At 65.2% G+C, this 57352-nt stretch carries 49 protein-coding genes and 1 tRNA gene (1 of these 50 cut by a window edge); 26 read left to right on the forward strand and 24 right to left on the reverse strand.

The annotated features are described in order from the left end of the window. Positions 1–134 precede the first annotated feature (134 nt). Positions 135–955 (forward strand): IS110 family transposase (locus tag ASF16_RS27065; RefSeq protein ID WP_369817092.1); only part of this gene is annotated, 821 nt, incomplete at its 3' end. Between the two features lie 511 nt (positions 956–1466). Here ASF16_RS27065 and mscL read toward each other — a convergent pair. After that, the gene (gene mscL, locus ASF16_RS00010; protein WP_056161229.1) at positions 1467–1901 is read right to left on the reverse strand and encodes a large conductance mechanosensitive channel protein MscL; all 435 of its coding nucleotides are present in this window, start codon (positions 1899–1901) and stop codon (positions 1467–1469) included. A 152-nt stretch (positions 1902–2053) separates the two neighbouring features. On the opposite strand from mscL, the gene petA reads away from it, so the two are divergent. The 6 genes from petA to ASF16_RS00040 all read left to right on the forward strand — a co-directional run bounded on the left by petA (position 2054) and on the right by ASF16_RS00040 (position 6332). Further along, complete coding sequence (petA, locus tag ASF16_RS00015) at positions 2054–2653, forward strand: ubiquinol-cytochrome c reductase iron-sulfur subunit (RefSeq protein WP_056161231.1); 600 nt, start codon at positions 2054–2056, stop codon at positions 2651–2653. An 11-nt stretch (positions 2654–2664) separates the two neighbouring features. Next, a complete protein-coding gene (locus ASF16_RS00020) occupies positions 2665–4080 on the forward strand; it encodes a cytochrome bc complex cytochrome b subunit (RefSeq protein WP_056161233.1) in 1416 nt (471 codons plus the stop codon). A gap of 17 nt (positions 4081–4097) precedes the next feature. Further along, positions 4098–4853: a cytochrome c1 gene (locus tag ASF16_RS00025; protein ID WP_056161235.1), complete on the forward strand. Its 756-nt coding sequence runs from the start codon at positions 4098–4100 to the stop codon at positions 4851–4853. A gap of 111 nt (positions 4854–4964) precedes the next feature. After that, the gene (locus ASF16_RS00030; protein ID WP_056161237.1) at positions 4965–5576 is read left to right on the forward strand and encodes a glutathione S-transferase N-terminal domain-containing protein; all 612 of its coding nucleotides are present in this window, start codon (positions 4965–4967) and stop codon (positions 5574–5576) included. 72 nt (positions 5577–5648) lie between these two features. After that, on the forward strand, positions 5649–6206 hold the full coding sequence (locus ASF16_RS00035; protein ID WP_056161239.1) for a ClpXP protease specificity-enhancing factor: 558 nt from the start codon (positions 5649–5651) through the stop codon (positions 6204–6206). Between the two features lie 50 nt (positions 6207–6256). Further along, positions 6257–6332, forward strand: a tRNA-Thr gene (locus tag ASF16_RS00040). Between the two features lie 44 nt (positions 6333–6376). On the opposite strand, the gene ASF16_RS00045 is transcribed toward ASF16_RS00040, so the two are convergent. After that, on the reverse strand, positions 6377–6676 hold the full coding sequence (locus ASF16_RS00045) for a hypothetical protein (protein ID WP_056161241.1): 300 nt from the start codon (positions 6674–6676) through the stop codon (positions 6377–6379). A gap of 31 nt (positions 6677–6707) precedes the next feature. Between ASF16_RS00045 and ASF16_RS00050 the strand changes: the two genes are divergently transcribed. The 5 genes from ASF16_RS00050 to ASF16_RS00070 all read left to right on the forward strand — a co-directional run bounded on the left by ASF16_RS00050 (position 6708) and on the right by ASF16_RS00070 (position 13511). Next, a complete protein-coding gene (locus ASF16_RS00050) occupies positions 6708–7703 on the forward strand; it encodes a M23 family metallopeptidase (RefSeq protein ID WP_235507209.1) in 996 nt (331 codons plus the stop codon). A gap of 136 nt (positions 7704–7839) precedes the next feature. Then, positions 7840–10611 carry a preprotein translocase subunit SecA gene (secA, locus tag ASF16_RS00055; RefSeq protein WP_056161245.1) on the forward strand — a complete coding sequence of 924 codons (2772 nt, stop codon included), beginning with the start codon at positions 7840–7842 and terminating at the stop codon, positions 10609–10611. Between the two features lie 161 nt (positions 10612–10772). Beyond that, positions 10773–12011: a bifunctional glutamate N-acetyltransferase/amino-acid acetyltransferase ArgJ gene (gene argJ, locus ASF16_RS00060; RefSeq protein ID WP_056161247.1), complete on the forward strand. Its 1239-nt coding sequence runs from the start codon at positions 10773–10775 to the stop codon at positions 12009–12011. A gap of 159 nt (positions 12012–12170) precedes the next feature. Next, on the forward strand, positions 12171–13037 hold the full coding sequence (locus tag ASF16_RS00065; RefSeq protein ID WP_056161249.1) for an ATP-binding protein: 867 nt from the start codon (positions 12171–12173) through the stop codon (positions 13035–13037). Between the two features lie 42 nt (positions 13038–13079). Beyond that, positions 13080–13511: an NUDIX domain-containing protein gene (locus ASF16_RS00070; RefSeq protein WP_056161252.1), complete on the forward strand. Its 432-nt coding sequence runs from the start codon at positions 13080–13082 to the stop codon at positions 13509–13511. Between the two features lie 112 nt (positions 13512–13623). Here the strand turns inward: ASF16_RS00070 and ASF16_RS00075 are convergent, their stop codons facing one another. From ASF16_RS00075 to ASF16_RS00105, 7 genes are all read right to left on the reverse strand, one after another. After that, a complete protein-coding gene (locus ASF16_RS00075) occupies positions 13624–13854 on the reverse strand; it encodes a DNA gyrase inhibitor YacG (protein WP_056162427.1) in 231 nt (76 codons plus the stop codon). Between the two features lie 45 nt (positions 13855–13899). Continuing rightward, positions 13900–14655, reverse strand: a complete 756-nt coding sequence (gene zapD / locus ASF16_RS00080) for a cell division protein ZapD (RefSeq protein ID WP_056161254.1) — start codon at positions 14653–14655, stop codon at positions 13900–13902. An 85-nt stretch (positions 14656–14740) separates the two neighbouring features. Further along, the gene (gene coaE / locus ASF16_RS00085; RefSeq protein WP_056161256.1) at positions 14741–15367 is read right to left on the reverse strand and encodes a dephospho-CoA kinase; all 627 of its coding nucleotides are present in this window, start codon (positions 15365–15367) and stop codon (positions 14741–14743) included. 7 nt (positions 15368–15374) lie between these two features. After that, on the reverse strand, positions 15375–16268 hold the full coding sequence (locus ASF16_RS00090) for an A24 family peptidase (protein WP_056161258.1): 894 nt from the start codon (positions 16266–16268) through the stop codon (positions 15375–15377). Beyond that, the gene (locus tag ASF16_RS00095; RefSeq protein ID WP_056161260.1) at positions 16268–17488 is read right to left on the reverse strand and encodes a type II secretion system F family protein; all 1221 of its coding nucleotides are present in this window, start codon (positions 17486–17488) and stop codon (positions 16268–16270) included. Before ASF16_RS00095 ends, ASF16_RS00090 begins: the two co-directional genes overlap by 1 nt. 16 nt (positions 17489–17504) lie before the next feature. After that, positions 17505–19244: a type IV-A pilus assembly ATPase PilB gene (gene pilB, locus ASF16_RS00100; RefSeq protein ID WP_056161261.1), complete on the reverse strand. Its 1740-nt coding sequence runs from the start codon at positions 19242–19244 to the stop codon at positions 17505–17507. A 231-nt stretch (positions 19245–19475) separates the two neighbouring features. Further along, entirely contained in the window at positions 19476–20405 is a 930-nt protein-coding gene (locus ASF16_RS00105; protein ID WP_056162431.1) for a polyprenyl synthetase family protein, read from the reverse strand. Between the two features lie 226 nt (positions 20406–20631). Between ASF16_RS00105 and rplU the strand changes: the two genes are divergently transcribed. From rplU to proB, 4 genes are all read left to right on the forward strand, one after another. Further along, a complete protein-coding gene (gene rplU, locus ASF16_RS00110; protein ID WP_056162434.1) occupies positions 20632–20943 on the forward strand; it encodes a 50S ribosomal protein L21 in 312 nt (103 codons plus the stop codon). A gap of 16 nt (positions 20944–20959) precedes the next feature. Continuing rightward, the gene (gene rpmA, locus ASF16_RS00115; protein WP_056161262.1) at positions 20960–21220 is read left to right on the forward strand and encodes a 50S ribosomal protein L27; all 261 of its coding nucleotides are present in this window, start codon (positions 20960–20962) and stop codon (positions 21218–21220) included. Between the two features lie 185 nt (positions 21221–21405). Beyond that, on the forward strand, positions 21406–22476 hold the full coding sequence (gene cgtA, locus ASF16_RS00120) for an Obg family GTPase CgtA (RefSeq protein WP_056161265.1): 1071 nt from the start codon (positions 21406–21408) through the stop codon (positions 22474–22476). A gap of 109 nt (positions 22477–22585) precedes the next feature. After that, the gene (proB, locus tag ASF16_RS00125) at positions 22586–23737 is read left to right on the forward strand and encodes a glutamate 5-kinase (RefSeq protein WP_056161267.1); all 1152 of its coding nucleotides are present in this window, start codon (positions 22586–22588) and stop codon (positions 23735–23737) included. Positions 23738–24023: 286 nt separating this feature from the next. On the opposite strand, the gene ASF16_RS00130 is transcribed toward proB, so the two are convergent. Then, positions 24024–24701: an RNA pyrophosphohydrolase gene (locus tag ASF16_RS00130; protein ID WP_056161269.1), complete on the reverse strand. Its 678-nt coding sequence runs from the start codon at positions 24699–24701 to the stop codon at positions 24024–24026. A 91-nt stretch (positions 24702–24792) separates the two neighbouring features. Here ASF16_RS00130 and ASF16_RS00135 point away from each other — a divergent pair, with 91 nt between their 5' ends. Then, positions 24793–26538, forward strand: a complete 1746-nt coding sequence (locus tag ASF16_RS00135) for a proline--tRNA ligase (protein WP_056161272.1) — start codon at positions 24793–24795, stop codon at positions 26536–26538. Between the two features lie 131 nt (positions 26539–26669). Beyond that, positions 26670–27293, forward strand: a complete 624-nt coding sequence (locus ASF16_RS00140) for a lytic transglycosylase domain-containing protein (protein ID WP_235507234.1) — start codon at positions 26670–26672, stop codon at positions 27291–27293. 249 nt (positions 27294–27542) lie between these two features. Here ASF16_RS00140 and ASF16_RS00145 read toward each other — a convergent pair whose 3' ends face one another. From ASF16_RS00145 to hemA, 7 genes are all read right to left on the reverse strand, one after another. After that, positions 27543–28922, reverse strand: a complete 1380-nt coding sequence (locus ASF16_RS00145; protein WP_056161274.1) for a hemolysin family protein — start codon at positions 28920–28922, stop codon at positions 27543–27545. A gap of 200 nt (positions 28923–29122) precedes the next feature. Next, positions 29123–30130: an AAA family ATPase gene (locus ASF16_RS00150; protein ID WP_056161275.1), complete on the reverse strand. Its 1008-nt coding sequence runs from the start codon at positions 30128–30130 to the stop codon at positions 29123–29125. Between the two features lie 280 nt (positions 30131–30410). After that, the gene (gene grxD / locus ASF16_RS00155; RefSeq protein WP_056161277.1) at positions 30411–30734 is read right to left on the reverse strand and encodes a Grx4 family monothiol glutaredoxin; all 324 of its coding nucleotides are present in this window, start codon (positions 30732–30734) and stop codon (positions 30411–30413) included. Between the two features lie 71 nt (positions 30735–30805). Then, positions 30806–31513 (reverse strand): DUF3053 family protein, encoded by a 708-nt coding sequence (locus ASF16_RS00160; protein WP_056161279.1) that lies wholly within the window; start codon positions 31511–31513, stop codon positions 30806–30808. A 295-nt stretch (positions 31514–31808) separates the two neighbouring features. Beyond that, entirely contained in the window at positions 31809–32645 is an 837-nt protein-coding gene (prmC, locus tag ASF16_RS00165; protein ID WP_056161281.1) for a peptide chain release factor N(5)-glutamine methyltransferase, read from the reverse strand. Positions 32646–32747: 102 nt separating this feature from the next. Beyond that, the gene (gene prfA / locus ASF16_RS00170) at positions 32748–33860 is read right to left on the reverse strand and encodes a peptide chain release factor 1 (protein ID WP_056161283.1); all 1113 of its coding nucleotides are present in this window, start codon (positions 33858–33860) and stop codon (positions 32748–32750) included. Positions 33861–33977: 117 nt separating this feature from the next. After that, positions 33978–35303, reverse strand: a complete 1326-nt coding sequence (hemA, locus tag ASF16_RS00175) for a glutamyl-tRNA reductase (protein ID WP_056161285.1) — start codon at positions 35301–35303, stop codon at positions 33978–33980. A gap of 72 nt (positions 35304–35375) precedes the next feature. Here hemA and ASF16_RS00180 point away from each other — a divergent pair, with 72 nt between their 5' ends. Then, entirely contained in the window at positions 35376–35651 is a 276-nt protein-coding gene (locus ASF16_RS00180) for a hypothetical protein (RefSeq protein WP_056161288.1), read from the forward strand. Between the two features lie 22 nt (positions 35652–35673). On the opposite strand, the gene ASF16_RS00185 is transcribed toward ASF16_RS00180, so the two are convergent. Next, entirely contained in the window at positions 35674–36312 is a 639-nt protein-coding gene (locus tag ASF16_RS00185; protein WP_056161290.1) for a LysE family translocator, read from the reverse strand. A gap of 158 nt (positions 36313–36470) precedes the next feature. Here ASF16_RS00185 and ASF16_RS00190 point away from each other — a divergent pair, with 158 nt between their 5' ends. Then, positions 36471–37439, forward strand: a complete 969-nt coding sequence (locus ASF16_RS00190) for a tripartite tricarboxylate transporter substrate binding protein (protein WP_056161293.1) — start codon at positions 36471–36473, stop codon at positions 37437–37439. A 346-nt stretch (positions 37440–37785) separates the two neighbouring features. Here ASF16_RS00190 and ASF16_RS00195 read toward each other — a convergent pair whose 3' ends face one another. The 6 genes from ASF16_RS00195 to ugpB all read right to left on the reverse strand — a co-directional run bounded on the left by ASF16_RS00195 (position 37786) and on the right by ugpB (position 46004). Then, positions 37786–40275: a DUF3772 domain-containing protein gene (locus ASF16_RS00195; protein ID WP_056162440.1), complete on the reverse strand. Its 2490-nt coding sequence runs from the start codon at positions 40273–40275 to the stop codon at positions 37786–37788. A gap of 309 nt (positions 40276–40584) precedes the next feature. Further along, the gene (gene ugpQ / locus ASF16_RS00200; protein ID WP_056161295.1) at positions 40585–41325 is read right to left on the reverse strand and encodes a glycerophosphodiester phosphodiesterase; all 741 of its coding nucleotides are present in this window, start codon (positions 41323–41325) and stop codon (positions 40585–40587) included. Between the two features lie 182 nt (positions 41326–41507). Continuing rightward, a complete protein-coding gene (locus tag ASF16_RS00205; RefSeq protein WP_056161297.1) occupies positions 41508–42515 on the reverse strand; it encodes a sn-glycerol-3-phosphate import ATP-binding protein UgpC in 1008 nt (335 codons plus the stop codon). Between the two features lie 61 nt (positions 42516–42576). Continuing rightward, positions 42577–43428: a sn-glycerol-3-phosphate ABC transporter permease UgpE gene (ugpE, locus tag ASF16_RS00210; protein WP_056161299.1), complete on the reverse strand. Its 852-nt coding sequence runs from the start codon at positions 43426–43428 to the stop codon at positions 42577–42579. A 149-nt stretch (positions 43429–43577) separates the two neighbouring features. Then, positions 43578–44459 carry a sn-glycerol-3-phosphate ABC transporter permease UgpA gene (gene ugpA, locus ASF16_RS00215; RefSeq protein WP_056161301.1) on the reverse strand — a complete coding sequence of 294 codons (882 nt, stop codon included), beginning with the start codon at positions 44457–44459 and terminating at the stop codon, positions 43578–43580. Between the two features lie 225 nt (positions 44460–44684). Next, positions 44685–46004 (reverse strand): sn-glycerol-3-phosphate ABC transporter substrate-binding protein UgpB, encoded by a 1320-nt coding sequence (gene ugpB / locus ASF16_RS00220; RefSeq protein ID WP_056161302.1) that lies wholly within the window; start codon positions 46002–46004, stop codon positions 44685–44687. A gap of 299 nt (positions 46005–46303) precedes the next feature. Between ugpB and serA the strand changes: the two genes are divergently transcribed. The 6 genes from serA to ASF16_RS00250 all read left to right on the forward strand — a co-directional run. Continuing rightward, on the forward strand, positions 46304–47533 hold the full coding sequence (serA, locus tag ASF16_RS00225; RefSeq protein ID WP_056161304.1) for a phosphoglycerate dehydrogenase: 1230 nt from the start codon (positions 46304–46306) through the stop codon (positions 47531–47533). A gap of 430 nt (positions 47534–47963) precedes the next feature. Then, on the forward strand, positions 47964–50429 hold the full coding sequence (gene pgaA / locus ASF16_RS00230) for a poly-beta-1,6 N-acetyl-D-glucosamine export porin PgaA (RefSeq protein ID WP_056161306.1): 2466 nt from the start codon (positions 47964–47966) through the stop codon (positions 50427–50429). Positions 50430–50431: 2 nt separating this feature from the next. Beyond that, positions 50432–52465 carry a poly-beta-1,6-N-acetyl-D-glucosamine N-deacetylase PgaB gene (gene pgaB, locus ASF16_RS00235; protein ID WP_056161307.1) on the forward strand — a complete coding sequence of 678 codons (2034 nt, stop codon included), beginning with the start codon at positions 50432–50434 and terminating at the stop codon, positions 52463–52465. Then, positions 52462–53799 carry a poly-beta-1,6-N-acetyl-D-glucosamine synthase gene (gene pgaC, locus ASF16_RS00240; RefSeq protein ID WP_056161309.1) on the forward strand — a complete coding sequence of 446 codons (1338 nt, stop codon included), beginning with the start codon at positions 52462–52464 and terminating at the stop codon, positions 53797–53799. The genes pgaB and pgaC overlap by 4 nt, the downstream gene beginning before the upstream one ends. After that, positions 53796–54308, forward strand: coding sequence for a poly-beta-1,6-N-acetyl-D-glucosamine biosynthesis protein PgaD (pgaD, locus tag ASF16_RS00245; RefSeq protein ID WP_056161310.1), 513 nt, complete (start codon positions 53796–53798; stop codon positions 54306–54308). The genes pgaC and pgaD overlap by 4 nt, the downstream gene beginning before the upstream one ends. A gap of 76 nt (positions 54309–54384) precedes the next feature. Then, positions 54385–57352: the 5' portion of an FAD/FMN-binding oxidoreductase gene (locus ASF16_RS00250; protein ID WP_056161312.1), read on the forward strand. Its footprint extends 971 nt past the window's final position; 2968 of the gene's 3939 nt are visible here — the first part of the coding sequence; its start codon is at positions 54385–54387; the stop codon falls past the right edge of the window.

Raw genomic sequence — 57352 nt, forward strand, 5'->3', positions numbered from 1 at the left:
AAGATAGCCCCCACCCCGCCCCTGAGCGTCGATAAGGAACTGAGCCGCACCTCAGCGCCGATCTGTAAGCAAGCTAACGCCTGTGGCGGGATTCCACCCCAACGATCGTCATTGTTCATTGGAGGAATCTCATCATGCAAGTACCCCTTTGTTTCATCGGCGTGGACGTCTCCAAGGCTGAGCTGGTCGTGGCCACCCACGGCCAGGACGCTTGCCTTGCCGTCTCTAACGAGTCCACTGCCATCGTGCAGTGGTTGCACACCCTGCCCCCTGGCGCGCTCCTGGCCATGGAGTCCACCGGCCGCTTTCACCAGCTGCTGGCCACCCTGGCCGCCGGCATGGGTTTGACGGTGTTCGTGCTCAACGCCCGCGATGTGTACTTCTACGCCAAGGGCCTGGGCGCGCGCGGCAAGACCGACCGGGTGGATGCCCGGATCATTGCCCGCTACCTGGCCGAGCACCACGAGCGGCTGCACCCGCACYGTGTCCCCAGCGCCTGTCAGGCCGAACTGGAGCAGTTGCTGGGCCAGCGCTGGACGGCGGTGACCAAGCGCACCGCGCTGCGTCAGTCGCTGCGCGGCTGCAGCACGAGCATCGCGCAGGCGGCCGCGGGGCTGGAGGACGCCTTTGGCACCTTGCTGCACACCATCGATGGGCGCATTACGCAGTTGATCAAAGAGCAAGAGCAGTTGCACCGCGCTCGCACGTTGCTGCAAAGCATCGTGGGCATCGGTCCCCAATCGAGCGCGTTGCTGGTCACCGTGCTCGATCGCGTGGCGTTTTGCAGCTGTGATGCGCTGGTGGCCTACAGCGGGCTGGATCCCCGGGCCCACGACTCTGGGCGTAGCAGGGGGCGCAGGCACTTGTCCAAGCGAGGGAATCCGGCGCTGCGCCACCAGATGTTCATGGCGGCGATGTCGGCGTGCCACACGGTCACGTTTGCGGCGACCTACCANCAGGCACTTGTCCAAGCGAGGGAATCCGGCGCTGCGCCACCAGATGTTCATGGCGGCGATGTCGGCGTGCCACACGGKCACGTTTGCGGCGACCTACCAAGCGCTGCGCGCCAGGGGGCTCAAGAGCACAGAGGCCCTGGTCGTGCTGGCGCGCAAGCTGCTGCGCATTGCCTTTGCTGTGTGGCGATCGGGCAAGCCGTTTGATGCTCATCGCATCACCCNGCGCTGCGCGCCAGGGGGCTCAAGAGCACAGAGGCCCTGGTCGTGCTGGCGCGCAAGCTGCTGCGCATTGCCTTTGCTGTGTGGCGATCGGGCAAGCCGTTTGATGCTCATCGCATCASCCCAAGCGCTTGACTCGAACCATAGAACCTCTGCCGGGCCACCGGAGGCGTCCCCCTTGGGGCTGAGGCCTGCGGCTCCAAGCCTGCCTGCGCAGGCTTGGACAGGCCGAAGAGGCCGCGCCTGCGGCGCGCGCCACCGTGGCGCGCAGCGCCTCAGGGGGTTATCTTTTCAGGGGGTCTTCTTCAGACTATCGCGAATCTCGCGCAGCAGCACGATGTCCTCGGGCGTCGCCGCAGGCGCTGCCGGGGCGGCCGGGGTTTCGCGTTTGAGCCGGTTGATCTGCTTGATCATCATGAAGATGATGAACGCCAGGATGATGAAGTTGACCGCCACGGTCAGGAAGTTGCCGTAGGCAAACACCGGCACGCCCGCCTTCTTGAGGGCGTCGAGCGTCATCGCGGTGCCGGGCGGCACCGACCCGAGCACGACGAAGAGGTTGGAAAAGTCGAGCTTGCCGAACACCAGGCCCACCACCGGCATGATGAGGTCGGACACCACCGAATCCACGATCTTGCCGAATGCGCCGCCGATGATCACACCAACCGCAAGGTCGATCACATTGCCCTTGACGGCGAACTCTCTGAACTCCTGCATCATGCCCATGGTGCCCTCCTGGCTGCGTGAAATGTCGATGCGCGAGTATTGCCCAGAGTCAACCCCTGTCAACCCACCCCGCATGCGTTTGAAATAACCATTTTCACTCCGCTACAATTCGCGGTTGACCCCAATGTAGCGATGATCAATCGAGGATCCCCATGAGTGACACTCCAATCGACTCCAGCAAGCGGACGTGGATCATCACGTCGGCATGCGCTGGTGCGGTGGGCGGCGTGGCAACCGCCGTTCCTTTCGTGAGTACGTTCCAGCCCTCCGAGCGCGCCAAAGCCGCCGGGGCTGCAGTCGAGGTGGATATTTCCGCCCTCAAGCCGGGCGAGAAACTCACCGTGGAGTGGCGCGGCAAGCCTGTCTGGATCATCAAGCGCACCCCGGAGCAGCTCGCCGAGCTGCCCAAGCTCGATGGCCAGCTCGCCGACCCCAAGTCCGAGCGCAAGCCCTCCGAGCTCACCCCCGAGTACGCGCGCAACGAAGCGCGTTCGATCAAGCCAGAGATTTTCGTGGGTGTGGGCATCTGCTCGCACTTGGGTTGCTCGCCGTCGGACAAGTTCCAGACCGGCGCACAGCCTTCGCTGCCCGACGACTGGAAGGGCGGTTTCCTGTGCCCTTGCCACGGCTCCACGTTCGACATGGCCGGCCGCGTGTTCAAGAACAAGCCCGCGCCCGACAACCTTGAAGTCCCTCCGCACATGTACCTGTCCGACACGCGCCTCGTGATCGGTGAAGACAAGAAGGCTTGACGGAGAACGACATGGCCCACGAATTCAAAGAAATCTCCCCCAACGCCCCGATCAGCGCACAGGTCACGAACTGGTTCGAGAACCGGTTCCCCACGGCCTTCGATGCGTACAAGGTGCACATGTCGGAGTACTACGCTCCGAAGAACTTCAACTTCTGGTACATCTTCGGCTCGCTGGCCCTGGTCGTGCTGGTGATCCAGATCGTGACCGGCATCTTCCTGGTCATGCACTACAAGCCCGACGCCAACCTGGCGTTCGCTTCGGTCGAGTACATCATGCGCGATGTGCCCTGGGGCTGGCTGATCCGCTACATGCACTCCACGGGCGCGTCGGCGTTCTTCGTGGTGGTGTACCTGCACATGTTCCGCGGCCTCATCTACGGCAGCTACCGCAAGCCGCGCGAGCTGGTCTGGATCTTCGGCTGCGCGATCTTCCTGTGCCTGATGGCCGAGGCCTTCATGGGCTATCTGCTGCCCTGGGGCCAGATGTCGTACTGGGGCGCCCAGGTGATCGTGAACCTGTTCGCTGCCATCCCGTTCATCGGCCCTGACCTGGCGCTGCTCATCCGCGGCGACTACGTGGTGGGCGACGCCACGCTGAACCGCTTCTTCAGCTTCCACGTGATCGCCGTGCCGCTGGTCCTGCTGGGCCTGGTGGTGGCCCACTTGCTGGCGCTGCACGATGTCGGCTCCAACAACCCCGACGGCGTGGAAATCAAGGGCCCGCAAGCCCCCAAGGATGCCAATGGCAAGCCGCTGGACGGCGTGCCCTTCCACCCTTACTACACGGTGCACGACATCTTCGCGCTGAGCATGTTCCTGATGGCGTTCACGGCGGTGGTGTTCTTCGCGCCCGAGTTCGGTGGCTACTTCCTCGAGTACAACAACTTCATCCCTGCGGACCCGCTCAAGACCCCTGCGCACATCGCACCGGTCTGGTACTTCACGCCGTTCTATTCGATGCTGCGTGCCATCACCACCGAAATGATGTACGTGCTGGTGCTGTGCGTGGTGGCCGGTGCGGGCTTCGGCATCCTCAAGGCCAAGCTGCCCAGCTTCGTCAAGGCAGGCATCGCCGTGGCGGCCATTGCCGTGATCGCGATGATGCTGTCGATCGACGCCAAGTTCTGGGGCGTGGTCGTGATGGGTGGTGCCGTGATCATCCTGTTCTTCCTGCCATGGCTGGACTACAGCCCCGTCAAGTCGATCCGCTACCGCCCTGACTGGCACAAGTACCTGTACGGCATCTTTGTGATCATCTTCCTGATCCTGGGCTACCTGGGCGTGCAGCCTCCTTCGGCCATCGGCGAGCGCGTGTCGCAGGTCGGTACGCTGTTCTACTTCGGCTTCTTCCTGCTGATGCCCTGGTGGAGCCGCATCGGCAAGGCCAAGCCCGTGCCTGACCGCGTGACCTTTGTGGCGCACTGAGCCTGGAGACAACAACAATGAAGAAACTCATCCTCACGTTGATCGCCGCCCTGGGTATTGCCACGGGCGCGCAAGCGGCCGAAGGCGGCATTGCCTGGGACAAGGCGCCCAACAAGACCAACGACCTGGCCTCCCTGCAAAACGGCGCCAAGGTGTTCGTCAATTACTGCCTGAGCTGCCACTCCGCTGCGTACATGCGGTTCAACCGCCTGCGCGACATCGGCCTGACCGAGCAGGACATCAAGGACAACCTCTTGTTCACGACCGACAAGGTCGGCGAAACCATGAAGGCGTCCATCGATCCCAAGCAGGCCAAGGAATGGTTCGGTGCCAACCCGCCCGACCTGACCGTGATCGCACGCTCGCGCGCCGGCCACGGCGGCACGGGTGCCGACTACCTCTACACCTTCCTGCGCACGTTCTACCGTGACGACACCAAGGCCACGGGCTGGAACAACCTGGCCTTCCCGAGCGTGGGCATGCCCCATGCGCTGTGGCAGATGCAGGGCGACCGCCGCCCCGTGTTCGAAGAGCACGAAAGCCATGGCCACAAGACCCAGGTCTTCAAGGGCTGGGAGCAGGTCAAGCCAGGCACGATGACCCCGTTGCAGTTCGACCAGACTGTGGGTGATCTCGTGAACTACCTGCAATGGATGGGCGAACCCGCCCAGAACACCCGCGTCCGAGTTGGCGTGTGGGTGCTGCTCTTTCTCGGTGTTTTCACCGTAATCGCCTGGAGGCTGAACGCGGCCTTCTGGAAGGATGTGAAGTAAGCAGCACGAACCGTCGATCCATGAGAAGGCGCCCTTCGGGGTGCCGCCGGATTGTTTGCAGAGTGGGCGCTCATGGCGTCCCACTCTTTTGATTTTTAGGAGCTTCCCACCATGATGGTGCTTTACTCGGGTACGACCTGTCCCTTCTCCCACCGCTGCCGTTTCGTCCTGTTCGAAAAGGGCATGGACTTTGAAATTCGCGATGTGGACCTGTACAACAAGCCCGAAGACATCAGCGTGATGAACCCGTACGGCCAGGTGCCCATCCTGGTCGAACGCGATCTGATCCTGTACGAGTCGAACATCATCAACGAGTACATCGACGAGCGCTTCCCGCACCCGCAGCTGATGCCCGGCGATCCGGTGGACCGCGCCCGCGTGCGCCTGTTCCTGCTCAACTTCGAAAAGGAGTTGTTCGTGCACGTGAACATCCTGGAGTCGCGCGCGACCAAGGGCAACGAAAAGGCGCTGGAAAAGGCCCGTTCGCACATCCGCGACCGCCTGACGCAGCTGGCCCCCGTGTTCCTCAAGAACAAGTACATGCTGGGCGACAATTTCTCGATGCTGGATGTGGCGATTGCACCGCTGCTGTGGCGCCTGGACTACTACGGCATCGATCTGTCGAAGAACGCCGCCCCGCTGCTGAAGTACGCCGAGCGCATCTTCTCGCGCCCTGCCTACATCGAAGCGCTGACGCCGTCCGAAAAGGTCATGCGCAAGTAATGCTGTCGACGCTCCGGGCTCCCGGGGCCTCCTGTGCACTTTCTTTCATCCACCGAAGCTGCCACCTTGTTCATGACCGCCCAGGAATCCACCTCCACGCGCCCGTACCTCATTCGTGCCCTGTACGAGTGGTGCACCGACAACGGTCTCACGCCTTATGTCGCAGTGCGCGTGGACGATTCCGTGCAGGTGCCGCGCGAGTACGTGAAGGATGGCGAGATCGTGTTGAACATCAGCTTCGATGCCACCAGTGCGCTGCAGCTGGGCAATGACTTCATCGAGTTCAAGGCCCGCTTCGGCGGTAAGCCGCGCGAGATATTGGTGCCAGTCGGCCGGGTCATCGCCATCTATGCCCGTGAAAACGGTCAGGGCATGGCGTTCCCGCCGCCGGTAGATGTTCTGGGTACCCCTGCGGGTGCTCCTTCCCTGATCGATCCGATGTCGGCAGCGGAGCCGGCGGCCACCGCTTCGGCGACGGGCAGCGTCGTGCCGCTCTCAGCGGCAGAAGACCGTGTAGTGCAGTTGGTTTCGGTCGACGAAAGCAAGAAGGACGACGGTCCTGGCGACGATGCTCCGCGCCCTCCGCCCACGGCAGGCGGCGCGCGGCCTTCGCTCAAGCGCGTGAAATAAGCGCGGTTTTCGATTTTTGGCTGCGTTTTCCACGATAAGATGCAGCCCTCGCCGGTTTAGCTCAGTTGGTAGAGCACCCGCCTTGTAAGCGGTAGGTCGTCAGTTCGATTCCGACAACCGGCACCATTTTTGGTTTCTTTCTCCCTATTCCCTGGTTCATACCTTGGCCGTCAGGTTTGAACTTTCAGGCGAATCACGTTAACCTCCCACCCCCGGGTGCGCAAATGCGCCCCCAATGCAGGCAGCAGCTGGCGGATTTTTGCCGCTGCGGCATTGCTCTTGACCAGCAGGCACCAGGAATCCCCGTCGATGGGACCCGCCTGGATCGCTGGGCGCAAGGTTGCGGGTATCAGCATTTCAATGGCTTTGAGCCGATCACTGGAGTCGCGGGTCAGCGCTGTCAGTCGGGCCAGCGTGGGAGAGTCCTGGCTGGCTTTCTGCAGGGTGACTGCGTAGTGGCGGCGGTTCATGGCGTGCGTCTTCGGGCGTGGAGAATTCGTAGTGCATCTGATTATCACGGACGCCCGGCTGGCACGCAGCCGCGCCATCCATCTGTCGGGCTCGCGCCTGGTCCTGGCGGGACTCGGGCTGTCGCTGTGCCTCATGCTGGTGGCCGCCACGCTGTACCACTGGGTGTTCCTCAAGGGCGCGCGTGAAGGCTGGCCCATCGTGGGCTCGCTGGTGCGTCTGGTCGTGAAGGACGAGTTTGCCGAGCGTGACCGTTTCATGCGCGCCAACCTGGATGCCATGGCACGCCGTGTGGGCGAAATGCAGGCCCGCATGGTGCAGCTGGAGTCGCTGGGCGACCGCGTGCTGGGTCTCGCCGGCATGGCCCCTTCCGACATCCAGAAGACGGATGCCCGCGGCGGCGTTCTGGTCGGTGCCCGTGATCTGTCGATGGAGGAATTGCAGGCCACGCTCGACGAGCTGGAGCGCCTGACCAGCCAGCGGGTGGACCTGATGACGGTGCTCGAGTCCCGCCTGTTCGACCAGCACATTCGCAAGAAGATGATTCCCACCCACGCGCCCGTCACCGGCCGCGCGCCGGGTTCGGCGTTCGGCTGGCGGGTGGACCCGATCACCGGGCAGTCGGCGCTGCACACGGGCCTGGATTTTCAGGCCGATACCGGCACGGCCATTCTGGCGGCCGCCGGTGGTGTGGTCGTAACGCAGGAGTTTCACCCGGCGTACGGCAACATGATCGAGGTGGACCACGGCAACCAACTGGTCACGCGATACGCCCATGCCTCGCGCACCCTGGTCAAGCAGGGCGACATCGTCAAGCGCGGTCAGAAGATCGCCGAAGTGGGCACCACGGGGCGTTCCACGGGGCCGCACCTGCATTTCGAGGTGCTGGTGCAAGGGGTTTTTCAGGACCCGCAGAAGTTTCTGAGCGCAGGCGGCACTGTGCCTTCCAACGCGCCGGGTCCGCAGGTCGCGTCGATCCAGCCGCGTGCTTCGCCTGCCCAGACTGCTGCGCCCACGGCGGGCAGGTAAAATCGCCGGTCCGGCGTTCACGGCCAGGGTTGCATTGCTTGCAATCCTCGGTGTTGAACCCACCTGAACTCAATTCATCTTAGGGATTTCGGTCGCTTGGCGCGCTGGTTTGCAGCGGCCCGGCGGTCCTGTTCGCATGGCCACCAACTTCCTCACCAAATTATTCGGCAGCCGCAACGACCGGCTTCTCAAGCAGTACCGCAAGACGGTGTCCCGCATCAATGCGATGGAGCCTGAGTACGAGAAGCTGTCGGACGAGCAGCTCAAGGCCAAGACGCAGGAGTTCAAGGAGCGCGTCGCCAAGGGCGAGTCGCTGGACGACATCCTGCCCGAAGCGTTCGCCGTGGTCCGCGAAGGCTCCAAGCGCATCATGAAGATGCGCCACTTCGACGTGCAGCTGCTGGGCGGCATGGCCCTGCACTTCGGCAAGATCTCCGAAATGCGCACCGGCGAAGGCAAGACCCTGACCGCCACGCTGCCCGTGTATCTGAATGCCCTGTCGGGCAAGGGCGTGCACGTGGTGACGGTGAACGATTACCTCGCCAACCGCGATGCGCAGTGGATGGGCCGGCTGTACAACTTCCTGGGCCTGACGGTGGGCATCAACCTGCCCAACATGCCGCGCGAGCAAAAGCAGGAGGCCTATCGCGCCGACATCACGTACGGTACGAACAACGAGTACGGCTTTGATTACCTGCGCGACAACATGGTCTACGAGGCCGCAGACCGCGTGCAGCAGGGCCTGAACTTCGCCATCGTGGACGAGGTGGACTCGATCCTGATCGACGAGGCACGCACGCCCCTGATCATCAGCGGCCAGGCCGAAGACCACACGGCGATGTACATCGCCATGAACAAGGTGGTGCCCCTGCTGGTGCGCCAGGAAGGCGAAGCCGACGCCCGCACCGGCGAGGGCGTGACCAAGCCCGGCGACTTCACGCTGGACGAAAAGACCCACCAGGTGTTCCTGACGGAGCAGGGCCACGAAAGCGCCGAGCGCATTCTGGCCAGCCAGGGCCTGATCGCCGAGGGTGCCTCGGTGTACGACCCGGCCAACATCACCCTGATGCACCACCTGTACGCAGCGCTGCGTGCCAACCACCTCTACCACCGCGACCAGCACTACGTGGTGCAGGACGGCGAGATCGTGATCGTGGACGAGTTCACCGGCCGCCTGATGTCGGGCCGCCGCTGGAGCGAAGGCCTGCACCAGGCCGTGGAAGCCAAGGAAGGCGTGAACATCCAGGCCGAGAACCAGACTCTGGCCTCCATCACGTTCCAGAACTATTTCCGCCTGTACAACAAGCTGGCCGGCATGACCGGCACGGCCGATACCGAAGCGTATGAGTTCCAGGAGATCTACGGCCTGGAAACCACGGTGATCCCGCCCAACCGTCCGAGCAAGCGCGACGACCAGCTCGACCGCGTCTACAAGACCACGCGCGAGAAGTACGAAGCGGCGATCAAGGACATACGCGAATGCCACGAGCGCGGCCAGCCCGTGCTGGTGGGCACCACGTCGATCGAGAACTCCGAAATCATCGACCAGCTGCTGAACAAGGAAGGCCTGCCGCACCAGGTGCTCAACGCCAAGCAGCACGCCCGTGAAGCGGACATCGTGGCCCAGGCCGGGCGCGCGGGCATGATCACCATTGCGACCAACATGGCCGGCCGTGGTACCGACATCGTGCTGGGCGGCAACATCGAGAAGGACACGGCGGCCATCGAGGGCGACGAATCCCTGTCCGAGTCCGAGCGCGAGGCCCAGCTGGCCGCGCTGCGCGAGCGCTGGAAGGTGGACCACGACAAGATCAAGGCCCTGGGCGGCCTGCGGATCATCGCCACCGAACGCCACGAATCGCGCCGCATCGACAACCAGCTGCGCGGCCGCTCGGGCCGCCAGGGCGACCCCGGTTCGTCGCGCTTCTACCTGAGCCTGGACGATTCGTTGATGCGCATCTTCGCTGGTGACCGCGTCAAGGCGATCATGGACCGCCTGAAGATGCCCGATGGCGAAGCCATCGAAGCCGGCATCGTCACGCGCAGCATCGAGTCCGCCCAGCGCAAGGTCGAAGCCCGCAACTTCGACGTTCGCAAGCAACTGCTGGAGTACGACGACGTCTCCAACGACCAGCGCAAGGTGATCTACCAGCAGCGCAACGACATCCTGGACGCTGCGGACCTGTCCGACGTGATTGCCGCGATGCGCGAAGACTGCATGACCGACCTGGTGCGCCAATACGTGCCCGCCGAGTCGGTGGAAGAGCAGTGGGACCTGGCTGGCCTCGAAAAGGTGCTGGCCGAAGAGTGGCAGGTCTCCCTGCCTTTGCAGCAGGAAGTGCAGGGCGCGAGCAGCGTCACCGACGACGAGATCCTGGAGAAGGTGCTGCAGGCTGCCCACGCATCGTTCGACGGCAAGGTGGAGCAGGTCGGCCGCGAGAACTTCACGCAGTTCGAGCGCATGGTGCTGCTGCAAAGCTTCGACTCGAACTGGCGCGACCACCTGGCAGCGCTCGACTACCTGCGCCAGGGCATCCACCTGCGCGGCTACGCGCAAAAGCAGCCCAAGCAGGAGTACAAGCGCGAGGCTTTCGAGCTGTTCCGCCAATTGATCGACCTGGTCAAGAACGAGGTCACCAAGATCCTCATGACCGTGCAGGTCCAGTCGCAGGCGCAGCTGGACCAGGCCGCCCAGGACATGGAAAGCCGCGGCGAGAGCATTGCCAACGTGACCTACACCGCCCCCACCGAAACGGGCGATGTGGAAACCACGCTGGGCGCGCAGGCGCAGGGCGCATCCGGCGAGCCCCTGCCGGAAGAGCTGCAAGGCCTGCGCATCGGCCGCAACGATCCCTGCCCATGCGGCAGCGGCAAGAAGTACAAGCAGTGCCACGGCAAGCTGGCTTGATCCTCTGACTCACGCAACACGGGCTTCGGCCCGTGTTTTCATTGGCGCGCCACGGTTTTCCGCATAATTGGCCGCAGTCTTCATCAGGCGAATGCCGTATGCCGGGCAACTGGCCCGTGCCGCATCCGTCTCCTTCTTCCAGATAGAAAGGCCCAGACCCCATGCCTGTGAATCTCGTTGCCCCCGTTGCCGCCGACCTGTACCCGATCGCCGGCGTGCGCATCGGTGTGGCCGAAGCCGGTGTCCGCAAAGCCAACCGCAAGGACCTCACCGTCTTCCTGCTGGACGAGGGTGCCAGCGTGGCTGGCGTTTTCACCCAGAACCGCTTTTGCGCAGCGCCGGTGCAGATCAGCCGCGACCACCTGGCCCAACAAAAGGCAGGCCAACCGATCCGCGCGATGCTGATCAACACCGGCAACGCCAACGCTGGCACCGGTGCTGACGGCCTGGCGCGTGCGCGTGCCACCTGCATCGCCCTGGCGCGCCAACTGAGCGTGGCGCCCGAGCAGATCCTGCCGTTTTCGACCGGCGTGATCATGGAGCCCCTGCCCAACGACCGCATCGAAGCCGGATTGCCTGCAGCCATCGCCGATGCGCAACCGGGCCATTGGGCCCGCGCGGCGGAAGGCATCATGACGACCGACACGCTGCCCAAGGCGTTCTCGGCGCAGGTGCAGATCGGCGGCGCCACGGTGTCCATCACCGGCATCAGCAAGGGCGCGGGCATGATCCGGCCCAACATGGCCACCATGCTCGGCTTCATGGCCACGGACGCCTCTGTGGCGCCCGCCGTGATGCAGCAGCTGGCCCGCGAGCTGGCCGACGGGTCCTTCAACCGCGTGACCATCGACGGCGACACATCGACCAACGACTCGTTCGTGGTGGTGGCGACCAACAAGGCCGCGCACGCGCCCATCACGTCGCTGGACAGTCCCGAGGGCCAGGCTCTGAAGGCGGCCATGCTGGCGGTGTCGCAAAAGCTCGCCCAGGCCATCGTGCGCGACGGCGAGGGCGCCACCAAGTTCATCACCGTGCGGGTCGAAGGCGGCAAGACGGGCGAGGAGTGCCGCAAGGTGGCCTACGCCATCGCCCACTCGCCACTGGTCAAGACGGCGTTCTACGCCAGCGACCCGAACCTGGGCCGCATCCTGGCGGCCGTGGGCTACGCGGGCATCGACGACCTCGACCAGACCGGCATCGACCTGTACCTGGACGACGTGCATGTGGCCATCCAGGGCGGCCGCAACCCGGCCTACCGCGAAGAGGACGGCCAGCGCGTGATGAAGCAAAGCGAGATCACGGTGCGGGTGCTGCTGGGCCGTGGCAACGCGGCCGACACGGTGTGGACCTGCGACTTCAGCCACGACTACGTGACGATCAACGCCGACTACCGGTCTTGATCCAGCGGGGCGCTTCACGCCGGTCCGTCGGCGTGGGCGTGTCGGCGGCCGCGGGCGTTAGCGCCAAAGCGATGCTTGCGTGCTGATAGGCCTGTTGTGTCGCGATGCTATAAAAGTGATAGCTGCTTGCGCATGTGTATTAAGCGCTAGGTGCCAGAAATGAATGAAAAATTTGAACATCTGATCGAGCGGGCCGAGCAACTCATCGCCCGTATCGAGTCCGTGCTGCCCCAGCCTCTGGGCGCGCCCGACTGGTCACAGGCCATCGCCTGGCGGTACCGCAAGCGCAGCAGCGGCCACGGCACCCTGGAGCCCGTGCGTCACGTCGCGGCCATGGCGCTGTCGGACCTGAAAGAGATCGACGCGCAAAAGGAAAAGATCGAGCGCAATACGCGGCAGTTCGTGCAGGGCCGGGCCGCCAACAACGTGCTGCTGACGGGGGCGCGTGGTACCGGCAAGTCATCCCTGATCAAGGCCTGCCTGAACACCTACGCGCCCGAGGGCCTGCGCTTGATCGAGGTGGACAAGGCGGACCTTGTCGACCTGCCGGACATCGTCGATGTGGTGGCTGGTCGCCCTGAGAAGTTCATCGTGTTCTGCGACGACCTCAGCTTTGAAGAGGGCGAACCGGGCTACAAGGCGCTCAAGTCCATCCTCGACGGGTCGGTGGCTGCATCCACGCCCAATGTGCTGATCTACGCCACCAGCAACCGCCGCCATCTGCTGCCCGAGTACATGACGGAGAACCTGACCTACACCCACACCGAGGATGGCGAAGTCCACCCCGGTGAGGTGGTGGAAGAGAAGATCTCCCTGTCGGAGCGGTTTGGCCTGTGGGTGAGCTTCTACCCCTTCAGCCAGGAGGAGTACCTCACCATCGTCGCGCAATGGCTGTCGTCGATGGGCGTGTCCGCAGACGCGATCACAGCCGCACGTGGCCAGGCGCTTGTCTGGGCGCTGGAACGCGGCTCGCGCAGCGGGCGCGTGGCGTACCAGTTTGCACGCGACTACGCGGGGCGGGAATGAAAGCGGTCGCCATGCCACTGAACGGCACCGGGAAGGATTGCCATGGTTGAGGATCGTAAACACACCGAGGTCGCGGTCGGCATCCTGGTGCGTGCCGACGGCGCGTTGCTGCTGTCGACCCGCCCGGCGGGCAAGCCTTATGCAGGGTATTGGGAGTTTCCGGGCGGCAAGCTCGAAGTGGGCGAGACCGTGGAGCAGGCGCTGCGCCGCGAACTTATCGAAGAACTGGGCGTGACCATCGGCCCGGCCTCCGTCTGGAAGGTTACCGAGCACGACTATCCGCACGCGCTGGTGCGCCTGCATTGGTGCAAGGTGTGGGAGTGGAGCGGTGACTTCGAGATGCGCGAGGGCCAGGCGATGGCCTGGCAGCAGATGCCGCTGACCGTGGCGCCTGTCCTGCCCGGCGCTTACCCGGTGCTGGAGTGGTTGGCCCAGGAGCGCGGGTTGGCGTTTGTGCCGCCGTCAGCCCCATAAAATAGCTTGCTATCAAATAAATAGCTGCTGGCGCTTGCCTGGTGCACGGTCAGTGGCTTTTTCCCTGGGTTCGGCGCCGCGTTTGTAGCGGGCATGCCGCTCACCTCCGATATCAGTGTTCTGTGCGCGGGTCACCGTACTGCGCGTCGCCCGGCGGTGCTTCCGCTGGCATGCGGAAATCTTCGCTGGCCCATGCACCCAGGTCCACCTGCTTGCAGCGTTCGCTGCAGAAGGGGCGGTAGGCGTTGGCGGGGCTGTACACACTGTCGCCGCCGCAACTGGGGCACACAACGATGCGTTCCTGGGAGGCGCCCGCGGCGGTGGGGCGTGGGGTGGAGGCCATCTTCGTCGTCATCCTCAAATCACAGAGCGCTGCAAGCCAGCAGGCTCAAGCGCACAGGGTCAGCTCAAAGGCTGCATCCTCGTTGCTGGCGTGCAGCCGTGTGTCAGCCTCTAGCCGCATGAGGCGCACGGACACGATGAGGCGGTTGCCGCTGATCTCGGGGATCAGGTTCAGCGCGGGGTCGATGCGAAGGCGCAGCAGCTGGAAAGTGCGGCCCTGCGGCAGGTTCTGCTGGAACTGCCCGCGCTCGGCGGCCACCTTTTGCGGCACACCGGAGTCGCGCAGCAGCTTGAGCAGTACGTAAATGGATTCGGCCAGCGGGGCCAAGTTGGACGCCCACTGTTCCAGCGCCTCCTGGCGCACACCGGGGGCGTAGTGCTGCCAGGCGTAGTAGGCCGGCAGATCGAACCCGCAGGTACCCCCCGGAATGCCCACCCGGCTGCGGATGCTCATGAGCCAATCGTTCTCGGTGAGGATGTGGCCAGATTTGCCTGACTGGGTGTTGAGCGCGTTGAAGCAGCGGTCGAGCTGAGCGATCACCGCATCGAGTGCGGCTTCGGAAATCGACGGATTGCCGCGGTAGCTGTCGAGCTGGTGCTTGTGCTTCTCGATGTCCTTAAGCACGTCCGACTTCAAGTCGGCCCGCGCGGCCACGTCCATGATCTCGAAGATCGTGACCAAAGCGAAATGATGGTCCAGGGCGTGGGGGCGGGGGATCAGCTCCCCAAGGCGCCGAAAGAGCTGCTCCAGCCGCAGGTAAGTGCGTAGGCGCTCATTGAAAGGATATTCGTAAAGGATCACGCTGGCGGGTTCCTGGGGGATCAGGGAGTGTTCTGACGCCGGTAGCGCACGGCAGGGGGTGAAAGCACAAACGGTTTGACCCGCATCATAGCCCGAACAATGATGCTGTCTGCTGCGCGCGCTCCCGCAGCTGCTCGAGCGTGCAGTCCGCGTCGTTGGCAATGACCGCATCGGCCACCGCACGGCGCGTTGTCCTGCTGGCCTGCGAGGCAATGATGCCTTCCACCGTTTCCCGGCTCAAGCCACTGCGTTGCATCACGCGTCTGATCTGCGTCTGCGCAGAGCAATCCACCACCACCACTGCATCCAGCCGCCCCGCCCACCGGCCGGACTCTGCCAGCAGGGGGATGTCGAAAACGATGAGCCTGCGCCCCTCATCGATAGCTTGTTGCGCCTTGAGGTTGCTGTGCAGCGTGACCAGCGGGTGAACGATGCCCTCAAGCTGCGCACGGGCGTCCGGGCGGCTGAATGCGAGCGCTCGCATGCGTGCACGGTCCAAGGCGCCCGTCGCCACATCCACGAAATCGCTGCCAAACGCGGCGGCTATCGCCGACATGGCCGCCCCTTGCGGTCCGGTGACGTCGCGGGCAATCTGGTCTGCATCGATCAGCGCAGCGCCTTGCTCCGCCCAGATGTGGCCCACCGTGCTCTTGCCGCTACCTATGCCGCCAGTCAAGCCCAGGCGCCATGGGCGATGGTTGGGGTGCGGCATGGGGTGGCTAGAGGCCGAAGAGCTTCAGCACCGCATTCAAAATGGACTGGGGCCCGAAAACCATTGCAGTAAAGCCGGCCCCGACCAGAAAAGGGCCGAAAGGCACATATCCGCCCTCACGCAGACTGCTGGCCATCTTCATGCCGATGCCAGTGATGGCGCCAATGACAGACGACATCAGGATGATGGGCACCAGTGCCTGCCAGCCAAACCATGCTCCCAAGGCAGCAAACAGCTTGAAATCGCCGTAGCCCATGCCCTCTTTGCCGGTCGCCAGCTTGAAGCCCCAGTACACCAGCCACAGCGACACATAGCCCGCAGCAGCGCCGGCCACGGAAGACTGCAGCGTCACATCGGTCCACTGCAAGGAAGACGCCAGCAACCCGGCCCACAACAAGGGCAGGGTGATGTCATCCGGCAACAAAGTGGTATCCCAGTCGATGAACGCCAAGGCCACCAACGCAGCAGAAAAGCCGCACCAGGCAATGCCTGTCGGGGTGACACCCCAACGCTGGATACAGAAGAAAAACAACGTGCCCGTGGCCAGTTCCACCAGTGGGTATCGAATGGAGATACGCACCTTGCACGCCGAGCACCGGCCGCGCAGGAAGAGATAGCTCAGTACGGGAATGTTTTCATACCACTGCACCTCGTGCCCGCAAGAGGGGCAGCGAGACCGCGGCGTCATGAGATTGAAAGGCGCCTGCTGTTGGAGTGCTTGCTCCGCCACTGCGTCGTTCCGCAGTGGTTCGTCTGCCTCTGCAGACATTGCCGCCAGTTCAGCAGCCCATTGACGCTCCATCATCTTCGGAAGCCGATAGATGACAACGTTGAGGAAGCTCCCGATCAACAGCCCGAATATTCCGCCGAGCCCCGCACTCAGCCAAGTCTCCATCTCCATTACACGACTTGGCCCAGTTTGAAGATGGGCAGGTACATTGAAACTACGATACCACCGATAAGACTACCCAAAAATACAATAATGATTGGCTCCATCAGACTGGACAGCCCAGCGACCATTTCGTCCACCTCAGCCTCGTAAAAATCTGCAGCCTTGCCAAGCATGTGGTCAATAGAACCGGACTCTTCGCCGATAGCGCACATCTGCAACACCATTGAGGGAAAAATATTAGCATTTCCCATTGCGGCAGTAAGGCTAGTGCCTGTAGAGACCTCCTGTTGGATTCTTTCGGTTGCCATTGAATATACTGAATTTCCAGATGCGCCACCGACAGAATCTAACGCTTCGACCAACGGGACCCCAGCTGCGAACATGGTGGATAAAGTGCGCGTCCAACGAGCAACGCAGGATTTCTCAATGAGAGCGCCAAAAATAGGGATTTTAAGCAGGAGACGGTCCATGAATTTTTGAACTTTCTCATTTCGCTTCCAGGCTTGCATGAAGAAATAGAAAGTTCCACCAATACCCCCAAAAATTAACCACCACCATTGCACAAAAACTTCACTGACGGCCATTACAAATAAAGTAGGTGCCGGCAAATCGGCCCCGAATGAGGTGAAAACTTCTTTAAATGCGGGAATGACGAAAATCATGATCACCGCAACTACTACAAAAGCTACGATAACCACTGAAATGGGATACATTAGAGCCGATTTAATTTTTGATTTAATGGCTTCAGTTTTCTCCATGTAGGTGGCCAACCTATCAAGCAGCGCCTCGAGAATACCAGCAGCTTCTCCTGCCTCAACCAGATTGCAATACAGGCTGTCGAAATACATCGGGTGCTTGCGAAAGGCCGCATTTAGAGATGTACCCGTTTCGACATCAGTTCGGATGTCATTCAGCAATTTAGTAACGCTTGCGTTTGTGTTGCCACGTCCTACAATATCGAATGATTGAAGAAGCGGAACCCCTGCTTTCATCATTGTCGCCAGTTGGCGGGTAAATAATGCAATATCTTTGGGCTTAATCGATTTGCCAGAGCGCATTCTGCGCTTTTTAATTTTTGTAGGAAATACGCCTTGACGGCGCAGCGTAGCCTGCACCTGGTTTTCGCCAGAGGCACGCACTTCCCCGCGTACAATCTTGCCGTGGCGGTCCTTGCCCTCCCATTCGTAAACGAATTCTTTGATATCGCGTATTGATGCAGCGGTTGCCATATGAACCCTCTAACTCTTATTCATTGGTGACAGCAAGGACCTCTTCCACAGACGTGAAGCCCAACTTTGCCTTGTTCAGGCCGGAAGCGCGCAGAGATCGAACTCCCTCAAGTTTTGCCTGCTCTGCGATTTCCAATGCACTCCCATCACGCAAAATAATGCGTTGGAGATCCTCTGTGATCGGCATCACTTGATATATACCAACGCGGCCTTTGTAGCCATTGTTGCAGGCAGAGCAACCCACCGGACGGTAAGTTACCCAAGAACCATCGAGGTCCTCTTCAGGGTATCCTGCTTCCACCATAGCCTCATGGGGTATGTCAGCAGGGGCCTTGCATACGGGGCACAGTCGGCGCGCAAGACGCTGCGCGGTGATCAATATCACGCTGGATGCAATATTGAACGGCGCAATGCCCATATTGCGCATCCGTGTCAATGTGGTCGGTGCATCATTGGTATGTAGCGTAGACAACACCAAGTGACCGGTTTGTGCGGCTTTGATGGAAATATCAGCGGTTTCCAGGTCGCGAATTTCACCCACCATGATGATGTCTGGATCTTGGCGCAGGAATGATTTAAGTGCTACTGCAAAGGTGAGGCCTGCCTTGTCGTTGACATTCACCTGATTCACGCCGGGAAGGTTGATTTCTGAAGGGTCTTCTGCGGTCGCGATGTTAACCCCGGGTTTATTCAGCAGATTCAAGCAGGTGTAGAGAGAAACCGTTTTGCCGGAACCTGTAGGGCCGGTCACCAGAATCATGCCGTACGGACGGCTGATGGCTTGCAGCAGACGCTCCTTCTCTTCGGGTTCATAACCCAAGGCATCGATACCCAGCTTCGCGCTGCTGGGGTCGAGAATACGGATCACGATCTTCTCGCCAAACAAAGTGGGCAGTGTGCTGACCCGAAAATCGATGACACGGTCTGGACCGACCTTGAGTTTCATTTTTCCATCTTGAGGCACCCGTTTTTCAGAGATGTCCAATCGGGATATCACCTTGATACGGGAGGCGAGCTTGTCCTTGATGGCAATGGGAGGCGATGCAATTTCTCGCAATTCACCGTCGATGCGGAATCTCACACGGTATTGGTGTTCGTATGGTTCAAAATGCAAGTCGGACGCTCGCATATTGAAAGCGTCCAGCAACATTTTATGCAGAAACTTGACGATGGGGGCGTCTTCAACGTCCCCGGCACCTGAATCATTGTTTTCTGGAGCTTCTTCAATCGGGACATCGTCAAATTCAAAGTCGCCTCCTGTGGAGTTCATTGCATCCAATGACTCACCGGCAGACTTAGAGCTTGCCTCCACAAGTTTGCTGATCTTGTCATACTCAGCAATAATCCAATCCACCCCCATCTGGGTCGTGAATTTGATTTTCTCTGCAGCTTCCTGGTCCGTAGGGTCAGCAGTCGCAACGATCAATCGGTTATTGCGTTTACTGAGAACGACCACCCGATATGCCTGGCAAATCTTGGGATCAAGCAGTTCCTTGGGAAGGCGCAAGGGGTCGATCGCCTCCAGATCCAGCAGGGGGGCGCCAAAAACGGCGGACACGGTGTGTGCCAGATCGGTGGCGGACACCGCCCCCGAACCCGTCAGCTCGGCAATAAAACTTGTCCGGCTGATTTGTGATTTTTTGTAAATGTCCTCGGCGAGCTTCTGGGTCAGTTTGCCCGCAGAGATTAACGCCCGCCCCAGTCCGGGAAGGGCTACCGCAGAAGCTTCTTTGGGGGCAGTATCAACAGCGGCCATGTAACCGGGGGATGTGTTAGGTTTGGAAAAGAAACCATCCTATCATCGCTGATCGTGTACAGGGTGTACAGCGCCGGGTATTGGCAACAGCGCCACAGAAAGGGCGCTCATTTACATATCAAAAGCAGAGATCCGGGTGCAGGATTCGATGCTCACGTAGGACCCTCGAGTGTGGTGCCTGTCTAGCCCCGGTCACCCCGCCCGCATCCGCGCCGGAAGGCGCGTGTCGCGTCAATTTCTGCGTGCCAGCAGCTGTGCCGCCAGCTCCAGCAGCCCCGCTGTGTACGCATTGCCGGGGAGCTGCTCGGCGGCAGCGATGGCGCGTCGCGCTTCGGCGAACGCTGCAGCGCGGGTAACGTCCAGAGCGCCTGTGTCTCGAACAATCTGCACCACCTCGGCAAGTCGCTCGGTCGATCCTTCTTCGATGGCCTCGCGGACGACGTTCGCTTGCGCTGCGGTGCCGCGCTGCATGGCGGCGATCAGTGGCAGTGTGGACTTGCCTTCTCGCAGGTCGTCACCGAGATTTTTCCCCATCTCCTCGGCGTCGCCGTCGTAGTCCAGAACATCATCGATGATCTGGAAGGCGGTTCCGAGCGCCTGTCCATAGGTGGCGCACGCCTCCTCGACGGCAGGGGTGCTGTCGGCCAGCACGGCGCCCAAACGGGCGCTGGCTTCGAACAGCTTGGCAGTCTTGGACCGGATCACTCGAAGATAGCCCGCTTCGTCCAGCGAGGCGTCGTGCATGTTCATCAGCTGCAGCACTTCGCCTTCGGCGATCACATTGGTGGCCTCGGAGAGGATCTCCATGATGCGCATGCTGCCCGCCTCGACCATCATCTGGAAGGAGCGCGTGTGCAGAAAATCGCCCACCAGCACGCTGGCAGGGTTGCCAAAAGTCTCGTTGGCTGTGGCGCGGCCCCGGCGAAGAGTCGATGCGTCCACGACATCGTCGTGCAGCAAGGTGGCGGTGTGGATCAGCTCCACCACGGCGGCCAGGCTGTGGCGGTGCTCGCCCCGGTAGCCGAGTGCGCCGCACACCATGAGCAGCAGCGCAGGCCGCAGGCGTTTACCCCCGGCGGCGATGATGTAGTGGGAAATCTGGGCCACCAGGGGGACGCCGGATGTCAGTCGCTGGCCGATGACCTTGTCGACCTCGTGCATGTCTTGTGCAACGAGCAGGAGGGGGGAGGCTGCGGAGGCGGTGTTGTCAGTCAAGATGGTGGCCACAGAAAGTGCCCGGATTATAGGAAGGACGCGGGGCGCCTCTCCGCGGGGTGGGGCGTGTTTGACACCGCGACGGCGCAGGGGCTGGCGCTTTTTGGTGCAGTGCGCTATACTCGCTGGCTCTGCGGAAATCCGTCTGCAGAACTCATATCAAGAGGTCATCATGTACGCGGTCATAAAAACCGGCGGCAAGCAGTATCGCGTTGCTTCCGGCGAAAAAATTAAAGTAGAACAGATTGCTGCGGACGTAGGCCAGGAGATCGTGATCGACCAGGTTTTGGCTGTCGGCAACGGCGCTGAACTCAAGGTTGGCACACCCCTGGTGTCCGGCGCAACCGTGGTAGCCACCGTCGTGGCCCACGGCAAGCACGACAAGGTTCGCATCTTCAAGATGCGCCGTCGCAAGCACTATCAGAAGCGCCAAGGCCATCGCCAGCAGTTCACTGAACTGCAAATCGGTGCGATTGCTGGTTAATCCAAGGAGCTAAGTCATGGCACAGAAAAAAGGCGGCGGCTCTACGCGAAACGGGCGTGACTCCAAGCCAAAGATGCTGGGTGTCAAGGCCTCCGGCGGTGAACTGATCAGCGCTGGTTCGATCATCGTGCGCCAACGCGGCACGCGTTTCCACCCCGGCGACAATGTCGGCGTGGGCAAGGACCACACACTGTTTGCTCTGATCGACGGCCACGTGTCGTTCGGCACCAAGGGCGCAATGTCCAAGAAGACGGTCAATGTGACTGCTGCTGCCTGAGGTTCTCCTCTGGCAACCATCGAAGCCCCGCCTGGTCGGGGCTTTGTTATTTGGTCTGTACGATAGTGGCCTACCGCTGGCTGCGACCGCAGGCCGCACCTGAACGGGGTGTCTTTGCTGCCCAGCAAACGTGGCAGGCCGATGGGGTCTGCCGGCGCCGCCTCCTTCTGTAAACTGGATATCCCATGAAGTTCGTCGACGAAGCCTTTATTGACATTGCTGCCGGTGATGGCGGCAATGGCTGCGTGTCTTTCCGGCACGAGAAATACAAGGAATTCGGCGGCCCCAACGGGGGCGACGGCGGGCGTGGGGGCCATGTGTTCGCCGTGGCGGACCCGAACCTCAACACCCTGGTGGACTACCGCTACTCGCGCCGGCACGAAGCCAAGCGCGGCGAGCACGGCATGGGCTCCGACATGTTCGGTGCCGCAGGCTCCGACATCACCTTGAAGATGCCGGTCGGCACCATCATCACCGATGCCGAAACGGGTGAAGTGCTGTACGAGCTGCTCAATCCGGGCGACGTGATCACGATCGCCAAGGGCGGCGACGGCGGCTTTGGCAACCTGCGTTTCAAGAGCGCCATCAACCGCGCGCCGCGGCAAAAGACGCCCGGCTGGCCCGGCGAAAAGAAGAACCTCAAGCTTGAATTGAAGGTGCTCGCCGATGTGGGTTTGTTGGGTATGCCCAACGCCGGCAAGTCGACCTTCATCACGGCGGTCTCCAACGCACGTCCCAAGATTGCCGACTACCCCTTCACCACGCTGCACCCCAACCTGGGCGTGGTGCGCGTGGGTCCTGAGCAGAGCTTTGTGGTCGCGGATATCCCGGGCCTGATCGAAGGCGCGTCCGAAGGCGCGGGCCTGGGGCACCAGTTCCTGCGCCACCTGCAGCGTACGCGCCTGCTGCTGCACATCGTGGACTTGGCACCGTTCGACGATGCTGTCGACCCGGTGGCGCAGGCCAAGGCGATCGTGAACGAGCTCAAGAAGTACGACCAGAAGCTCTACAACAAGCCGCGCTGGCTGGTGCTGAACAAGCTGGACATGGTGCCGACGGAAGAGCGGGAAGCCAGGGTGAAGGACTTCGTGAAGCGCTTCAAGTGGAAGGGGCCGGTCTTCGAGATTTCGGCCCTGACGCGCGAGGGTTGCGAGCCGCTGATCCATGCGATCTTCCGCCACGTGCAGTCCGAGCAGCGCATCGAGAACGAGCCGGTGGAAGTCGATCCCCGCTTTGCGGGCGACGCCCCGCAGTAAATCGAGAAGGCGCGGAACGCGCATTCGAGCGCCGGTTTTGGGTTGCTATCTATTTCATAGCTTCTGCCGCTTGCAGGACAGGCGGTAGAGGCCAAAAACACAATGAAAAATGGTCTCCAGCGTATTGCGTGATGCCCGCCGCATCGTGGTCAAAGTCGGCTCCAGCCTTGTGACCAACGAAGGCCGTGGCCTGGACGAGGCAGCGATTGGCGAATGGAGCCGGCAGCTTGCGGCCCTGGTGCGGGGCGATGGCGGTGCGCCGCGTGAGGTCATCATGGTCTCCAGCGGCGCCATTGCCGAGGGCATGAAGCGCCTGGGCTGGACCACGCGGCCGCACGAGGTGCACGAGCTGCAGGCGGCCGCTGCCGTCGGCCAGATGGGCCTGGCGCAGATGTACGAGACCAAGCTGCGCGAGCAGGGCATGGGCAGCGCGCAGGTGCTGCTCACCCACGCAGACCTGGCCGATCGCGAGCGGTACCTCAACGCCCGGTCCACCCTGCTGACGCTGCTGCGCCTGGGTGTAGTGCCCGTCATCAACGAGAACGACACAGTCGTCAACGACGAGATCAAGTTCGGCGACAACGACACCCTGGGTGCCCTGGTGGCCAACCTGGTGGAGGCCGACGCGCTGATCATCCTCACCGACCAGAAGGGCCTGTACACCGCCGACCCGCGCCGCGACCCTGCGGCGCAGTTCGTGCACGAGGCCAAGGCGGGGGACCTGGCGCTGGAGGCCATGGCCGGCGGCGCGGGCTCCAGCATCGGCCGGGGCGGCATGATCACCAAGATCTTGGCGGCCAAGCGGGCGGCTGGCTCGGGTGCCTCCACCGTCATCGCCTGGGGCCGCGAGCCCGACGTGCTGGTGCGGCTGGTCAGCGGCGATGCGCTGGGCACGCTGCTGGTGGCGCAGACGCAGAAGAAGCAGGCTCGCAAGCAATGGATGGCCGACCACCTGCAGATGCGCGGCGCCGTGGTGGTGGACGCCGGTGCGGCCGCCAAGGTGCGCGACGAGGGCAAGAGCCTGCTGCCCATCGGCATGGTGTCGGTGGAGGGGCACTTCTCGCGCGGCGACGTCATTGCAGTGCGCGATGCGTCCGGCGTGGAGATCGCCCGGGGCCTGGCCAACTACGCCGCGGCCGAAGCGCGCCTGCTGTGCCGCAAGCCGTCGAGCGAGTTCGAGAAGCTATTGGGCTATGTGGCCGAGGCGGAAATGGTGCACCGCGACAACCTGGTGCTGGCGGCCGCCCCGCTCGCCCGCTGATTCTGATCCTGCGCCGCCCTGGCTTACCTGATCGTCCAACTGGCACCCTGCGGTCGCAAACCGTGTTAGATTTGCGACGGTGCTGACACTGAGGCTCCAAGGCAGGGCGCGAAAGCCCTGAGATATTGATATCTGGCAGTTCTGAAGCGCTGAAGGTGTACGCGAACGCGGTGCTACTACCCTGCTGCTAGCCCCACCAACAAAAATGCCTGCATGGAGATGCAGGCATTTTTTGTTTCAGCTACTGCTGCAGCAAAGTGCAGCAGTCCGCGCAGCAATCAATCCCTCAACGCGGTGCCGTCGTCACCGGACCCGGCGGCAGCGCATCCAGCTCCGCCGGCATGCTGTTTTGCGGGTCCGGATCGAAACTGGCCCCAGGCGGCAACTCCATGCCCGGGTTGAGCAGCATCGAACCCGTGCGGAACATCGCCCCCGCATGCTCTCCCTCGCGGGTGCGCATGCCGCTGCGCAGGTACCGGTTGCGCTGTTCGTGGCGCGGCAGGTAGCGGGCCAGTTCCGTCAGCGCCATTTCGTAGACGCCGCGTTTGAACTCGACCACCACATCCAGTGGCACCCAATAGTCGTTCCAGCGCCAGGCGTCGAACTCCGGGTGGTTGGTCGCACGCAGGTTCAAGTCCCAGTCGTGGCCCATCAGTTGCAGCAGGTACCAGATTTGTTTCTGCCCTTTGTAGTGTCCGCGCGCATCGCGGCGTATGTACCGGTCAGGCACCTCGTAGCGCAACCAGTCCCGGGTGCGGGCCACCACGCGCACGTGATTGGGCAATAATCCCACCTCTTCATGCAGTTCTCGAAACATGGCCTGCTCGGGGGTTTCGCCCCGGTCAATGCCGCCCTGCGGGAACTGCCAGCTGTGGGTGCGTATGCGCTTGCCCCAGAACACCTGGTTCTTCTGGTTGAGCAGGATGATGCCGACGTTCGGCCGAAAGCCGTCCCGGTCAAGCATAATCAAACCCCAATTTTTAAACTGTGTCCATTATGCACGGCGCCTAGCGTGCGGCAAGTGGGCTGCTCCCTTCTGCCCGAAATCGATCCCGATGAAAGCCTCCCAGTTCTTTATTTCCACCTTGAAGGAAGCTCCGGCGGACGCCGAAGTGGTCAGCCACAAGCTCATGACGCGGGCGGGCATGATCAAGAAGCTCGGCGCGGGTATCTACAACTACATGCCGATGGGCCTTCGGGTGATCCGCAAGGTCGAGGCGATCGTGCGCGAAGAGATGAATCGCGCAGGCGCCGTGGAGCTGACCATGCCCGTGGTGCAGCCTGCCGAGTTCTGGCAGGAGACGGGCCGGTTCGACAAGATGGGCCCCGAGCTGCTGCGCATCCAGGACCGCCATGGCCGCGACTTTGTCGTGCAGCCCACCAGCGAAGAAGTGGTCACTGACATCGCTCGCCAGGAGCTCAAGAGCTACAAGCAGCTGCCCAAGAACTTCTATCAGATCCAGACCAAGTTCCGCGACGAGCGCCGTCCGCGCTTCGGCCTGATGCGCGGGCGCGAGTTCATCATGAAGGACGCCTACAGCTTCGACAAGGACCAGACGGCCGCCAAGGCCAGCTACCAGGTCATGGCCAAGGCCTACCGCCAGATCTTCGACCGCTTCGGCCTGACCTACCGCGCCGTGGCGGCCGACAGCGGCGCCATCGGGGGCGATTTGTCCGAAGAGTTCCAGGTGATCGCTGCCACCGGCGAAGACGCCATCGTCTACTGCCCTGCCAGCGACTACGCCGCCAACATGGAAAAGGCCGAGGCGCTGGCGCCTGCCGGCCCCCGCCCTGCACCTGCCAAGGCGATGGAAAAGACGCCCACGCCCGGCAAGGCCACCTGTGCCGACGTGGGCGAGCTGCTGTCCATGCCGCTCAGCAGCACCGTCAAGTCCCTGGTGCTGGCCACCGACGAAACCAACGACGCCGGCGAGATCGTGAAGAGCCAGGTCTGGCTGCTGCTGCTGCGCGGCGACCACGACATGAACGAGATCAAGGTCTCCAAGGTGCCGGGGCTGGAGGCCAACTTCCGCTTTGCCACGCTTACCGAGATCGAAGAGCACTTCGGCTGCAAGCCCGGCTATCTGGGCCCCATCGGTTTGAAGAAGCCTTTGAAGATCGTGGCAGACCGCGAAGTCGCCGTCATGGCCGACTGGATCTGCGGCGCCAACGAGGTGGACTTCCACATCACCGGCGTGAACTGGGGCCGCGACCTGCCCGAGCCCGACGCCATTGCCGACATCCGCAACGTCGTGGCGGGCGATCTGTCGCCCGACGGCAAGGGTGAGCTGGCCATCGAGCGCGGCATTGAGGTGGGCCACGTGTTCTACCTGGGCACCAAGTACAGCAAGGGCATGAACGCCACCTTCCTGGGCGACGACGGCAAGCCTGCGTTCTTCGAGATGGGCTGCTACGGCATCGGCGTCACGCGCCTGCCTGCGGCGGCCATCGAGCAGAACCACGACGAGCGCGGCATCATCTGGCCCGACGCGATTGCGCCGTTCACCCTGGTCATCTGCCCCGTGGGCATGGACCGCAGCGAGGCCGTCAAGGCCACGGCCGAGCAGCTTTATGCCGACCTGCTGGCTGCCGGTGTGGACGTGATCCTGGACGACCGCGGCGAGCGACCCGGCGCCATGTTCGCCGACTGGGAGCTGATCGGTGTGCCGCACCGCGTGACCATCGGGGACAAGAGCCTCAAGGAAGGCGTGGTCGAGTACCAGCACCGCCGCGATACGGCGGCCACCAAGGTGGCTGTGGCAGACATACTGGCCCACGTGAAGGGCCGCATGGCGCCATGAACCCGCGTTGGGTTGTCGATGCTGACGGCCTGCGCACCCCTGCAGAGGGGCTGTCGCAGGGCTTGTGCCAGGACGTGCCTCAAAACGTGTCTCAGAGCGTGCCGCAGGGTCTGTCGCGCCGTGGCTGGCTGATGGCGGCCTCGTCCCTGGCGGCGCCGGCAGGATGGCTGGCGGCGCCACAGGTGGCGCATGCGGGCGGGCAGCTGGAAGAGCCGCTCATGGACTCGGTGCGCAGCGCGCTCAGCTCGGCCATCGCCAACCACGCGCCGCCTGAGCCCGAGTTCTTCACCACCGAGGCCCGCATCCACTACCTGCGCTGGCTGGGCACCATGAGCGACCGGCTGCGCCGCCGCAAGCCTGAGTGGGAGATCCGCCGCGATTTTCTGCAGACCGTCTGGTACGAGTCCAAACGCGCGGGCCTGGATGTGTCGCTGGTGCTGGGCCTGGTGCAGGTCGAGAGCGCGTTTCGCAAGTTTGCCGTGTCCAGCGTGGGCGCGCGTGGCTACATGCAGGTCATGCCGTTCTGGACGCGCGTGATCGGCGACGGCGATGCCGGCAAGCTGTTCCACATGCAGACCAACCTGCGCTTTGGCTGCGTGATCCTGCGCCACTACGTGGACCGCGAGCGCGGCGACCTGTTCATGGCCCTGGGCCGCTACAACGGCAGCCGTGGGCGCTCGCCGTACCCGGATGCGGTGTTCGGCGCGCAGCGCAATTGGCTGTTCGGCGAAAAGCCGCAGCTGCCTGCGGGTTGAGCATCTGTGGAAAGTGGCCGGTGGTGGAGCTGGTTTATCGGGCTGGTGGACCCCGGACGATGATCGTTGGTCGTTGATCGTTGACAGCGGACTCACTACAAACTGGTTGCTATCGTATTTGTAGCTGCTGGCGCTTGCCTATCAAGCGGTAGCGGTCGATTTGATATCAATCCGGTCTGCCCAGCCGACTTGCGCACACCACGCCACACCCAAGGCCACCACGGTAGGACCGCACAAGCCTGCCGAGAACTACCTCACCGCCGCCGTCGATCCGCCATCCGCCTTGGCCGCGACCGGCGTTGCTGCCGGTGCCGACGCCAGGCTGGCATCGGCCTGCGGCACGCCCAGGCGCGACACCATCACCTGGTCGATGCGGTAGCTGTCCACGTCCAGCACCTCGAACTTGTAGCCGCCCCAGCTCACGCTGTCGGTGCGGCGCGGCACGCGGCGCAGCATCACCATCAAGAAGCCGGCCAGCGTCTCGTATTCGTCGGCATGGGGCAGCTCGTCGAGCGACAGCGCGTGCAGCACGTCCTGCACCGGCGTCACGCCGTCGATGAGCCACGAGTTTTCATCGCGGCGCACGATCTGCTCCTCGTCCGCCGGGCCCACCACCAGGTCGCCCATCACCGTGCTCATCACATCATTGAGGGTGACCACGCCCACCACCAGGCTGTACTCATTCACGATCAGCGCGAAATCCTCGTGCACCTGGCGGAACTGCTCCAGCACCTCGGACAGCGTGAGCCGGTCGGGCACGATGAGCACCTTGCGCACCAGGCTGTCGTCCGCCAGCGAGATGGGCTGGTTGTTCAGCACGCGCTGGAACAGGTCTTTCGCGTCCACATAGCCCACCACATGGTCGATGTCGCCCTCGCACACCGGGTAGGTCGAAAACGGCTCGGCTGCGATGCGCAGGCGGATGACGGAGTCGGGCTCGTCGCGCAGAAAGAACGCGATGCGGTCGCGCGGCGACATGGCGCTCGAGACCATGCGGGTATCGAGCTCGAACACGTTGGTGATGACCTGCTGCTCGCGCGCTGCCAGCACCCCCGCGCGGGCGCCGGCTTCCATCATGGCCAGGATGTCGTCGGACGTGATGCGGTCGTCCCGCAGCGACGACAGGCCCAGCACCCGAAACAGCGCATCCGCGCTGCGGCTGTAGAGCCACACCACCGGGCGCAGCAGCGTCATGCACCATGCCATGGGCTGTGCCAGGCGCACCACCATGCGTTCGGGCTCGGCCATGCCCAGGCGCTTGGGGAACAGGTCGGCGAACAGGATGAACAGCGACGTGATGACCGCGAATGACGCCAGGAACCCGGTGGTCTGCGCCGTCTTGTCCGAGAACCACAGCTCGAAGAGTGCGGTGAAGTGCGGGCTTAGAGCCCCCTCACCGACGATACCGCCCAGGATGGCCACCGCGTTCTGTCCCACCTGCACCACCGTGAAGTAGTCGCCCGGCTGCTCCTGCATGCGCAGCACGCGGTCCGCCCGTGAATCGCCCTCGTCCGCCATCTGCCGCAGGCGCAGCCGGCGTGCGGCCGCCAGCGAAATTTCGGCCATGGAAAAGAAGGCGCTGGCTGCAATCAGCAGCCCGATCACGAAGAGGCTTTGGGACAGGGTCATGGGAGGCAAGGGTGGCGCACGGCGCGGCGCTGCGGCCATCCGAGTGTATCTGCGCGCCCTGCAGCCGAAAACCCGTAGCTGCGCACGCAGCGCACGGGTAAACGTGCGCGGCCCCACCCAGGCCTCTGTGGGGCGCGCACCCGTCTGCGGCAGCGCGGGGCCCTGCCGCGCGGCCGCAGCGCGTTCAGTGCCTCCGCCTGCTACTGCATGAACCCGATGCGGTTGCGTGAGGCGGCGGCCCGGGGCATGTCGGCGACCTCGACCGTGGAGCGGCGGTCCAGCCGGGCGTTGCCAAAGCCGGTCATCAGCGCGCGGCGCATTTCGCGCGGCGGCATCTGGGCCAGGTGGTCCAGTACGTCGGCCTGTGGTTCGGGGTCGAGCAGCCGGCCCCAGTCGTGGCCGCTGCGGATGCCGGCATACAGGATGTTGGCTATGGCGCGCGCTTGGTCCAGCGTAGGAGCCTCCACCTCGAACACATTCATGCGGTTCAGGATCGGGTCCGGGATGCCGCGCGTGTCGTTGGCGGTGGTGATCCAGATCACCTGGCTGGCGTCGATGGCCACCTCGGCGAACTCGTCGGTGAAGCTCTGGGCCGTGTCGTGCTCCAGCAGGCTGTACAGCGCGCCCAGCGGGTCGTACTGCGCGTCCGTCGCGGCCTTGTCGATCTCGTCCACCACGATGACGGGGTTGGCGTACTCGCCCTCCACCAGGGCCTCGAACACCTTGCCGGGGCGGGCGCCCTTCCACTGCGCGGACGAGCCCGACAGCAGCCAGCCTGCGGTCATGGAGCTCATCGGCAGCAGGTTCATGCCCGTGCCCAGCAGCGCGGCCAGGTGCCGCGCAAAGTGCGTCTTGCCGATGCCGGGCGGGCCCAGCAGCAGCATGGGCGTGACCTCCAGGCCGTCGCTGCTGTCCTGCGCCAGCGCAACGTGGCGCCGCACGTCGTCCAGCACTTCGGTGAAGTTGGGCAACTGCTCGTACAGGCTGGCCATGTCGGGCACGCCCGACGGCTTGACCTGAAAGCGCTCCGGCCCGCGCTCCAGCATGCGTTCGTACACGGTGCGCAGGGTTTCGTATTCGCGCTGGTTGCCGGACTCCTGCAGCCGTGCAAGCTTGCGCTCGACGTCGCCGGGGTGGAACACATTGCGCATCTGGGCCACCGGCAAGCGCAGGGCGGGTGGCTGGGGAACAAGGCTATGGCTGGTCATTGCATGCTCCTTCGTGATGTGGGTCACGCAATCATTCAAGCACACAACATGCCCGCCGGAGCACCGGATAAGCCCCTGATCGGTGCGCTTGTTACCAGCGCTGTTGTAGCCGCGCAAAACCGGTCTGACCCGAAGCTGATGGGCACAAAGCAAAAGGCCGCCCGAAGGCGGCCTGTGCCGGCATGCGTGAAGGCATGCGATTGGGGACCATTGCGGCCGTTGCCGCCGTTGCCGCCGTTGCGGCCATTACGGCCCGGGTGCCCGGTGCGGCGCGGTGGCGTCAGCCCTCGGTGCCCAGCACCTGCTTGAGTTCGCCCGACTCGTACATCTCCATCATGATGTCTGAGCCGCCGATGAACTCGCCCTTGACGTACAGCTGCGGGATGGTGGGCCAGTTGCTGTATTCCTTGATGCCCTGGCGGATTTCCTCGTCTTCCAGCACGTTCACCGTGATCAGGCTCTTGGTGTCCACACCGCTGGCTTTGAGGATCTGGATGGCACGGCCGGAGAAGCCGCACATGGGGAAGCTGGCGTTGCCCTTCATGAAGAGCAGGATGTCGCTGGATTTGACGAGGGCGTCGATGCGTTGTTGGGTGTCGCTCATGGGATGTCCGTTAGGTTGAGGCGCAGATGGGCTGCATTATCCCAGTTTGACGGCGGAGTCGCGCGCCCGCATCAGCCTGCCAACTTTCGCAATGCGGTTTCCATTTTGGCCACCGCGGCCGCCTCGGTCTCCAGCTTCTTGAGCAGCACGTTGACCTTGTCCAGGCTGGCCTGCGTCGTGGCCTGCACGTTGGAGCCCACGAACGACACTTCCTTGGGGTTTTGCTCCACGTAGGTCACCAGCTCCATGGTGGCGGCCAGCATGCCTTGGGTGGCCGGCAGCAGCTGCAGCATCAGCGCGGCCAGCTGCGTGACGAGCTTGTCGAATGCCGCGTCGTACACCACCCGCAGGTCGTCCGGCTGGGTCAGCGCCTTCTTCGCCGCGTTCGCGCGGTCCAGGCGCGCCTGCACTTCCTTTTGCGCCTGGGGCAGGTGCGCCAGCAGCTCGTTGACCTGGGTGCGCTTGGCGATCAACTGCGGCAGCGTGCGCGTGTTCTGCAGCGCGTTCATCATGCGCGTCAGCGGGGCCTCGTTCATCTCCTGGTTGAAGGCGGTGATGATGTCGTAGTGCGCCGCGTACGCACCGAACGCCTTGCGTTGCTGCTCGTTCAGTTGGGGCACGGCCGCGCGCTGGGTGTTGAGCACGCGGGTCTGCAGGAATTCGATGAACGCCTTGCGCTCGCCGGGCTCGGAGCTGCACCCGTTCAAGGTCAGGGCGGCACCCAGGGAGAGGGCGCCCAGGCGGGTCAGGGCTGCGCGGCGGGAGGCGATGTCAAGCATGGTGTCTCGCAAATGAAACCGGCCCGGAATGCGGGCCGCAGAAGGTATGGGAAGGTGGCTGGGAGTGCCGTCAGGCAAGCAGGCACTCGGTGCGGTGGCGTAGCCCCGGCATCAGTGCTCCTTCGGTGCGAATGAGGCAGCACGAAGTTGCGATGTGGGGGCCTGTGATTATTGAATCGGCCGCGCCCGGCGTTCGGACCTCGTTTGTAACCATTGGTGGCTGGCGGTGGTTGGACGGAGTTGTGGGCGGCAGGGCCGCGCTCCATCCACGGCCGCCGCCAGGCCTCCCCCGTCACTACATCCAGCGCCCGCCCGAGCAGCGCTCGATGCCCGCCAGGTCCTGCCGGCTGCTGACCGCGGCAAAGCCCGTTGCGCGCAACAGATCACGCACCGCCTCGGCCTGGTCATACCCGTGCTCCAGCAGCAGCCACCCTCCTGCCACCAGATGCGCTGGCGCCTGGGCCACGATGGTCCGGATGTCCTCCAGCCCGTCTGCGCCGCTGGCCAGGGCCTGCAGGGGCTCGTGGGTCAGGGCGGCCAGGTGCGGGTCCTCTGCGGCGATGTAGGGCGGGTTGGAGACGATGGCGTCGAACACCACGCTGTCCAGGCCGGCCATCCAGTTGCCCTGCCGGAAGTGCACGGGCAGGCCCAGCCGGGTGGCGTTGGCCTGCGCCACGGCCAGGGCGTCGCTGCTGGCGTCCACCGCCAGCACCTGGGCGGTGGGGCGTTGGCTTTGCAGGGCCAGGGCGATGGCGCCGCTGCCCGTGCCCAGGTCCGCCAGCCGCGGTGCGGGCAGTGGGGCGATCAGCTCCAGGGCCCAGTCCACCAGCGTTTCGGTGTCGGGGCGCGGGTCCAGCACCCGCGCGTCCACCTGCAGCGCCAGACCGTAGAACTCCTTGCGGCCGGTGAGGTACGCCACGGGCTCGCCCGCCGCGCGGCGCTGGCACAGCGCGATGAACTGCGCCTGCGCGGCCTCATCGAGCTCATCGGTGTCGTGCGCCAGCAGCCAGGCGCGGCCTGCGTCGGGGCGGCCCAGCGTGTGCAGCAGCAGCAACTGGGCATCGATGCGGGCCAGGCCCAGGGTGTGAGCCTGGCTCAGGGCCTGGGCGAGGGTAGGGTGGGTGTGGATCACTATGATTTTGATAGCTGGGGGCGCTTTTCCGGCGTGCGGTAGGGCGGGTTTTTATTCATGCTTTAGCCCTGTGCTGCGGGGTGTGCCTGCGGGGTTGGCAGCTCAGGCCGCCGTTCCCATCTCCAGCTCTTCCAGTTGCTCGGCCTCGCGCGCATGGGCCAGGGCCTGCAGCACGTCGGCCAGGTCGCCTTCCATCACGTACAGCAGCTTGTACAGCGTGAGGTTGATGCGGTGGTCCGTCAGCCGCCCTTGCGGAAAGTTGTATGTGCGGATGCGGTCGCTGCGGTCGCCGCTGCCGATCAGGCCCTTGCGCAGCGCGGCCTCCTTGGCGGCGCGCTCGCTGCGGTCCTTTTCTTGAATCCGCGCCTGCAGCACCTGCAGCGCCTTGGCCTTGTTGGCGTGCTGGCTGCGGCCGTCCTGGCACTCGGCCACGATGCCGGTGGGCAAGTGCACCACACGCACGGCCGAATCGGTCTTGTTGATGTGCTGGCCGCCCGCGCCCGATGCACGGAAGGTGTCGATGCGCAGGTCCGCCGGGTTGATCTTGATGGCCTCGTGCTCGTCGGGCTCGGGCATCACGGCCACGGTGCAGGCGCTGGTGTGGATGCGGCCCTGCGTTTCGGTGGCGGGCACGCGCTGCACGCGGTGGCCGCCGGACTCGAATTTCAGCGCGCCGTACACACCGCTGCCGGAAGGGCCCGTGCCGGGCGCGCCCTCCACGCGGAGCACGATTTCCTTGTAGCCGCCCAGCTCGGACGCGTTCTCGCTCACGACCTCCACCTTCCAGCCCACGGTGGTGGCGTAGCGGGTGTACATGCGCGTCAGGTCGCCCGCGAACAGGGCCGATTCGTCGCCGCCCGTGCCCGCGCGGATTTCGACGAACGCGTTGCGCGCATCGTCCGGGTCCTTGGGCAGCAGCAGGCGCTGCAGTTCGTCTTCAAGCTGCAGCAGCTCGGCCTCGGCGCTGGTGATTTCTTCCTGCGCCATCTCGGCCATGTCGGGGTCGGCCAGCATCTCGCGCGCGCCGGCCAGGTCGGCCTCGCGCTGCTGGTAGCGGGCGTAGCGGCCGGCGATCTGCGTGACTTCGGCATGCTCGCGCGAAATGGTGCGGTACTGCGCCATGTCGCTCATGATGTCCTCGCGCGAGAGCAGGAAGTCGAGTTCGCCCAGGCGCTGCGCGTAGCGCTCCAGCTGGCTTCGGAGAAAGGGTTTCATGCGAGGAAGGTAAAAATGGGTTTGCTACTGATTTTGTAGCTGCTGGCGCTTGTCTATCAAGCGCTGAGGGCCGATTGGACTTGCAATCGGGGCGGGCTGTGCAGCGGGCGAGCGCCGCTACAACCCGTGCGGCGGCTTGGCTTGCGAGCGCAGGAACAGGCGCGAGACGGTCTGGGCCGTCTGGGCGCGCACCTCGGCGTCACCCGCCCGCAGCTCGGCCAGGGTGCCGTGCAGCATCTTTTGCGTGAGGCCGCGCGATAGCGCCTCCAGCACGGCGTCCACGTCCTCGCCCTTGGCCAGCAGCTTCTTGGCGCGGGCAATTTCCAGCGCGCGCCACTCGTCGGTCTGGGCGTTGAGCTGCTGGATCAGCGGCACCACGCCACCGGCCTCGCCCACGGGGCTGCGCAGCTCCATCCAGTGCATGAAGCTCTGCACGCCCGCGTCGATGATGGCTTCGGCCTGGGCCACGGCGGCCTGGCGGTTGGCCTGCGCCGTCTGCACCACGCTGGCCAGGTCGTCCACGGTGTACAGGTACACGTCGCCCAGCGCCTTGACCTCGGGCTCGATGTCGCGCGGCACGGCCAGGTCGACCATGAACATGGGGCGGTGGCGGCGCTTTTTGAGGGCACGCTCCACGGCGCCCAGGCCGATGATGGGCAGGCTGCTGGCTGTGCAGCTGATGACGGCGTCGAACTCGTGCAGGCGCTCAGGCAGGTCGGCCAGGCGCATCACCTCGCCGCCGAAGCGGGTGGCCAGCTTCTCACCGCGCTCGAGCGTGCGGTTGGCAATTGCGATCTGCTTGGGGTTCTTGGCTGCGAAGTGCGTGGCGCACAGCTCGATCATTTCGCCCGCGCCGACGAACAGCACGCGGATCTTGCCGAGGTCTTCGAACAGCTGGCTGGCCAGCCGCACCGAAGCGGCCGCCATGCTGATGCTGTGCGCGCCGATCTCGGTGCTGGTGCGCACCTCCTTGGCCACGGCAAAGCTGCGCTGGAACAGCTGGTTGAGCGTGGTGCCCAGGGCGCCGGCGGTTTCGGCGGCGCGCACGGCGTCCTTCATCTGGCCCAGGATCTGCGCCTCGCCCAGCACCATCGAGTCGAGCCCGCTGGCCACGCGGAAGGCATGGCGCGCGACCAGGCTGTCTTCCAGGGTGTAGGAGTGCGATCGCAGCAGCGCGGGGCTCACGCCGCCGCTTTGCGCCAGCCAGCCCAGCGTGTGGTCCAGCGCCGGGCCGGGCGTGGAGGTGGGGGCGGCGCAGTAAATTTCGGTGCGGTTGCAGGTGGAGATGATGGCGGTCTCCACCCCCGGATGGCGGCTCGTGCCGCCCAGCGACTGGCGCAGGCCCTGCAGCGTGGGCTCGATCTGATCGAGCGCGAACGCGAACCGGCCGCGCAGGTCGAGGGGCGCGGTGGTGTGGTTGATCCCGAGGGCCCAGACTGCCATAGCCGCCAATTATAAAATTGTTGGCTGGTGTAAGCAGCCTTGCTTGCCAAAGCCTTGATTTGGGTCAATTCCATGGGTCCCCTCGACATCTTCAACCACACGCTCAACTTCATGGCCCCGGCCGCTGCCGTGGCCCTGCTGCTGGTGCTGTGCGGCCGCCTGTTCGGTGCCAAGGGGACGGCGGCCATGGCCGGTTGGCGCCAAGTCGCTGTTGTTTTTGTGGTCGGCCTCGTGGTGCTGGGCGGCGGCCTGCTGGTGTGGGGCCGCGACGGAAAAATGCTGACCTATGCCGCGCTGGTGGTGGGTTGCGCGACCACGCAGTGGGTGCTGCTGCGCGGCTGGCGCTAAGGGCGCTCGCCAGGAGGCGCGGTCAGCCCAGCTTGTGCCGTGTCTGCAGCAGTCCCAGGCCCAGTGCGATGAAGGTTGCGCCCACGATGCGGTTGAACAGCTTGGCGTGCGCCACGACGTGGCCCTTCACCAGCGCGATCAGCGCCACGTAGAACGCGTGCGAGACCAGCGCCCAGACGGCGAAAGTTGTGGTCAGCAGCAGGTACTGCATCCACAGCGGCTCGCCGGGCACGATGAACTGCGGAAACAGGGCCGAGAAGAACAGGATGGCCTTGGGGTTGGTCAGCGACACGCCCAGGCCTTGTGCCAGCAGTTGCCAGTTCTTGCGCTCTCGCCGCTCCACAGGCGCCATGCCTGCATCGTTGCCGATCAGCGGGTCCTTGCTGCGCCAGCGCTTGATACCCAGCCAGATCAGGTACATCGCACCGACCACTTTCATGACCAGGAACGCATCCGCCGACATGCTGAGAATGGTCCCCATGCCGATCATCGCCAGCCCCGACACGGCGAAGATCCCGATCACGCTGCCCAGTGAGCTGAACACCGTCCGCCGTGGCCCGACGTCGACCGAGTTCGATACCGCCAGCAGCACGGCCGGGCCGGGCGTAAAACACATCAGCAGCGAGACGCCGCAAAACAGGAGCCAGTGGGCGAAGGTCATGGTGAGGGTGTTTCAGTGGCTGCGGACAGAGCGGTTTTTGGGGACGAGCGGGCAGCCCTTGCAACGGGTCGCTTGCGGGTAACACCCCGTGCCAGCCCCTGAAAGCCAGCCTAAGCTGCAAGCTTTCTGTTCAGCAACCCCAATAAGGAGATCTTCGCATGCGCCTGCGCACCTGCCTGGCTGTCGCCGCCCTGGCCTTTTTGTCGTCCGCAGCCGCCCTGGCCCAGGGCTTCCCGTCCAAGCCGATCCGCATCGTGGTGGGCTTTCCGGCCGGGGGGCCCCTCGACCAGCACGCGCGGTTGCTCACCGACAAGCTGCAGGCCGTGCTGGGCCAGCCGGTGCTGGTCGACTACAAGGCCGGCGCGGGCGGCACGGTGGGCGCGCAGGACGTGATGAAGGCCCCGCCGGACGGCCACACGCTCATGCTGGCCAACACCGGCGTGATGGTGATCAACCCGGCGCTGTACAGCCGCCTGCCGTACGCCACGCTCAAGGACTTCACGCCCATCGCGCGCACCGCCATGCAGCCGCTGGCGCTGCTGGTCAACACCAACGTGCCTGCCAAGAACCTGCAGGAGTTCATGGCGTACGCCAAGTCGCGCCCGGGGCAGGTCAACTTCGGCTCGGCGGGCAATGGCGGCATCAGCCACCTGGTGCCCGAGATGTTCAAGACCGCCACGGGCCTCTTCATGGTGCACATCCCGTACCGCGGCAGCGCACCGGCGTTCACCGACCTGATCGGCGGTCAGGTGCAGTTCATGGCCGAGAGCATTCCGCAGGCCGCCTCGTACCACAAGCAGGGCAAGGTGCGCGCCCTGGCCGTGACCAGCCGCGAGCGCAACCCCGCGCTGCCCGAGGTGCCCACCGTGATCGAAAGCGGCATCAAGGGCTTCGAGGTCGTGGGCTTCTACGGCTTCCTGGCCCCGGCCGGTACGCCCAAGGACGTGGTGGCCAAGCTCAGCGACGCGTTCGGCCAGGTGATGCAGTCGCCGGACGTGAAGAACCGCATGGTGAGCCAGGGCGCCGACCCGGCATTTCTGGGCTCGGAGGACTTTGCGAAGTTCCTGGCGAGTGAAATGCCGCGCTGGGCGGATGCGGTGAAGAAGTCCGGGGCGAAGCTGGATTAGGCAGAGGCCGTGGGGTCGTGCGTCCGCATGCGCATCCCCATCCCCATCCCCATCCGTCCACGCTGAGCCTGTCGAAGCGCCGCGCAAGGCTTCGACAAGCTCAGCCCGAACGGTGGGTGAGAAGGTTGGTGGGCTGGCGTGTTGGCAGTCAGGTCTGGAGGCTGTGCGCGGCTACCACCCAACCCAACCTCTCAACCATCCCATCACCCACCACCCGTTCACGCTGAGCCTGTCGAAGCGCAGCGCCAGGCCTCAGCAAACCCAGCCCCGCCAGCGTGTGATGTTGATGAAAAAAGCCGTCTACCGCGCATCCAGCAAGCGCAAATAGCTATGAATAATGTAGCAACTACCCCGGCGCACCCTGCTGCGGCTGCGGCACGCTGACCGTCGACAACGGGCCTGCAGCCGCCACCGGCGCATACGGCGCCACCGCCGTCGTGGCCGGTGGCGACAGCGCCAGCCCTGCGTCGCGCAGCGCGGCGAGGATGGTGAACAGCAGATCGCTGCGCACGCCGCCCGCGTTGCGCGGGTTGCTCACATAGCCGATGGCCAGAAAGGTCAGCGTGCCGTTCAGGATGCCTTCGAGCTGCACGATGGGCTCGGGGTTGTCCAGCACGCCCTCGTGCTCTTCAAAGGCTTTGAGGATCAGGTCGCGCATGCGCGCGGCGTCCGTGTCCAGCGGGGCGGGCAGGCGCAGCAGCACCCGGCCCGGCGCGCCGGCCAGCGTCATGTTGCGCACGGTCTTGGTGATGAACTCCGAGTTGGGCACGATGACGGTGGAGCGGTCGCCCAGCTGGATCTCGGTGGCGCGCACGTTCACGCGGCGCACGTCGCCTTCGGTCTCGCCCAGCACCACCCAGTCGCCTACCTTCACCGGGCGCTCGGCCAGCAGGATCAGGCCCGAGATGAAGTTCTGCACGATGGCCTGCAGTCCGAAGCCGATGCCCACCGACAGCGCGCTGGCCACCCACGCGATGCGCTCCACGCTGATGCCCAGGCCCGCCAGCGCCACCGCGATCACCAGCACGCCGCCCACGTAGCCCAGCAGCGTGACGATGGAGCTGCGCATGCCCGGCTCGAGCGAGGTGTTGGGAAAGTAGCGGTCGCTCAGCCAGCGCTTGAGCACGCGGATCATCAGCAGCCCCGCCACCACCACGGCCAGCGCGGTCAGCAGCGCCTGCGGCGCCAGCGTGATGTCGCCCACCTTGAGGCTGTGGTCCACGGTGCTGCCCCGGCGAAAGACCTCATCGAACCCGGTGCCGAACGGCGCCATGAGCGCGATCACCATGTAGAAGAACAGCGCCACGCGCAGCACGCCCGACACCAGCACGGAGGCTTGGTCGAGCAGCTTGGCATCGAGCCCCAGGCCCTTGTGCAGCCGCTCGCCGAAGCCGCCCTTGGACGACAGCACGGCCTCGCACACGTCGTCCGCCAGCTGGAACAAGAGGTAGGTGGTGGCGAACACCACGCCCGTCCACAGCATCTGCCGCGTGAGCGTGCCGGCCAGCGCGACATAGCCGAACACCACCAGCAGCACCGTGGCCAGCGTGGCCACGCCCGCCGCAGCCACCAAGAGGCCGACCCAGATCGGGCGGGGGGGCGCATCGGCAGGAGGGGCTGCGCCGTCGGCCGCGTGGCTGGCGTCCTGCTGCGCTGCATCCGCCGCCACAGGCCCGCCGGGGCTGGCGCGCAGGTGGCGCAGCGCCAGGGCCACGATGGCCGAGAGCAGCAGGGCCGTGGCCGCGTGCACGGTGACCTCGGCCGCCAGGCTCGCGCCCACGATGCCGTTGACCTCGTTCACCACGCCGCTGGCCGATGCCACGATGGCCACCGACCAGGGGTAGGGGCTCAGCCGCCGCGCCAGCTCGTCCGACAGGCCCGGCAGGCGCCAGGAGCTGCGCTTGCGCGCCAGCAGCGCATGCCCCAGCCCGACGATGAAGGCCGCGAACACCGCCTGCCGCACGGTGGCCTGTGCCAGCGCCCGCAGGCGGTCGTTGAAGTTGCCGTCCACCTCCAGCCCCGTCCAGGCCAGCTGGGCCGCCATGCCGATGATGAGCACATAGACCAGCACCGAGGTGGAGGCCAGCAGCGAGCGGCGCAGCCGCCCCGCCGGCAGCCGCGCGGGCGCCAGGCGCACCAGCACGCGCTCGGCCAGCCAGGTGCCGGCCACGGCCAGCAGCACGGCGCCGATGAGGCTCAGCCAGAAGACCGAGCGGTGCTCCGGGGCCAGGGCCACGGCGGTCGCGTCGCGCAGGTCGTTGCCCAGCAGCTGCAGCCGGGCGAGGTCGCCTGGTGCCGCGTTGCGCAGTGCGCGCCAGAAGGTGCTGCCCAGTGGCGAATCGGTGCGTGTGGTGAGGGCGGCCTGGAACTGCTCGCGCCGCTGGCGCAGCAGTTCGGTGCCGCGCTGCTCGGCATCCACGCTGATGAGGCGCGCGAGCTTGAGATCGCCGTCCACCACCGCGCGCTGCTTGCCCAGGCTGGCGCGCTGCTCGGCCACGTCCGGGGCGTCGGGCGTGGCGCCTTTCTCGGGCGCGGGGCCCAGGCCCGACAGGCGCGAGTCGATGTCGGCCAGCTCTTCGGTGCGGCGGGTGGTCAGTTGCTCCGCCGCCTTGCCGATGGCGTTGACGTCGGACAGCAGCTTGCGCCCGTCGTCCTCTTCGCCCAGCTTTTGCGGTATGGCGTCGAGCTGCCGGCGCAGCTCGTCCACCGTGGGCAGCGGTACCTCTGCAGCGGCCGGTTTGCTGGCGGTGGTGGCGGCCGCGGGGGCGGCTTTGGTCTGTCCCTGCGCGTTGGCGGTGGTGGCGGCAGTGCCCATCGCGCCCGCCAGGCACAGCATGGCGATCAGGCGGGGCAGGCACCAGCGCCAGACAGCGGCCCGGCGTTGGTGGGCGGGTAACTCCCCGTGCGGCCGCGCAGGCTCGGTGGCCGCCGTCATTGTCGCGGTGGGTTGTTGGGTGGTGGCAGCGGCAGCGCGCGGGCGAAGGGTGGCCGCAGCGGCACGGCGCAGGAAAAGCAGTGGCATCCGCCGATTGTCGGCGGCAGGCGGTGCAGCGGGGTTAACAAACTGTAGGCCGCCGCCAAAGCTGCCCGTGGGCCAGGGCCGCAGCGGGCCCGGCCACACCGTCGCGCCGAACGGGAAAAGCGATCAGCCCGCCGGGCTGAACAAATCCACCCGGTCGGTGATGATGCCGTCGGTGCCCAGGTCGATCAGGCGCTGCGCGGCCCAGTCGTCGTTGACGGTGTAGCTCAGCGTGCGCAGGCCAGAGCCCTTTACCTGGGCCACGAGGGCGTGGTCCCACAGCGCGTGGTTGCACACGATGGCCACGCAGCCCAGGTCACGGGCCACGTCGAAGCAGCCGTCCCACAGCGTGTCGAGCAGCAGGGCGCGCGGGATGTGCGGCGCGGTGGCGCGGGCGCCGGCCAGGGCGTCGGGCTTGAAGGACGAGAACAGCGGCTGCACGGCCTGGCCCTGCCAGAGGCGGGCCGACAGTTCGCCGACCACCTGCCCGGTTTTTTCTTCGAGCCCGGGCGTGGGCTTGATCTCGATATTGAGGAAATAGCCGTTGGCGATGCAGTAGCGGGCCAGGTTCTCCAGCGTGGGCAGCGGCTCGCCGGCGTGAGCGCGTGAATGCCAGCCGCCCGCATCGAGCTGGGCCAGTGCACTCCACGGCAGGTCGCCACCGGTGCCGTGGCCATTGGTGGTGCGCTCCAGCGTGGCGTCGTGCATGAGGAACGGCACGCCGTCGGCGCTGAGCTTGGCATCGCACTCGAACATGCGGTAGCCGTGCTGCGCGCCCAGGCGGAAGGCCGCCAGCGTGTTCTCGGGTGCCAGCTTGCCGGCGCCGCGGTGGGCGATCCAGCGGGGGTAGGGCCAGGGGGTGGTCATCGTCGTAGGGGCGGGTGGTGGACGTGGCGATTGGCGGTGCGCGGCGCGCTGGTGCGGAGCCTTGCGCGGGCGCCGGGACTTGGGGCGCTTCCCTTGCGGCAACCCCATGGGCCGCAAAAAGGAAAGGGCGGCTGAACGTCTGCGCGGCCACAAGGCAGGCCGCGCAGCCGCTCAGGAGCGCATCACGGAATGCGTTTTCCGGTGGTGGCGTCGAACGCGTGCAGGCGGTCGGCGCGGGGCTGCACGTAGATCAGCGAATCCGGGGCGGGCGAGTGCGTGCCTTCTTCCACCCGCACGATGATCTGCTCGCCGTTGATGCGGCCGTAGATCAGGCGTTCAGCGCCCAGCAGTTCCACGGTCTCGACCTTGATCTCCCAGCCGTCGCTGCGCACGTCCAGGTGCTCGGGGCGGATGCCCAGGATGGTGCCGGGCGCGGCGCTGGGCGCGTTCTTGAGCAGGTTCATCGGCGGCGAGCCGATGAAGCTGGCCACGAAGGTGGAGGCGGGCGTGTGGTAGACCTCTTCGGGCGTGCCGAACTGCTCCATGTTGCCGGCGTTCATCACGATCATGCGCTCGGCCAGGGTCATGGCCTCGACCTGATCGTGGGTCACGAACAGGCTGGTGATACCGAGCTCGCGGTGCAGCTTTTGGATTTCGAGGCGGGTCTGGGCGCGCAGCTTGGCGTCCAGGTTGGACAGCGGCTCGTCGAACAGGAACACCTGGGGCTGGCGCACGATGGCACGGCCCATGGCCACGCGCTGGCGCTGGCCGCCCGACAGCTCGCGCGGCTTGCGCTCGAGCAGGTGGCCCAGCTCCAGAATCTTGGCGGCCTTGTCCACGCGCGCCTTGATCTCTTCCTTGGGCACCTTGGCGATCTTCAGGCCATAGGCCATGTTCTCGAAGTTCGTCATGTGCGGGTACAGCGCGTAGTTCTGGAACACCATCGCGATGTCGCGCTGGGCGGGTTCCAGGTCGTTCACGACGCGGTCGCCGATGCGCAGCTCGCCGCCGGAGATTTCTTCCAGGCCCGCGACCATGCGCAGCAGGGTGGACTTGCCGCAGCCCGAGGGGCCGACGATCACGATGAATTCACCGTCCTTGACCTCGGCGTTCACGCCGTGGATGACCTGGTTGGCCTTGGGGCCGGTGCCGTAGCGCTTGACGATGTTGCGAAGGGATATGGATGCCATTTTGCTATTGAATTGGTAGCTGCTAGCGCAGATGTATGAAGCGGTAGGGGCTGTTTTGTCTTTACTTTTCGGTGTCCACGAGGCCCTTGACGAACCAGCGCTGCATCACCACGACCACGAAGGCCGGGGGCAGCATGGCCAAAAGAGCGGTGGCCATCACGATGTTCCACTCGTTGCCCGCGTCGCCGCCGGCGAGCATGCGCTTGATGCCGATCACCACGGGGTACATGTCTTCGGATGTGGTCACGAGCAGCGGCCACAGGTACTGGTTCCAGCCGTAGATGAACTGGATCACGAACAGCGCAGCGATGGACGTGCGCGACAGCGGCACCAGGATGTCCTTGAAGAAGCGCATGGGGCCTGCGCCGTCCACGCGGGCGGCCTCGACCAGCTCGTCGGGCACCGTGAGGAAGAACTGCCGGAACAGGAACGTGGCCGTGGCCGACGCGATCAGCGGCACCGTCAGGCCCGCATAGCTGTTGAGCATGCCCAGGTCCGACACCACTTGGTACGTGGGGCCGATGCGCACTTCCACCGGCAGCATCAGCGTGATGAAGATGAGCCAGAAGCAGATGCCCTTGAACGGGAAGCGGAAGTACACGATGGCGAACGCCGACAGCAGCGAGATCGCGATCTTGCCCACGGTGATGACCATGGCGGTGACGAAGCTCACCCACATCATGCGGGCCACCGGGGCCGTGGAGCCTGCGCCAGAGCCGCCGCCGAACAGGGCGTCGTGGTAGGTCTGCCAGAAGTTGCCGCCGGGCACCATGGGCATGGGCACCTGCACGATGTCCTGCGCGGTGTGGGTGGAGGCGACGAACGCCAGGTACAGCGGGAAGCCGACGATGATCACGCCCAGCACCATGATGAGGTGCGAGAACGCGGTGAGATAAGGACTGCGCTCTACCATGCGAGGGCTCCAGGAGAGAGGGGCGATGAAGAAGACATGCGTGAATCAAGGGGCGCCAATGCGCGTGCCACCGCGGAACCGGCTTTGCCGGGCCGCTGGAGGCGCCCCCTCGAGGGGGAGGCGCCAAAGGCGCTTCGGGGGGGAGTCATCTAGTACTGCACTTTCTTCTCGACGTAGCGGAATTGGATGACTGTCAGCACGACGACGATGACCATCAGCACCACCGACTGCGCGGCCGAGCCGCCCATGTCCATGGCCTTGAAGCCGTCGTGGTACACCTTGTAGACCAGGATCGCGGTGTCGCGCCCCGGGCCGCCCTGCGTGGTCGAATCCACGATGGCGAAGGTGTCGAAGAAGGCATACACCACGTTGATCACCAGCAGGAAGAACGTGGTGGGCGACAGCAGCGGGAACTGGATGCTCCAGAACCGGCGCCACGGGCCGGCACCATCAATCGAAGCCGCCTCGATCAGCGACTTGGGGATGGACTGCAAGCCTGCCAGGAAGAACAGGAAGTTGTAGGAGATCTGCTTCCACACCGCGGCGATCACGATCAGCGACATCGCGTGGTCGGAGTTGAGCATGTGGTTCCAGTTGAACCCCGACTGGCGCAGCATGTACGCCACCACGCCCAGCGAGGGCGAGAACATGAACATCCACAGCACGCCGGCCACGGCGGGTGCCACGGCGTAGGGCAGCAGCAGCGCCGTCTTGTAGACGAGCGCGCCCTTGATGATGCGGTCGGCAAAGATCGCCAGCATCAGCGACAGGCCGATGCCCACCACCGCCACCAGGATCGAGAAGAACGCCGTGGTCTTGAACGATGCGAGGTAGCCCGGGTCTTCGAACAGGTTCTTGAAGTTGTCGAAGCCCACCCATTCCGTGGACATGCCGAAGCTGTCCTGCATCTGGAACGATTGCACCAGGGCCTGGCCGGCTGGCCAGAAGAAGAAGACGCTGATGATGGCCAGCTGGGGTGCTATGAGCACCCAGGGCAGCCATGCGGAGCGAAAAAGAACGCGTTTTTCCATGTCCAGACTCTTAAAAATTCCCCCCGCGCTCCACCGCCGCTCTTGGGGGGCTGCCCTGTTACCGGGCAGATTCTTGCCGCGGGAAGCCCTGCCGGCAAAAAAGACAACCCGCCGCCCGGCAAACCGCTTGGGTTGGCAGGGGCGGCGGGCTTTCGATGCCACCCCGGCCACAGGGGCCGGAGGGCATCAGCATGCGCTCGATGAACGCTGACTTACAACGCTGACTTACTTGTTGGCGCGCGCGAAGCGGGCCAGTTGCTCGTTGCCACGGGTCACGGCCGTGTCCAGCGCTTCCTTGGGCGACTTCTTGCCCGACCAGATCTGTTCGGTTTCCTCGTCGATGATGGTGCGGATCTGCACGAAGTTGCCCAGGCGGATGCCGCGCGACTTGTCGGTGGCCTTGCGGATCATCTGCGTCACGGCAACGTCGGTGCCGGGGTTCTTTTCATAGAAGCCCGATGCCTCGGTCAGCTTGTACGCCGCCGTGGTCACGGGCAGGTAGCCCGTGCGCTGGTGGCTGGCGGCTTGCACCTTGGTGTCGTTCAGGAAGTTCAGGAAGTCGGCGACGCCCTTGTATTCCTCGGCCTTCTTGCCGGACATCACCCACAGGCTGGCACCACCGATGGCGGTGTTCTGGGGCGCGCCCTTCACATCGTCGTAGTAGGGCAGGGCTGCGATGCCGTAGGCGAACTTGGCTTCCTTGGCGACGCGGGCGTACAGGCCCGACGAGCCGGTGATCATGGCGCACTCGCCCGATGGGAAGGACGCGTCAGGCGCGTTGCCGCGGCCCTTGTAGACGAAGCTGCCGTCCTTGGAGGCCTTGGCCAGGTTCTCGAAGTGGCGAACGTGCAGCGGGGTGTTGATTTCCAGCTTGGCGTCGTTGCCGTCGAAGCCGTTGTTCTTGGACGCGAACAGCGTGTTGTGCCACAGCGAGAAGCTCTCGAGTTGCGTCCAGCTGATCCAGCTGGTGGTGAACGGGCAGCTGTGGCCGCTGGCCTTGAGCTTTGTGGCGGCAGCGAAGACTTCAGGCCAGGTCTTGGGGGCCTTTTCAGGGTCCAGGCCAGCCTTCTTGAAGGCGTCCTTGTTGTAGTAGAAGATCGTGGTGGAGCTGTTGAGCGGGTAGCTCAGCATCTGGCCATTGGGCGCGGTGTAGTAGCCGGCCACTGCCGACACGTACTGGGTGGGGTCGAACTTGAAGCCGCCGTCGTTCAGCACCTTGGCGGCGGGCACGATGGCGCCCTTGCTGGACATCATGGTAGCGGTGCCCACTTCGAACACCTGGATGATGTGGGGTGCGTTGCCGGCACGGAATGCGGCCACGGCACCTGTCATGGATTCGTCGTACGTGCCTTTGTAGGTGGGCACGACCTTGTACTTGGTCTGGCTGGCGTTGTACTGCTTGGCCAGGTCGTTGACCCAGTCACCGAGCGCTGCGCTCATCGAATGCCACCACTGAATCTCGACCGGGGCCTGAGCCTGGGCCTGTGCAGGCAGGCACGCCGACATGGCGATGGCAGCGCAGACCGCCAGATGCTTCGTTTGCATGAATATATCCTCTGAGAATGACGAAAAACACAAGGGCCGAATGCTATGCACCCCATGTGTCATTGATATGTCGTTGTCGCATGACCGCAGGCCGTGCAACAACCGGGAAACCCCTTGGGATGTCCGTCAGGGATGCGATTGTGACTCTTTTGTGACAATGTGCGACGCATTTGCCGAGGCTTGCAAGGTTTTGTGCGATGCACCATGCTGCGGGTCACGTTTCGGTGGCTCCCGCACCGGTTCGTTCGCGCCGCAAACGCGCCGAGTTTCTTTTCTCCACACCCTTTCTTCTTATCGCCATGGCTACCAATTCGCTGGACAAGAACAAGATCAAATTTCTGCTGCTCGAGGGCATCCACGCTTCCGCCGTGGACGTGATCCGGGCTGCGGGCTACACCCAGATCGAAACCGTGTCCGGCGCGCTGCCCGATGAAGAACTCAAGCGCAAGATCGCCGACGTGCACTTCCTGGGCATCCGTTCGCGCACGCAGCTGACCGAAGAGGTGTTCTCCCATGCGCAAAAGCTGGTGGCGGTGGGCTGCTTTTGCATCGGCACCAACCAGGTCAACCTCAATGCGGCGCGTGAGCGCGGCATTGCGGTCTTCAACGCGCCGTATTCCAACACCCGCTCCGTGGCCGAGCTGGTGCTGGCCGAAGCCATCCTGCTGCTGCGCGGCATTCCCGAAAAGAACGCGGTGGCGCATCGCGGCGGCTGGCTCAAGTCGGCCGACAACGCGTATGAGATCCGCGGCAAGACCCTGGGCATCGTGGGCTACGGCTCCATCGGCACGCAGCTGTCGGTGCTGGCCGAGGCGCTGGGCATGCACGTCGCGTTCTTCGACGTGGTGAACAAGCTGCCCCTGGGCAACGCCCGCCAGGTGCACCACCTGCACGACCTGCTGGGCCAGAGCGACATCGTGAGCCTGCACGTGCCCGAGCTGCCATCGACCGAAGGCATGATCGGCCCGGCCGAGATCGCGGCCCTGAAGCCCGGCGCCATCCTCATCAACGCCGCCCGCGGCACGGTGGTGGATATCGACGCCCTGGCCGAAGCGCTCAAGGCCAAGAAGCTGCTGGGCGCGGCCATCGACGTGTTCCCGGTCGAGCCCCGCACCAACAAGGACGAGTTCCAGTCGCCCCTGCGCGGCCTGGACAACGTGATCCTCACCCCGCACGTCGGCGGCTCCACCATGGAAGCCCAGGCCAACATCGGCCTCGAAGTGGCCGAAAAGCTGGTGAAGTACAGCGACAACGGCACCAGCACCTCGTCCGTCAACTTCCCCGAGGTGGCGCTGCCCGCCCACCCGGGAAAGCACCGCCTGCTGCACATCCACCGCAACGTGCCGGGCGTGCTGTCCGAGATCAACCGCATCTTCTCGGACAACGAGATCAACATCTCCGCCCAGTACCTGCAGACCAACGAGAAGATCGGCTACGTGGTGATCGACATCGATGCCGCGTCGTCGGACCTGGCGCTGGACAAGCTCGCACAGGTCACCGGCACCCTCAGGAGCCGGGTGCTGTTCTAACGAACCTCAGGGCCGTTCGCCGGCCCATTCGGGGTCATTGCCGCTATCGGCCCAAGCCGCGCACCGAGCCTCCCGGTGCGCGGCTTTTTTGTGGGTTGTCGTCTTGACGCTCCATTAGCCCACTGTGCGAAAAGACGGCGCGCCGCACAAAGTTCTGAAAAACAGGCTCGATTGAATTTGTTACACATCCAGCCGGCAATCCTGACAGTACTAGAGGGCAATGAGCCCTCTTTTTCCAAGGAAACACCTGAAATCCCGGTGTTCGTCTAAAATTCACAGTTTGATACAACTCTTTACAGCAAGGGTTGTTGAACATTGTTTGCAAAGCGAGCCGCGCGGTAGGTCTGTCGCTGGCAACAATGGCGGCCACGCCGGCGCTCACCGCTGCCGGCACCGTGTTTTCTACCCGCTGTCTCCACTTTTCGTCTGTATGTTCGGGAACCCGTTTCCTTCCCTGCCCCTGCCCGTTCGCCCCGCGTTCCACGCCGCCGTGGCCGCTGGTGCGATGGCCTGCGCGTTGGCGTATGCGGACACGGCCACGCCCGTACCGGTGGCCGAGTCCTACGACGCCTTGGTCCGGCGCGCCAGGACCGGAGACACCACCCCGGTGCTCGACTACCTGCGGCAAAAGCGGCTGGACCGTGCCGATGCTGCGCGCCTGGTGGCCGACTGGATCGATATCGCCGGCTGGGCCCGGCTGGACCAGGAAGTGGTGGATGTGTACCGCCGCCATGGCGCGTCGCTCACGCTGCCGGTCAGTACCCTGGCGTCGGTGGCGCGCGCCCACCGCAACTTGCGGCAGTGGGACGACGCGCTGGCGCTGTATGCCCGCGCCTTGGCGCGCAGCCCGGATGACGCGGAGCTGCGCATGGGGGAGATCCACGTCCTGGCGGATGCGGGGCGCGATGCGGATGCGCGCACCAAGGCCGAAGCGCTGGTGGCCGAGACCCCCATGGTGGCGCGCCGCCGCCTGGCCCTGGCCTATGTGCACACGGCGGCGCGGCGCTTTCATGCGGCGCTGGCCGAGGCGAGCCGCGCGCGCTCGCTGGCACCCGACGATGCCGAAGTGCAGATGGCCTATGCCGACGCACTGCAGTCCGCCGGCCTGCCGGTGCAGGCGCAGGCCCTGGTGGACGCACAGCCCGCGCTCATGGGCGCGGCGCAGCAGCGCAGGCTGCAGGCCGACATCGGCGCGGAAATGGTGCGCCTGTCGTTCGCACCGGTGCGCAGCGAGAGTGAGCGCTTCGCAGTGGCCGACAAGGCCCTGGCGTTCTACGAGCAGGTGTTTGCCCGGTGGAGCGCCGACCCGCAGGCCGTGCGCGACCTGCAGCGCATGCGCATCGACCGCATCGGGGCGCTGACCGTGCGCAGCCGCATGGACACGGCGGTCGCCGAGTACGAGGCCCTGCGGCGCGATGGCGTGCCGGTGCCGGACTACGCCCTGCGCTGGGTGGCCGGCGCCTATCTGTACCTGCGGCAGGCGCAGGCCGCGCGCCTGCTGTATGCCGAGTTGCTCGAGCGCAGCCAGGCGGATCCGTCGGTCAGCTCCGGCGATGCCTCGGGCCTGTTCTATTCGCTGGTCGAGTCCGAGGCCATGGACGCCGCCGTGTCCCTGGCGGACGGCACGCAAAAGGCGTTTGCCGCCACCCCCGCAGGCCGCGCCGTCTGGGCCTCTGCGGCCATGGAGGCAGCGCAGGCGCACAGCTTTTCCGACGACACGCCCGAGGCGCAGCTGCGCCTCGAACGCATGGTGCAGCAGGCGCCGGGTCACCTCGGTGCGCGCATCGCGCTGGCGGGCGTCTACCGGGGCCGCGCCTGGCCGCGCCGGGCCGAGCAGGAGCTGAAACTGGTCGAAGCCATGGAGCCGCGCGCGCTGTCGCTGGAGCTGCAGCAGGGCTTCACCGCGATGGACTTGCAGGAGTGGAAGCAGGCGGACGCGCTGGCCGATGACGTGCTCGAACGCTATCCCGAAAACCTCCAGGTGCAGCGGCTGGACCGGGCGCGCCGGGTGTTTCGCATGCCCGAGCTGCGGGTGTCGGGCTACCGCGGCCTGTCGTCCAGCCCCAATCCCTCCACCGGCAACGGCGACTACGGCACCGACACCGTGCTCTACAGCGCGCCGGTGCAGGACGACTGGCGCCTGTTCGCCGGCTTCGGCTTTGGCAGCGGCGACTTCCGCGAAGGCCGCGGCGTGCACCGCAGCTACCGCGCTGGCGGCGAATGGCGGGTGCGCGACAACACCGTGGAGGGCGAAATCTCCACCCACAACTTCGGCTACGGGCAGCGCACCGGCCTGCGGCTGGAGGGGCGCCACGATCTCAGCGACCAGTGGCAGATCAGCGGCGCCGCGGAGCGCCTGTCGCGCGACACGCCGCTGCGCGCGCTGCGCAGCGACATCACCGCCGACAGCGTGACCGCCGCACTGCGCTGGCGCGCCAACGAGCGGCGCGACTGGAACGTGAGCGTGGGTGGGCTGGACTACTCGGACGGCAACCGCCGCCTGTCCGTCGGCGTGGCCGGCCGCGAGCGCATCTACACCCGCTACGGCGTGTACGCAGACCTGGTGATGGAGCTCTCGCACTCGCGCAACAGCCGGCCCGGCGGGCCGTACTTCGCGCCCGAGTCCGATGTCTTCCTGCTGCCCACGCTCGACGTGGCGCACGTGCTGTACCGCCACTACCAGCTGGAATGGCGCCAGCGCCTGCAGCTCGGCGTGGGGGCGTACGCCCAGCGCGGCTACGGCGTGGGCGAGGTCGCCACGCTGGGCTACGGGCAGCGCCTGCGCGTGAACGACACCCTGGAAATGGGGCTTTCCTTTTCCATCACCCGTCGCCCTTATGACGGCGTGGACGAGCGCATCCTGCGCACCGCGTTCGATCTTCTCTACAGGTTCTGAGAATGTTTCCGACAGTCTTCTCGCTCATCCGTCGCAGGGCCCGCATGCTGTGCGTGCTCGCATCCATGGCCGCATGCATGCTGGTGCTGCCGGCCTTGGCCGCAGACGCGCAGCCGTTCGTGCCCCCCAAGGCCCGGACCCTGCCCGAGGCGGAGCGCCCCTGGCCCGTCAACAGCTTCGTGACCGTGGCCTACCACGACGTGCAGGACGGCGAGGCCGATGCGCGCTACCTGGCCGTGCGCACCGACCGCCTCGTCGCGCACTTTGCGTGGCTGCGGCAAAACGGCTACCAGCCGGTGTCGGTGGACCAGATACTGGCCGCACGCGACGGCGGCAAGCCCCTGCCGGCCAAAGCCGTGCTGCTGACCTTCGACGACGGATACCGCAGCTTCTATGACCGCGTGTTCCCCCTGCTCAAGGCCACCGGCTGGCCTGCGGTGCTGGCGCCCGTGGGGGAGTGGCTGGACGCGCCGGCCGACCAGCCGGTGGACTTCGGCGGCCTGCAGACGCCCCGCGAGCGCTTTGCCACCTGGGCCCAGGTGGGCGAGATGGCGGCATCGGGCCTGGTGGAAGTCGGTGCGCACACCGACCACCTGCACCACGGCATCGTGGCCAACCCCCAGGGCAACACGCAGCCCGCCGCCGCCACGCGCCGGTATGACCCGGCCACCGCGTCGTATGAGAACGACGAGGCCTTCCTGCGGCGCCTCGAGGCAGACGTGGCGGCCATCACCACCAAGATCCGCGATGTGACCGGCAAGGCCCCCCGGGTCTGGGTATGGCCGTATGGCGCCGCCAACGGCAGCGCACTGGCCGTCGTCAAGCGCCACGGCTACCAGATGGCGATGACGCTGGACGAGGGCATCGGCAGCACCGCAAGCCTGTTCAACACGCCGCGCGTGCTGGTCACCGGGGACCCGTCGGTCGATCAGTTCGCCTCCGCCGTCATCGCCACGCAGGAGCACCGGGTGCTGCGCGTGGCCCACGTCGACCTGGACTACCTCTACGACGCCGACCCCGCGCAGCAGGCACGCAACTTCGACCACCTGGTGCAGCGCGTGCAGGACCTGGGCGTGAACACGGTGTTCCTGCAGGCGTTTTCCGATGCGCAGGGCGACGGCACCGTGCACTCGGTGTACTTTCCCAACCGCTGGCTGCCCGTGCGCGCCGACCTGTTCAACCGCGTGGCGTGGCAGCTGCGCACCCGCACCCGCGTGGCGGTGTACGCCTGGATGCCGGTGCTGGCCTTCGACCTGGACGCCGCGCTGCCCCGGGTGCAGCGGGTCAACGACAAGGGCGAGGCCACGCCGGACACGGGCCAGTACCGCCGCATGTCGCCGTTCGATCCCACGGTGCGCTCGCGCATCGCCGACCTGTATGAAGACCTGGCCCGTTCGGCCTGGTTCGACGGCGTGCTGTTCCACGACGATGCGTTGCTGTCCGACTTCGAGGACGCGAGCGCACCCGCGCTGGCGGCCTACCGCGCGGCGGGCCTGCCCGGCACCATCGCCGAGCTGCGCGCCGACCCCGCCACGTTGCGGCGCTGGACGCAGTTCAAGACTCGCGCGCTGACGGACTTCACGCTGGAGCTGGCAGGGCGTGTGCGCGCCATCCGCGGCCCGCAGGTCAAGACCGCGCGCAACATCTTCGCCATGCCCATGCTCAAGCCGGAGAGCGAAGCCTGGTTCGCGCAGAACCTGGACGACTTCCTCGCCTCGTACGACTGGACCGCGCCCATGGCCATGCCGTTCATGGAGAACGTTCCCGACGCCGATGCGGATGCCTGGCTGGACACGGTGGTGGATTCCATCCGCCGGCGACCCGGAGCGATGGACCGCACGGTCTTCGAGCTGCAGGCGGTGGACTGGCGCAACAGCCAGCCCGTGCCCGGCCAGCGGCTGGCGGGCTGGATGCGGCGGCTGCAGATGCGCGGCGCGCGCAGCTTCGGCTACTACCCCGACAACTTCATCACGGGCGTGCCGAGCGTGGAGCAGGTGCGGCCGGCCCTGTCCAACAGCGGGGCGTTGCAGCCATGAGGAGCCGCGTGCTTGCGCTGCTGGCGCTGTCGCTCATCGTCTGCGGTCCGCTGGCGCTGCAGATGCTGCTGTCCAGCGACGCGGTGCTGGACTTCGTGTTCCTCTACCCGCTGTTCATGTCGGGCATCTGGATCGCGGGCGGCCTGTACTACTGGATGCACTGGGAGCGCCACTGGGCCTGGGGGCCGGACGTGCCCGCGCCCGCGCTCAAGGGCGAGCCGCTGGTGTCCATCCTGGTGCCCTGCTACAACGAAGGCGACAACGCCGCCGAGACCCTGGGCGCGGCCCTGGCGCAGCGCTACCCGAACATCGAGGTCATCGCCATCAATGACGGTTCGCGCGACAACACGGGCGAGGTGCTCGATGCGCTGGCCGCGCAGCACCCGCGCCTGCGGGTGATCCACCTGGCGCAGAACCAGGGCAAGGCCATCGGCCTGCAGATGGGCGCCGCCGCCGCGCGCAGCGAGTACCTGGTGTGCATCGACGGCGATGCGCTGCTCGACCGCGACGCGGTCGCCTACCTGGTGGCGCCGCTCATCGACAACCCGCGCGTGGGCGCGGTGACCGGCAACCCGCGCATCCGCACCCGCTCCACCCTGGTGGGGCGCATCCAGGTGGGCGAGTTTTCTTCCATCATCGGGCTCATCAAGCGCACGCAGCGCGTGTACGGCCAGGTGTTCACCGTCTCGGGCGTGGTGGCGGCGTTCCGCCGGCGGGCGCTGGACGACGTGGGCTACTGGAGCCCGGACATGATCACCGAGGACATCGACATCAGCTGGAAGCTGCAAAAGCGCCACTGGTCCATCTTCTTCGAGCCGCGTGCGCTGTGCTGGATCCTGATGCCCGAGACGCTGCGCGGCCTGTGGAAACAGCGCCTGCGCTGGGCGCAGGGCGGTGCCGAGGTGTTCCTCAAGAACCTGCGCGGCATGTGGAACTGGCGCAACCGCCGCATGTGGCTGTTGATGCTGGAGTTCTGCATGTCCACGGGCTGGGCCTTCATGTTCGCGGTCACGGTGGTGCTGTACCTGCTGGGCAAGTTCGTCCACCTGCCGGGCAACCTGTTCGTGCCGCGGCTCATGCCGCCGTCGTTCACCGGGCTCGTGCTGACGGTGACCTGCCTGCTGCAGTTCACGGTGAGCGTGTCCATCGACCGGCGCTACGAATCGGGCATGCGCAGCACGCTGTACTGGATGATCTGGTACCCCGTGGTCTTCTGGCTGCTGAGCCTGTTCACCACCCTCGTGAGCTTTCCCAAGGTCATGCTCAAGACCCAGCGCGCGCGGGCCCGCTGGGTCAGCCCCGACCGCGGCATCGCCCGGCCTGCACCGCCATGAACGGCCCGCTCATCCACACCCGCCAGGGCCGGCTGCCCCGCCTGGTCGACGCGGCCGTGACCCTGGTGGCCTGGGCCGGCTTCCTGTTCCTGTTCTACCGGGGCGTCGCGGCCATGGTGCAGTCGCCGACGCTCGATCTGACAGCGCGGTTCGATGCGCTGCGCTCCACGGTGGACACCTTGCTGTGGTACGGGGTCATCGCGGCCTTCAACGCCGCGGTGCTGGCCGGCTGGGCGCTGTACAACCAGATCCGCCGCAAGGTGGAGCGGCGCAGCGTGATCCCGGCGCTCGACGACAGCCAGCTGTCCGCCAGCTTCCATCTGACGCCGGAGCTTCTGCAGGCCATGCGCTCGAACCAGGTGATCGTGGTGCACAACGACGAGCACGGCGGCATTGCCGACGTCATGCCGCGGTGCGTTCCCGGCGCGTGGACGTCGTCTGCCACCGAGCAGACCATGGGTGCGACGGCGGTGGAAGCCAACCGGATTCCATGGCGCCAGACGGCGTGAATGCGGCAGGCAGCGGGGTGGCATAAAATCGCGGGCTCCCACGGTCCAGCGCATAGCGCTTCCCCAGGTCTACTTCATGAACGCCTTTACTGCGGTCGCCGCCCTGCACACCCAGGCCGCGGAACCTGCGCGCCTACGCGAGATTCCCTATAACTACACCTCGTTCTCCGACAGGGAGATCGTGATCCGCCTGCTGGGGTCTCCGGCCTGGGACCTGCTGGACCAGCTGCGCAAGGAGCGCCGCACCGGCCGGTCGGCCCGCATGCTGTACGAGGTGCTGGGCGATATCTGGGTGGTGCAGCGCAACCCCTACCTGCAGGACGACCTGCTGGACAACCCGGCCCGCCGCAAGCTGCTGGTGGACGCGCTGCAGCACCGCCTGGGCGAGGTCGACAAGCGCCGCACCCCCGCCGACGATGCCGGGCGCGACCGCCTGGTGGGCGAGCTGGTGGTGGCCGCGCGCCGTGCGGTGGCCGAATTCAACGCCACCTTCGAGCAGGCCGCGCAGCTGCGCCGCCAGATCCAGAAGACCCTGGGCCGCCTCACGGCCAAGGACAACATCAAGTTCGACGGCCTCTCGCGCGTGAGCCACGTGACCGACGCCACCGACTGGCGCGTCGAGTACCCGTTCGTGGTGCTCACGCCCGACACCGAGGTCGAGATGGCGGGCCTGGTCAAGGGCTGCATCGAACTGGGCCTGACCATCATCCCGCGCGGGGGCGGCACCGGCTACACCGGCGGCGCGATTCCGCTGACGTGGAAGAGCGTGGTCATCAACACCGAAAAGCTCGAAGCCATGACCGAGGTGGAGATGCGCCGCCTGCCGGGCATGGACAGCGAAGTCGGCACCGTGTGGACCGAGGCCGGCGTGGTCACCCAGCGCGTGGCCGACGCGGCCGAGCGCGCGGGCTTCGTGTTCGCGGTGGACCCCACCAGCGCCGAGGCCAGCTGCATCGGCGGCAACATCGCCATGAACGCGGGCGGCAAGAAGGCCGTGCTGTGGGGCACGGCGCTCGATAACCTGGCCAGCTGGCGCATGGTCACGCCCGACGCCCAGTGGCTCGAAGTGACCCGCCTGGACCACAACATGGGCAAGATCCACGACGTGGAGACGGCCACCTTCGAGCTGCAGTACTTCGAGGCCGACGGCAAGACGCCCGTGCGCACCGAGCGCCTGGCCATCCCGGGCAAGACCTTCCGCAAGGAGGGCCTGGGCAAGGACGTGACGGACAAGTTCCTGTCGGGCCTGCCCGGCATCCAGAAAGAGGGCTGCGACGGCCTCATCACCAGCGCGCGCTGGGTGGTGCACCGCATGCCCGAGCACACGCGCACCGTCTGCATGGAGTTCTTCGGCAACGCCAAGGACGCGGTGCCCAGCATCGTCGAGATCAAGGACTACATGTTCGCCGAGCAAAAGCGCTCGGGCGTGCTGCTCGCCGGCCTGGAACACCTGGACGACCGCTACCTGAAGGCCGTGGGCTACGCCACCAAGAGCAAGAAGGGCAATGGCGGCCTGCCCAAGATGGTGCTGATCGGCGACATCGCGGGCGACAACGCCGACGAGGTGGCGCGCGTGACCAGCGAAGTGGTGCGCATCGCCAACTCGCGCAGCGGCGAAGGCTTCATCGCCATCAGCGCCGACGCGCGCAAGAAGTTCTGGGCCGACCGCAAGAAGACGGCTGCCATCAGCCGCCACACCAACGCCTTCAAGATCAACGAAGACGTGGTGATTCCGCTGCCGCGCATGGCCGAGTACACCGACGGCATCGAGCGCATCAACATCGAGTTGAGCCTGCGCAACAAGATCAAGCTGTGCGATGCGCTGACCGAGTTCTTCGAGCGCGGCAACCTGCCGCTGGGCAAACACGACGCGGACGACGAAGTGCCATCGCCCGAGCTGCTGCAGGAGCGCGTGGCCCAGGCCATCGCCCTGGTGCAAGAGGTGCGTGCGCTGTGGCAAGGCTGGCTGAACGACGTGGAAGTGCTGTTCCCGCAGCTGCAGGACCACACGCTGCGCGCGAGCTGGAAGACCCAGCTGCGTGCGCCGCTCTCGGGCATCTTCACCGGCGCGGCGTTCAAGCCCATCCTTCAGGAAGTCACCGCCATCCACCAGCGCGTGCTCAAGGGCCGCGTCTGGGTGGCCCTGCACATGCACGCGGGCGACGGCAACGTGCACACCAACCTGCCGGTCAACAGCGACGACTACGAGATGCTGCAGACCGCCCACGAGGCGGTGGAGCGCATCATGGTGCTGGCGCGCAGCCTGGACGGCGTGATCTCGGGCGAGCACGGCATCGGCATCACCAAACTCGAGTTCCTGACCGACGAAGAGCTGCTTCCGTTCGCGCAGTACAAACAGCGGGTGGACCCGGAAGGCCGGTTCAACAAGGGCAAGTTGCTACGAAATCAGGAGCTGCCAGCGCTTGCTGGACAAGCGGCAGGGGCCGATTTGGCTTCAAACCCCGTGCGCCACGCCGACCTGACCAACGCCTACACGCCGAGCTTCGGCCTCATGGGGCACGAGTCGCTGATCATGCAGCAGAGCGACATCGGTGCGATCGCTGATTCGGTCAAGGACTGCCTGCGCTGCGGCAAGTGCAAGCCCGTGTGCGCCACCCACGTGCCGCGCGCCAACCTGCTGTACAGCCCGCGCAACAAGATCCTGGCGACCTCGCTGCTGGTCGAGGCTTTTCTGTACGAAGAGCAGACGCGCCGCGGCGTGTCGATCAAGCACTGGCAGGAGTTCGAGGACGTGGCCGACCACTGCACGGTGTGCCACAAGTGCGAGAGCCCCTGCCCGGTGAAGATCGACTTCGGCGACGTCACCATGAACATGCGCAACCTGCTGCGCAAGATGGGCAAGAAGAGCTTCCGTCCGGGCAATGCGCTGGCGATGACCATGCTCAACGCGACCAACCCGGATACCATCAAGTTCATGCGCTCGGCCATGGTGGACGTGGGCTTCAAGGCGCAGCGCATGGCCGTGGACCTGCTGCGCAAGGTGGGCCGCAAGCAGACCGCCAAGCCGCCCGCCACGGTGGGCA

The organism is Acidovorax sp. Leaf78, from assembly GCF_001422735.1.
Classification (GTDB): Bacteria; Pseudomonadota; Gammaproteobacteria; order Burkholderiales; family Burkholderiaceae_C; genus Acidovorax.

What these genes read in the sequence shown, in the direction of transcription:
- grxD (WP_056161277.1), bottom strand. Translation starts at nt 30,734, where the DNA reads ATGAGCGACACCCAACAACGCATCGACGCCCTCGTCAAATCCAGCGAC.
- ASF16_RS00095 (WP_056161260.1), bottom strand. Translation starts at nt 17,488, where the DNA reads ATGGCAACCGCTGCATCAATACGCGATATCAAAGAATTCGTTTACGAA.
- secA (WP_056161245.1), top strand. Translation starts at nt 7,840, where the DNA reads ATGGCCACCAACTTCCTCACCAAATTATTCGGCAGCCGCAACGACCGG.
- ASF16_RS00130 (WP_056161269.1), bottom strand. Translation starts at nt 24,701, where the DNA reads ATGCTTGACCGGGACGGCTTTCGGCCGAACGTCGGCATCATCCTGCTC.
- serA (WP_056161304.1), top strand. Translation starts at nt 46,304, where the DNA reads ATGGCTACCAATTCGCTGGACAAGAACAAGATCAAATTTCTGCTGCTC.
- ASF16_RS00145 (WP_056161274.1), bottom strand. Translation starts at nt 28,922, where the DNA reads ATGACCCTGTCCCAAAGCCTCTTCGTGATCGGGCTGCTGATTGCAGCC.
- ASF16_RS00150 (WP_056161275.1), bottom strand. Translation starts at nt 30,130, where the DNA reads ATGACCAGCCATAGCCTTGTTCCCCAGCCACCCGCCCTGCGCTTGCCG.
- prfA (WP_056161283.1), bottom strand. Translation starts at nt 33,860, where the DNA reads ATGAAACCCTTTCTCCGAAGCCAGCTGGAGCGCTACGCGCAGCGCCTG.
- ugpB (WP_056161302.1), bottom strand. Translation starts at nt 46,004, where the DNA reads ATGCAAACGAAGCATCTGGCGGTCTGCGCTGCCATCGCCATGTCGGCG.
- coaE (WP_056161256.1), bottom strand. Translation starts at nt 15,367, where the DNA reads ATGCCGCACCCCAACCATCGCCCATGGCGCCTGGGCTTGACTGGCGGC.
- ASF16_RS00195 (WP_056162440.1), bottom strand. Translation starts at nt 40,275, where the DNA reads ATGCTGTGCCTGGCGGGCGCGATGGGCACTGCCGCCACCACCGCCAAC.
- ASF16_RS00020 (WP_056161233.1), top strand. Translation starts at nt 2,665, where the DNA reads ATGGCCCACGAATTCAAAGAAATCTCCCCCAACGCCCCGATCAGCGCA.
- rplU (WP_056162434.1), top strand. Translation starts at nt 20,632, where the DNA reads ATGTACGCGGTCATAAAAACCGGCGGCAAGCAGTATCGCGTTGCTTCC.
- ASF16_RS00065 (WP_056161249.1), top strand. Translation starts at nt 12,171, where the DNA reads ATGAATGAAAAATTTGAACATCTGATCGAGCGGGCCGAGCAACTCATC.
- ASF16_RS00035 (WP_056161239.1), top strand. Translation starts at nt 5,649, where the DNA reads ATGACCGCCCAGGAATCCACCTCCACGCGCCCGTACCTCATTCGTGCC.
- ugpA (WP_056161301.1), bottom strand. Translation starts at nt 44,459, where the DNA reads ATGGAAAAACGCGTTCTTTTTCGCTCCGCATGGCTGCCCTGGGTGCTC.
- pilB (WP_056161261.1), bottom strand. Translation starts at nt 19,244, where the DNA reads ATGGCCGCTGTTGATACTGCCCCCAAAGAAGCTTCTGCGGTAGCCCTT.
- ASF16_RS00090 (WP_056161258.1), bottom strand. Translation starts at nt 16,268, where the DNA reads ATGGAGATGGAGACTTGGCTGAGTGCGGGGCTCGGCGGAATATTCGGG.
- proB (WP_056161267.1), top strand. Translation starts at nt 22,586, where the DNA reads ATGGTCTCCAGCGTATTGCGTGATGCCCGCCGCATCGTGGTCAAAGTC.
- hemA (WP_056161285.1), bottom strand. Translation starts at nt 35,303, where the DNA reads ATGGCAGTCTGGGCCCTCGGGATCAACCACACCACCGCGCCCCTCGAC.
- petA (WP_056161231.1), top strand. Translation starts at nt 2,054, where the DNA reads ATGAGTGACACTCCAATCGACTCCAGCAAGCGGACGTGGATCATCACG.
- ASF16_RS00160 (WP_056161279.1), bottom strand. Translation starts at nt 31,513, where the DNA reads ATGCTTGACATCGCCTCCCGCCGCGCAGCCCTGACCCGCCTGGGCGCC.
- pgaC (WP_056161309.1), top strand. Translation starts at nt 52,462, where the DNA reads ATGAGGAGCCGCGTGCTTGCGCTGCTGGCGCTGTCGCTCATCGTCTGC.
- pgaD (WP_056161310.1), top strand. Translation starts at nt 53,796, where the DNA reads ATGAACGGCCCGCTCATCCACACCCGCCAGGGCCGGCTGCCCCGCCTG.
- ugpQ (WP_056161295.1), bottom strand. Translation starts at nt 41,325, where the DNA reads ATGACCACCCCCTGGCCCTACCCCCGCTGGATCGCCCACCGCGGCGCC.
- cgtA (WP_056161265.1), top strand. Translation starts at nt 21,406, where the DNA reads ATGAAGTTCGTCGACGAAGCCTTTATTGACATTGCTGCCGGTGATGGC.
- ASF16_RS00075 (WP_056162427.1), bottom strand. Translation starts at nt 13,854, where the DNA reads ATGGCCTCCACCCCACGCCCCACCGCCGCGGGCGCCTCCCAGGAACGC.
- ASF16_RS00025 (WP_056161235.1), top strand. Translation starts at nt 4,098, where the DNA reads ATGAAGAAACTCATCCTCACGTTGATCGCCGCCCTGGGTATTGCCACG.
- ASF16_RS00030 (WP_056161237.1), top strand. Translation starts at nt 4,965, where the DNA reads ATGATGGTGCTTTACTCGGGTACGACCTGTCCCTTCTCCCACCGCTGC.
- ASF16_RS00205 (WP_056161297.1), bottom strand. Translation starts at nt 42,515, where the DNA reads ATGGCATCCATATCCCTTCGCAACATCGTCAAGCGCTACGGCACCGGC.
- ASF16_RS00180 (WP_056161288.1), top strand. Translation starts at nt 35,376, where the DNA reads ATGGGTCCCCTCGACATCTTCAACCACACGCTCAACTTCATGGCCCCG.
- ASF16_RS00185 (WP_056161290.1), bottom strand. Translation starts at nt 36,312, where the DNA reads ATGACCTTCGCCCACTGGCTCCTGTTTTGCGGCGTCTCGCTGCTGATG.
- argJ (WP_056161247.1), top strand. Translation starts at nt 10,773, where the DNA reads ATGCCTGTGAATCTCGTTGCCCCCGTTGCCGCCGACCTGTACCCGATC.
- ASF16_RS00140 (WP_235507234.1), top strand. Translation starts at nt 26,670, where the DNA reads ATGGCGGCCTCGTCCCTGGCGGCGCCGGCAGGATGGCTGGCGGCGCCA.
- ugpE (WP_056161299.1), bottom strand. Translation starts at nt 43,428, where the DNA reads ATGGTAGAGCGCAGTCCTTATCTCACCGCGTTCTCGCACCTCATCATG.
- ASF16_RS00190 (WP_056161293.1), top strand. Translation starts at nt 36,471, where the DNA reads ATGCGCCTGCGCACCTGCCTGGCTGTCGCCGCCCTGGCCTTTTTGTCG.
- pgaB (WP_056161307.1), top strand. Translation starts at nt 50,432, where the DNA reads ATGTTTCCGACAGTCTTCTCGCTCATCCGTCGCAGGGCCCGCATGCTG.
- mscL (WP_056161229.1), bottom strand. Translation starts at nt 1,901, where the DNA reads ATGGGCATGATGCAGGAGTTCAGAGAGTTCGCCGTCAAGGGCAATGTG.
- ASF16_RS00070 (WP_056161252.1), top strand. Translation starts at nt 13,080, where the DNA reads ATGGTTGAGGATCGTAAACACACCGAGGTCGCGGTCGGCATCCTGGTG.
- ASF16_RS00105 (WP_056162431.1), bottom strand. Translation starts at nt 20,405, where the DNA reads ATGCACGAGGTCGACAAGGTCATCGGCCAGCGACTGACATCCGGCGTC.
- rpmA (WP_056161262.1), top strand. Translation starts at nt 20,960, where the DNA reads ATGGCACAGAAAAAAGGCGGCGGCTCTACGCGAAACGGGCGTGACTCC.
- pgaA (WP_056161306.1), top strand. Translation starts at nt 47,964, where the DNA reads ATGTTCGGGAACCCGTTTCCTTCCCTGCCCCTGCCCGTTCGCCCCGCG.
- ASF16_RS00045 (WP_056161241.1), bottom strand. Translation starts at nt 6,676, where the DNA reads ATGAACCGCCGCCACTACGCAGTCACCCTGCAGAAAGCCAGCCAGGAC.
- ASF16_RS00135 (WP_056161272.1), top strand. Translation starts at nt 24,793, where the DNA reads ATGAAAGCCTCCCAGTTCTTTATTTCCACCTTGAAGGAAGCTCCGGCG.